This is a genomic window from Vibrio sp. 10N.247.311.14 (genome assembly GCF_041467715.1).
Classification (GTDB): domain Bacteria; phylum Pseudomonadota; class Gammaproteobacteria; order Enterobacterales; family Vibrionaceae; genus Vibrio; species Vibrio crassostreae_C.
In genome coordinates, this window is the sequence record NZ_JBFSVE010000019.1 from 1 (window position 1) to 56,948 (window position 56,948).

The window sequence follows — 56,948 nt, forward strand, 5'->3', positions numbered from 1 at the left end:
GCTTGTACGGTGGTGTGAGAGGACGGAGGCCGTGAGGCCTCCTCCTACTCGATTTTTAGTTTGTTTAGATACGGTTAAACGAGATACGAAGAGCATTCAAGTATTCGTTATCCTCAAGAGGGAGGAACGACCGAGTTGGGGATCTAGCTTTTGATACATAAGTAACGCTCAACGAATTGAAGCCGTTCTTCGACTGGCATAAACGGCACTTCAACCACCTCATAGCCAAGTTCTTGGTAGACTCTTTCTAAAGCGTGGTGAATCTCTAACGCATCCTCAAACGGATAAGGTCTCACATCATCTTGTACATAAATTGAAGCCTCAGGGCGACAGAACAAGGCTTGTGAGTGGTAGCCTTTGCTTGCTTCTCGGTAGGCCGCATCTATCTCTAGTTTCGCCTGAGCCAAGTAGCCACAGATATCTGGAATGGCGCGATCGAGAAAGGCAACGGGATGCTGACTGGCTTGGTCTTTTTGTTCGCTCATGACGGTTAAACATAGGCGAGCAAATCCCGGAAGGTCTAACCAAGGTAAGATACCGTTCTCAAGTTGACTCTGCTGTTCGATTAACTGACGAGAGGACTCAGCGAAAGTGGGGTAACCCGCATCACCCAAGGCATTGATCAGTGTGGTTTTTCCGGCACCAGGGCCGCCAGTAATAATAATTGGGTTCATACGGGCTTATCTTTATTTGTGTCTACGAGCGTTATTTTTGGTTCAACTGAGCTAAGAACTTATCCGATTCGGCGATCGCAGCATTCATCTGTTTGATCGCGTAGGCGATGTCTTTTTCTAAGCTCATAAACTCACCTTGCAGTGAACCGACAGCGCTCGCATTGAGGTTGTGCTTCAAGTAAAGCGTGTTGTCGCGAAGGGTATTGAGCACGGGGTCCATTTTCTTCTCGGCGCGCTTCATTGCTGACAGCATCGTTTGGTAAGACGATTTAGTTTCACGAAGTTTTTGCTCACTTGAGCGGCGCAGTGAATCACTGGTGTAGAGATCTAATTCATTCTGCCACTCTTCAAACAGCGCATCCGACACATCTTCAATCGCAGCAATGCGGTCACTGACATTTTGCGCGGCTTTCTCACTGTCTTGGTATTTATCGTTGATTTGGTTGTACATGTCTTCAAGGTCGCCGCCACTGAAGTTAGTCAGGCTGCTGAGTGCTTCAAGTGCGCTAGTAAACTCTTCCTGAGCATCCTGTTGCGACTCTTTAGCGTCTTCCACTCTATCGACCATAATGTCACGCTTGTGGTAACCCACTTGCTCCATTGCGGAGTAATAAGCTGATTGGCATCCAGTAAGAGCAAAAATAGAGAGGACTATAACTATTAAATAAGGCATCCTAGTTTCCTATAGTTAAGTAACGGAATATTAATTAGGACTATGAACGAGTTACAAGGGAGTTACAAGTTGAAGATAAAAAAGGTCGCCACACTCAGTATTCAGTTTTCTCGCTATCTTTTGGCGCGAATGACGCACGATAGAGTCAACGTGAATGCGGGCTACTTGGCGTACATTACCTTGCTCTCGATCGTACCGATGCTGACGGTTCTGCTCTCTATCTTGTCGTCATTCTCCATCTTTGCAGATGTTGGTATCGTGATTCAAAACTTCGTTATTACCAACTTTGTTCCCGCGTCTGGGGATGCAGTACACGGTGCTTTGTTAGAGTTCGTTGCCAATACCGGAAAAATGACGGCAGTCGGCAGTGTGTTCTTATTCATTGCAGCGCTGATGCTGATCTCGAATATTGATAAGAACTTAAACTACATCTGGCGTGTCGACGAGAAGCGTCGTGCGGTGCTGTCTTTCTCTATGTACTGGATGGTGCTCACGCTTGGACCTATTTTAGTTGGGGCGAGCATTGCAGCCACTTCTTATGTGACATCATTGAGCTTGTTGCAAAACGAGGTAGTGTCTGGCGCCTTTAATACCGTGATTCGCAAACTCCCTTTGATTCTCTCTTTCTTTGCGTTCTTCGGTTTGTACCTGCTGGTTCCCAACAAAAAGATACACTTTTCTCATGCAGCTGCGGGCTCTCTGGTTGCGGCTCTGTTGTTCGAACTCAGTAAGAAAGGCTTCGCGGCCTACATTACTCAATTCCCTTCTTACCAGTTGATTTATGGCGCATTGGCGGCAATACCAATTCTTTTTGTCTGGGTTTATTTGTGCTGGTTGATTGTGCTGGTGGGTGCTGAGGTGACCGCTGCATTGGGTGAGCAGGAACAGTGGAGTGACTCGAAAGAAATGGTACACTCGTCGGATAAAGACAAAATCACAGAGCAAGGAAACAACAGTGATAGCACTGATCCAGAGAGTAAGTGAAGCTGCCGTCCGTGTTGATGGCGAAGTAGTTGGTGAGATTGAGCAAGGCTTATTGGTTCTGTTAGGCGTAGAAAAAGGTGATGATGAAGCCAAAGCTAAACGTTTGATGGAACGAGTGACCACTTATCGTGTCTTTGGAGATGAAGACGATAAAATGAACCTCAACGTGAAGCAGGTAGAAGGTAAGGTATTAGTGGTGTCTCAATTCACTCTGCCGGCCGATACCAAGAAAGGGACTCGAGCAGGGTTCTCTCGTGGTGCTCACCCAGAAGATGCTGAGCGTCTTTATAACTATTTCTCTGACCAGTGTGAATCAGTGTTACCAACGGAACGTGGCCGATTCGCAGCCGACATGAAAGTGTCTTTGGTTAATGATGGCCCAGTGACATTCTGGCTGCAGGTTTAGGCTTAAAGGAATAAGCATGTTTAAACTCATAACACCAACCACCGAAAATCAGCTAAACAAGTATTACCATTTTCGTTGGCAGATGCTCCGTGAACCTTGGCGAATGCCGGTAGGTTCTGAGCGCGATGAATATGACCCAATGAGTCACCATCGCATGATTGTTGATGGTCGTGGTCGCCCGATGGCGATTGGTCGTCTGTATATCACCCCAGATCTGGAAGGTCAGATCCGCTATATGGCGGTGAAGAAATCTCGCCAAAGTAAAGGCATGGGTTCGTTGATTCTAGTCGCACTTGAGTCATTGGCTCGCCAAGAGGGTGCTAAGCGCTTGGTGTGTAATGCACGTGAAGATGCGATCTCATTCTATGAGAAGAATGAATTTGAACGTCGCGGTGAGATTAACGATCAACGTGGCCCTGTGCGTCACCAACAGATGGTTAAGCATCTTGACCCAATGGCAGACGTTCTACGCAAGCCTGAGTGGTGTAATGAGCTTCAGCAGCGCTGGGAACATCAGATCCCGATCAGTGACAAGATGGGCATCAAGATCAACCAATACACGGGTTACCAATTTGAGTGTAGTGCTCAGCTGAATCCCAACTTGAACCCGCATAATACCATGTTTGCAGGCTCTGCCTTTACCTTAGCGACCTTAACTGGTTGGGGGATGACTTGGTTATTGATGAAAGAACGCGGGCTGACCGGTGATATCGTGCTGGCAGACAGTAATATTCGTTATCGTCACCCAGTTGAGCAAAACCCTGTTGCCTCTACTTCATTGGATGGGATCAGTGGCGATTTAGATCGCCTCGCGTCTGGCAGAAAAGCTCGTATCATCATTCATGTGACCATTAACAGTGGCGATGTGGAAGCGGTTGAGTTTACGGGAACCTATATGCTGATCCCTGATTATAAAAAGATACTCTCGACAGATTCTAATGTGAGCGAATAGCCCACATCTAGCACTCCGTTGATTTGGTAAGATATTGATTAAAAGCGCTACTCCTGTGGAGTGGCGCTTTTTTGTTGGCAGTCGTTAATCTCCGAATACTCAGCTTGGGTGAGCTTTCCTGAGATTTGATGACATGGGTCCGATAGGGTAATCGAGAGGGTGTGTTGCTCGGCTTTAAGCAAGTCGAGTTCTCCAGAAGCCTCGCCATTGAGCGTTTGAACCCTTTGTTCGCCTTGCTCTGCTGCTGACGTACCAATAATGTGCATCGGTTCGAGAGTGAAGCGCCCACGGTCAAAATGCGCATTAAGCTCTGGAATTTCAAACACGTTATCAGTCGATGTTTCAGAAAGCTTATCGTTAAAGGTCATCACACCCTGGCGAACGCTGCCAGTGAGTTGCCCTGTGGTTGAGTAACCGAGCATCAGTGAGTCGCCATATAAACCTGCGGCTTGAAGTTCAAACTCGCCATAGCCGGTTGCATCGAGTGGTAATTCAAGTCGCTGCAGCATAGGCGCAATGGGTAACCCATCGGCAGAAATATCTAAGCTCCATGGCTTGCTGATTTGGTTAAAATCGAGCGTTGCATTGGCTTCAATGTAGCCATTCCTGAGTGGTGCAAACAGACGAGTCAGCGTCCATTTTCCTTGTTCGCTATTCATCTCAACCACAGGCTGTGCGCTGAGAATATTTTGGTAGCTGGCATCATTGGCGCTCGCCATCAGCTTCCCTTGCCACAAGCCCAGTTTTCTATCTTGCAGCAGTTGAACTTGATGCCCCTCGACATGTAATCCAGAGACCTGCCAGTAAGGCGTTTGTGCTAGTTGGATAAGTTGGCTGCGTTCTATATTAAGTCGGTTAATCTCGACGTTCTGGAGCTGTGTGAGCCAAGGCAATAGGCGAGCGGCCGGTAGAGGGCTATCTTGGTTTTCGGTAATCCACTTGATGCCTTGCAGGTCGAGCTGCGCCAATTGAATGCTGCTAGGGGCGACTTCGCCATTGAGCTGAACAGTGCCCTGCAGGAATTGAGTATAGAAATCCTCAATCAGAATCCGGTTTGCTTCTAGGTTGAGCTTGAGGCTTGGCTCGATGAACATGTCATCATCAATGGTCACTCCTTCTGCCTGTAGAGAAAAAATGGCTTTCTGTTGTTTCCAGATTTCAAAAGGCAGTTGGATATTTTCTAATGAGGCATCAAAGGCAGCGAGGTGGCCATCTTGCCACTCTACGTCGCTACGCAGAATATCTAAGCTATTGATGTGATTAATCTTAATGCCTGCAACATCCCACTCTTTGCTTAGTAGGTTTTGGGTCTGTTTCTGATTGAGTCGTAAGCCATCGACGGTCACATTCACCAACGACCAATCTTGTTGATATTGTTCAGCTTGCCCAGAAATATTGGCGCCACGCCAGTCAAACGAAGCACCATAAAGGGTGCTGTCACTCGGCTTGAGGTCTAGATCAATCAACAGATTATCGAATGCCTCACCTTGCCAATACAGTTGTGAGGCAGAGAGTTGGGTTTTTCCATAAGGTAGCAGCGAGTTATCGTTGTTCCACGTTGGGGCGGAGATCTGTAGGTCGATGCCTCGCGCATTAAACTCTGGCGTCGAAAAGTCGAGATTGTTGATGGCCAGCTGGTGGAGCTTGATGTTTGGTTGGGTAAATAAAGAAGTCAGTGTTTTTAGATCGTCTGCCTCTAATTGTAGGCCGCTGATCAAAACAGATTCAAAGACCAGTTTGGCCTCTGTCATCGAGCTGGGGCTGAACCAAAGATCGATCTTGTCGATATACAGAGGTGTTTGCTTTTCTGGTTGGCTTTGGGTAATGCCCATTAAGGTGATGTGATAAGGCGCCTGATACTCAACATCTTCAATGAATACAGGTTGTTCAATCGTATGTTTGATAAAAAAGTTGGCAACATCCGCACGGTATTGGGTCTGCAGGCTTAATAGCAGCGCTGCGATAGTTGCAACGGCGATAGCCAACACAATGCCGAACACCATGAATACCTTTTTCATTCCCTGAAAGCCTTAAATTTCAATAGTCTTAAAACAGAGTGGAACAAAAAGGGTCAAGCATCAACAAAAAAGCCCCTCAAAAGAGGGGCTTGCTACAAAAATATCATTTTAAATTGGGCGTTTGCTTTTGGCTAAGCCCGAGCAGATGGTTGGATTAGTCCAGTTGAGGACCAGCTGCAACCAGTGACTTACCTTCAGCGTTGTCTGTGTACTTATCAAAGTTGTTGATGAAGCGCTCGGCTAGATCTTTCGCTTTGCTTTCCCATTGTAGAGGGTCAGTGTACGTATCGCGTGGGTCAAGGATCGCTGGGTCAACATCGTGCAGCGCTAGCGGTACTTCTAGGTTAAACATAGGGATAACCTTAGTTTCAGCGTTGTCGATTGAGCCATCTAGGATAGCGTCGATGATGCCGCGAGTGTCTTGGATAGAGATACGTTTACCAGTACCGTTCCAACCTGTGTTCACTAGGTAAGCTTCAGCGCCTGCCGCTTCCATACGCTTCACAAGCACTTCAGCGTACTGAGTTGGGTGGAGAGTTAAGAATGCCGCACCAAATGCCGCAGAGAACGTTGGCGTTGGCTCAGTAATACCACGCTCAGTGCCCGCTAGTTTTGCAGTGAAGCCAGATAGGAAGTGGTACTTCGTTTGCTCTGGAGTCAGTTTAGAAACGGGTGGCAGTACACCGAATGCATCAGCAGTCAGGAAGATAACCTTTTGAGCGTGACCGGCTTTTGATACTGGTTTAACGATGTTATCGATGTGGTGAATCGGGTAAGAAACACGAGTGTTCTCAGTTTTTGAACCGTCATCAAAATCGATAGAGCCATCGCCACGAACCGTGACGTTTTCTAGTAGTGCATCACGACGGATTGCGTTGTAGATTTCAGGTTCAGCTTCTTTAGATAGACGAATCGTCTTCGCGTAACAACCACCTTCGAAGTTGAAGATACCATCGTCATCCCAACCGTGCTCATCATCACCGATTAGCTCACGCTTAGGATCGGTTGAAAGCGTAGTTTTACCTGTACCAGATAGACCGAAGAAGATGGCTACATCGCCTTTCTCGCCGACGTTTGCACTACAGTGCATTGAAGCAATACCTTGTAGAGGTAGTAGGTAGTTCATCATTGCGAACATACCTTTTTTCATCTCACCGCCGTACCAGGTACCGCCAATGATCTGAACACGTTCAGTCAGGTTGAAAGCGACAAAGTTCTCAGAGTTTAGACCTTGTTTCTCCCAGTTAGGGTTGGTTGTTTTAGCACCGTTCATTACCACGAAATCAGGTTCGAACGTTGCTAGCTCTTCGTCAGTTGGACGAATGAACATGTTCTTAACGAAGTGCGCTTGCCACGCTACTTCAGTGATAATACGCACGCTTAAGCGCGTATCAGGGTTAGCACCACAATAACCGTCGATGACAAACAGGCGCTTGCCAGATAGCTGAGTTGTCACAAGCTCTTTCAGCTCATTCCATACTTCAGTTGTAATCGGTTTGTTGTCATTTTTGCCTTGATCTGACCACCACATGGTATCGCGGGTCGTGTCATCTTTAACAATGTACTTATCTTTTGGTGAGCGGCCAGTAAAGATACCAGTGTCTACCGCAACAGAGCCTAGTTCCGTTACTACGCCTTTTTCGTAGCCTTCCAAACCTGGCAGTGTTTCTTCAACGAATAACTGCTCGTAGCTAGGATTACGAAGAACTTCAGTAACGCCAGTCAGTCCGTGCTTAGTTAGATCAATTTGTGCAGCCTTTGTATGTTCCATAACGGTCATAGGTGCTCCTTGTAGGATATTTTGTAGGGATTTTGTATTAATTTTTTATTGTTATCTGCTCACCATGCTAGCAACGAGACTCGGGGGAAACAGGGATATAGCTCAAAAAATATCCATATTAGCCATGGGGTTTTAAGCGTCTCGTCACATATTGGCCCAACTAGTCTATCCTGTACGCAAACCTTTGCGCTAGGGGCGAGAACATTATTAATTGATTAAAATTAAGCGGTGATTTTATTACGAGATGTTACGGAGTTTGCGCTATTTTGATCACAAAAAAGGCCAGCTGAGGGCTGACCTTTTTGGGGTAAATTACGTGTTTTTGGTACGCCGTAAATTAATGAACCGTATTGCTGCCTTTATCTGCTGCTTCTGCGTACAGTGCATCAACATCATTCTTGTCGAACGAGTAGTTTGTGCCACAGTAATCGCAGTGTAGACCAACGCTTCCTTCGGTGCTTAGGATGTCGTAGATCTCTTCTTGAGCAACGGTAATGATAGCAGCGCCACTTCTTTCGCGTGAACAGCCACAGAAGAACTCAACCGGTTGTGGTGTGAATAGCTGTACTTTCTCTTGGTTGTACAAACGGTAAAGCAGTTCGTTCGCTTCTAGAGTGAATAGCTCTTCGTTTTTCACGGTGTCTGTTAGTTGCTCTAGGTGCTCGAAGTCGTCTGGAGTACCGGTGCCGTCAGGCATTACTTGTAGCAACATACCTGCAGCGTGTGCTTTGCCTTCATGCTCGCCAGTGCGCAGCCATAGACGAGTCTTAAGCTGTTCAGAGTTAGCGAAGTAGCCTTCAAGCACTTGTGCAAGCGTGTCACCTTCAAGACCAACGATACCTTGGTAACGCTCACCTTTCTTAGGATCGATGGTGATCACTAGGTGGCCTTTACCCATTAGGTCGTGTAGGCCAGCATCATCAGCAATCTCGCCTTCAAAGCGAGCGACACCGCGGATCTTTTGGTCGTGATCGCCATTGATAACTGCTAGAGATACTGGGCCGTCACCTTGCAGCTGCATCGTGATAGAACCTTCAAACTTTAGGGTCGCCGTTAGTAGCGTCGTTGAAACCAGTAGCTCACCCAACAGCTTTTGTACTGGAGCTGGGTATTCCTTGCTAGAAATAATCTGTTGGTACGCTTCGTCCATCTGTACCAATTCACCACGTACTGATAGGTCTTCAAATAGGTAGCGATTTAAAACATTACTTGTAGACATTGGGTCTGCCATTTGGCTATTCCTTCTAGCTTATTGAGTCTTGAACTTGATGATGTCACGACGTTGCTTTTTATCTGGGCGACGTTCTGGTGCTGGGCTATGAGCATTTAGCTTGCGCTGTTGTGCAAACTCTTCTCTTTTTGCCAAGCTTTCGGTGGTTTCTTCATAGAGGGTTTGAGCGATCGGAGCTCCACCACGATGGGCTGAGATTTTCTCGATCGTTACCGTCTTTTCTTCATTACCTTGGCGCAGTGTAATCACAGCCCCAAGTTCGACAATTTTACTTGGCTTGCTGCGCTGACCATTATAGTGGACTTTGCCACCATCGACCATGTTGCGAGCAATAGACCGGGTTTTGTAAAAACGAGCTGCCCACAACCATTTATCGAGTCTGACAGCTTCATTAGCAGTTTTCATATAGGGCTGTGCCTTATTAAGTGAGAAATGAATGCGGTTTAACTGTAACGAACAGTGCGCAACATGTTTTTGATGATGCTTATCACATTAAGTAGAAGCTTAAAGTGGAGGCGGTTGGCATTTTTTTCAAGTCATAATACAAAATAGCCATGTTATGCCGATTTATCGATTTGCTATGATATAGTTCAGGATCTTATTGCTTAAATAAGCTTGGTATCGAACGAATGAATAAAAAAGCTGAAAGTTTAATGATTTGCAGCGTTTGTCGTCATGAAAAGGGACTAGGAAAGTGAACTTTTTAGAGCTCAAAAATCGCGTAGGGAATTCTCCTATGTTGAGCCGCTTATTAGAGAATGGATTTGTACTTCAGCAGAAACTAAGCTTAGCGACCTGTTGTGTATTGATTGCAGCTTCCGCATGGATCTTAGGGCAGCTTGCATGGTTTATCGAACCTGCTGAGCAAACTATCGCGCCTTGGACAGCAACGGCTTCATCGTCTTCAGCACCTCAATCGACCCTTGATATCTCTTCTTTGCAGCAGAGCAACATGTTTGGTGCTTACAACCCAAGCACGCCCGCTGTGGTTGAACAGCAAGTTATCCAAGATGCGCCTAAGACGCGATTAAACCTCGTTTTAGTGGGTGCAGTCGCGAGCTCGAATCCAAAACTGAGCTTAGCGGTGATCGCCAATCGCGGCACGCAAGCGACCTACGGAATTAATGAAGAGATTGAAGGCACTCGAGCCAAGTTAAAAGCGGTATTAATCGACCGCGTTATCATTGATAACTCAGGACGAGACGAAACCTTGATGCTTGAAGGTATTGAGTACAAGCGTTTGGCTGTATCAGCGCCTGCGCCACCTCGTAGCTCTTCTTCGGTTCGTGGTAATAATCCGGCTTCAGCAGAAGAGAAGCTTGATGAAATTAAAGCGAAGATAATGAAAGATCCGCAACAAATCTTCCAATATGTTCGACTGTCTCAGGTGAAGCGTGACGATAAAGTGATCGGTTATCGTGTGAGCCCTGGCAAAGATTCAGAACTTTTTAACTCTGTTGGGCTCCAAAACGGAGATATTGCCACTCAGTTAAATGGACAAGACCTGACAGACCCTGCTGCTATGGGCAACATATTCCGTTCCATCTCAGAACTAACAGAGCTAAATCTGGTGGTCGAGAGAGATGGTCAACAACATGAAGTGTTTATTGAATTTTAAAACTTTGCGTCTAACGAAGGACGAAAGTGTAGGAGAAGTACGTGAAGCATTGGTTTAAGAAAAGTGCATGGTTATTGGCAGGAAGCTTAATCTGCACACCCGCAGCCATCGCGAGTGATTTTAGTGCCAGCTTTAAAGGCACTGATATTCAAGAGTTTATTAATATTGTTGGTCGTAACCTAGAGAAGACGATCATCGTTGACCCTTCGGTGCGCGGAAAAATCGATGTACGCAGCTACGACGTACTCAATGAAGAGCAATATTACAGCTTCTTCCTAAACGTATTGGAAGTGTATGGCTACGCGGTTGTCGAAATGGACTCGGGTGTTCTTAAGATCATCAAGGCCAAGGATTCGAAAACATCGGCAATTCCAGTCGTTGGAGACAGTGATACGATCAAAGGCGACAACGTGGTGACACGTGTTGTGACGGTTCGTAATGTCTCGGTGCGTGAACTTTCTCCTCTGCTTCGTCAACTAAACGACAATGCTGGCGCGGGTAACGTTGTGCACTACGACCCAGCCAATATCATCTTGATTACCGGTCGTGCGGCGGTAGTGAACCGTTTAGCAGAAATCATCAAGCGTGTTGACCAAGCGGGTGATAAAGAGATTGAAGTCGTTGAGCTAAAGAATGCATCAGCGGCAGAAATGGTGCGCATTGTTGATGCTCTAAGCAAAACCACAGATGCGAAGAATACGCCTGCATTTCTACAGCCTAAATTGGTTGCCGATGAGCGTACCAATGCGATTCTTATCTCAGGTGACCCTAAGGTACGTAGCCGTTTAAGAAGGTTGATTGAACAGCTTGATGTGGAAATGGCAACCAAGGGCAACAACCAAGTAATTTACCTTAAATACGCCAAAGCAGAAGATTTAGTCGATGTGCTGAAAGGCGTGTCGGACAACTTGCAATCAGAAAAGCAATCTTCAACCAAAGGCAGCTCATCGCAACGTAACCAAGTGATGATCTCCGCTCACAGTGATACCAACTCGTTGGTGATTACCGCACAACCGGACATCATGAATGCGCTTCAAGATGTGATCGCACAGTTGGATATTCGTCGTGCTCAAGTATTGATTGAAGCCCTAATTGTCGAGATGGCAGAGGGTGATGGCATTAACCTTGGTGTGCAATGGGGTAACCTTGATACTGGTGCTGTGATTCAGTATGGCAACACAGGTGCGTCAATCGGTGGCGTAATGGTTGGTTTAGAAGAAGCGAAAGACACTGAAACGACCACCGCAGTCTATGATGATAATGGCGCCTTTTTGCGTAATGAAACGACCACAGAATCCGGTGACTACTCAACGTTAGCTTCTGCTCTTTCTGGCGTTAATGGCGCGGCAATGAGCGTAGTGATGGGTGACTGGACTGCCTTGATCAGTGCAGTAGCGACCGATTCAAATTCAAATATCCTATCTTCTCCAAGTATCACCGTGATGGATAACGGCGAAGCGTCGTTCATTGTGGGCGAAGAGGTGCCTGTTTTAACTGGCTCTACCGCAGGTTCAAGTAACGATAATCCATTCCAAACGGTTGATCGTAAAGAAGTGGGTATCAAGCTTAAAGTGGTGCCACAAATCAACGAAGGTGACTCGGTTCAGCTGCAAATAGAACAAGAAGTATCGAACGTATTAGGCGCGAACGGTGCGGTTGATGTGCGTTTTGCTAAGCGTCAGCTAAATACCTCAGTGATTGTTCAAGACGGTCAAATGCTGGTGCTTGGTGGTCTGATTGATGAGCGTGCATTGGAAAGTGAATCTAAGGTGCCATTCTTGGGTGATATCCCATTGCTAGGTCACTTGTTCAAATCTACCAGCACTCAGGTTGAGAAAAAGAACCTAATGGTATTCATTAAGCCAACCATCATTCGTGATGGCATGACAGCCGATGGTATCACTCAGCGTAAATACAACTTCATCCGTGCTGAGCAGTTGTACAAGGCTGAGCAAGGGCTGAAATTAATGGCAGACGATAACATCCCGGTATTGCCTAAATTTGGCGAAAGCATGAATTACCCGGCTGAACTTCAAGCCTTCATTGATCAGATGGAAACAGAATAATGGCTGAATTGGTAGGGGCGGCACGTACTTATCAGCGCTTGCCGTTTAGCTTTGCGAATCGCTATAAGATGGTGTTGGAGTATCAACATCCAGAGCGCGCACCGATACTTTATTATGTTGAGCCACTGAAATCGGCGGCGATCATTGAAGTGAGTCGTGTTGTGAAAAATGGTTTCACGCCACAAGCGATTACTCTCGATGAGTTTGATAAAAAACTGACCGATGCTTATCAGCGTGACTCGTCAGAAGCTCGTCAGCTCATGGAAGACATTGGTGCTGATAGTGATGACTTCTTCTCACTAGCGGAAGAACTGCCTCAAGACGAAGACTTACTTGAATCAGAGGATGATGCACCAATCATCAAGTTAATCAATGCGATGCTGGGTGAGGCGATCAAAGAGGGTGCTTCGGATATTCATATCGAAACCTTTGAGAAATCACTGTCGATCCGTTTCCGTATTGATGGTGTGTTACGTGATGTGTTGGCGCCGAGCCGTAAACTGGCTCCGCTGCTCGTGTCACGTGTAAAGGTTATGGCTAAATTGGATATTGCGGAAAAACGCGTGCCACAAGATGGTCGTATTTCTTTGCGTATTGGTGGCCGAGCGGTTGATGTTCGTGTTTCAACCATGCCTTCTTCGCACGGTGAGCGTGTGGTAATGCGTCTGTTGGACAAAAACGCCACTCGTCTAGACTTGCACAGTTTAGGTATGACAGCAGAAAACCATGAAAACTTCCGTAAGCTGATTCAGCGCCCACACGGCATTATCTTGGTGACCGGCCCGACAGGTTCAGGTAAATCGACGACCCTGTACGCAGGCCTGCAAGAACTCAACAGCAATGAACGAAACATTTTAACCGTTGAAGACCCGATCGAATTCGATATCGATGGCATTGGTCAAACACAAGTGAACCCTAAGGTTGATATGACCTTTGCGCGTGGTTTACGTGCGATTCTTCGTCAAGATCCCGATGTGGTAATGATTGGTGAGATACGTGACTTAGAGACCGCAGAGATCGCTGTTCAAGCCTCTTTGACCGGTCACTTAGTGATGTCGACCCTTCACACCAATACGGCAATCGGTGCAATTACGCGTCTGCGTGATATGGGCATCGAACCCTTCTTGATCTCTTCTTCGCTGCTGGGTGTTTTGGCTCAGCGCTTGGTTCGCACCCTGTGTAACGACTGTAAAGAACCTTACGAAGCGGATAAAGAACAGAAAAAACTGTTTGGGTTGAAGAAGAAAGACAGCCTAACGCTTTACCATGCCAAAGGGTGTGAAAGCTGCAGTCACAAAGGCTATCGAGGCCGTACTGGTATTCATGAGCTATTGATGATTGACGATTCGGTACAAGAGCTGATTCACAGTGAGGCTGGCGAACAGGCGATTGAGAAAGCAATTCGTGGCACAACACCAAGTATTCGAGATGATGGCTTGAGCAAAGTTCTGAAAGGGGTAACGTCCTTAGAAGAAGTGATGCGCGTGACCAAGGAAGTCTAGTATGGCGGCATTTGAATACAAAGCACTGGATGCCAAGGGTAAGAGCAAAAAGGGCTCGATTGAAGCGGATAACGCTCGTCAGGCTCGCCAGCGCTTAAAAGAACAAGGCTTGATGCCGGTTGAGATGACCGAAGCCAAGGCCAAAACAGCGAAAGGTGCACAGCCTTCGACTAGCTTTAAGCGTGGTATCAGCACGCCAGACCTTGCTTTGATTACTCGCCAAATTTCCACCTTGGTGCAATCAGGCATGCCGCTAGAAGAGTGCTTGAAAGCCGTGGCGGAGCAATCTGAAAAGCCACGTATTCGAACCATGTTACTGGCGGTTCGTTCGAAGGTAACGGAAGGTTATTCGCTAGCCGATAGCTTGGCTGATTACCCACATATCTTTGATGAACTGTTTAGAGCCATGGTCGCGGCTGGTGAGAAATCGGGTCACTTAGATGCGGTATTGGAGCGACTGGCTGATTACGCAGAAAACCGTCAGAAGATGCGCTCTAAGTTGCTGCAAGCGATGATCTACCCTGTGGTGCTGGTGGTGTTTGCGGTGACGATTGTTTCGTTCCTGCTGGCAACCGTGGTACCTAAGATCGTTGAACCGATTATCCAAATGGGCCAAGAACTTCCTCAATCGACACAATTTTTATTGGCATCGAGTGAATTTATCCAGAATTGGGGCATCCAATTACTGTTGTTGATCATCGGTGTGATTGTGTTGATTAAGACCGCTCTGAAAAAGCCGGGTGTTCGCATGAGTTGGGATCGCAAGCTATTAAGCATTCCACTGATCGGCAAGATCGCGAAAGGGATCAATACCTCTCGTTTTGCACGAACACTCTCTATCTGTACCTCGAGTGCGATTCCTATCCTTGAGGGGATGAAGGTTGCGGTTGATGTAATGTCGAATCACCATGTGAAGCAACAAGTACTGCAGGCGTCAGACAGTGTTAGAGAAGGGGCAAGCCTGCGTAAAGCGCTCGATCAAACCAAACTCTTCCCTCCAATGATGCTGCATATGATCGCCAGTGGTGAGCAGAGTGGTCAGTTAGAGCAAATGCTAACAAGAGCGGCAGATAACCAGGATCAAAGCTTTGAATCGACCGTGAATATCGCGTTAGGTATCTTTACGCCAGCACTTATCGCTTTGATGGCAGGCTTAGTGCTGTTCATTGTGATGGCGACTCTGATGCCGATGCTTGAAATGAATAATTTGATGAGTGGTTAATCAACTGCTCATAAGACGTTAGTTTTTGGATTAACGAGAAGAAGGACATTATTACCTTCAACTCGCTGTCTGTAATTTGGAGAAAATAATGAAAAACAGAATGAAGAAACAATCAGGCTTTACCCTATTAGAAGTGATGGTTGTTGTGGTTATCCTTGGCGTATTGGCGAGCTTTGTTGTACCTAACCTATTGGGTAACAAAGAGAAGGCTGACCAACAAAAAGCCATCACTGATATTGTGGCGCTAGAGAACGCGCTAGATATGTACAAACTGGATAACAGCGTTTACCCAACAACGGATCAAGGTCTTGATGCATTGGTTTCTAAGCCAAGCAGCCCAGAGCCTCGTAACTACCGCGACGGTGGCTACATCAAGCGTCTGCCAAACGACCCATGGGGTAACGAGTACCAATACCTAAGCCCTGGTGATAACGGCACTATTGATATTTTCACTCTTGGTGCTGATGGCCAAGAAGGTGGTGAAGGTATTGCGGCGGATATCGGCAACTGGAACATGCAGGATTTCCAATAAGCTTCAGCTTATTGTTTGATTCGTTATTGATGCTTGATACGTTATTGATGGTAGGACGTAAACAGATGGAGTCTAAAGGTGAAAACTAAGCAAACACAGCCAGGTTTCACCTTGATTGAGATTCTCTTGGTGTTGGTACTACTGTCAGTAACGGCGGTTGCGGTGATCGCGACCATTCCTACCAATAGCAAAGATGTTGCTAAAAAATACGCTCAAAGCTTTTATCAGCGAGTTCAATTACTCAATGAAGAGGCTATTTTGAGCGGCTTAGATTTTGGCGTTCGAGTTGATGAAAAGAAATCGACCTATGTACTGATGGCGCTTAAGTCTGAAGGCTGGCAAGAAGTCGATTTTGAAAAAATCCCCTCTTTAACTGAACTACCGGAAGAACTCGCATTGTCACTGACCTTAGGTGGTGGCGCATGGGAAGACGATGATCGGTTGTTCAACCCAGGAAGCTTGTTTGATGAAGATATGTTTGCTGATCTTGAAGAGGAAAAGAAGCCGAAACCACCACAGATCTACATCTTGTCGAGTGCTGAAATGACGCCATTTGTATTGTCGTTTTATCCAAATACCGGAGACACCATACAAGATGGTTGGCGTATTCGAGTATTGGACAATGGTGTGATTCGACTGCTAGAACCGGGAGAAGAAGATGAAGAGGAATAACCGTTCTCCTTATCGTTTTCGTGGTATGCCCCTTGGTTCTCGAGGAATGACGCTGCTTGAGGTATTGGTTGCGCTCGCTATCTTTGCGACTGCGGCGATCAGTGTGATTCGTGCTGTTACTCAGCACATCAATACCCTCAGTTATCTCGAAGAAAAAACCTTCGCGGCTATGGTCGTTGATAATCAAATGGCTTTGGTGATGCTGCATCCTGAGAAGCTAAAAAAAGCGCAGGGCACACAAGAGTTGGCCGAGAGAGAGTGGTTTTGGAAGGTCACGCCAATCGATACTAGCGATGATTTATTAAAGGCGTTTGATGTGAGTGTGGCAACCAGTAAACAAGCTTCTCCAGTGGTCACGGTGCGCAGCTATGTGGTCAAGTAAAAGCGTGTCGTTAGCTCAGAGCAAGTCGCTAAGTAAGAGCATGTCCGCCAATAAGCGTGTGCCTCGTAAACAAGGACTATCTTCGAAAGGGAGAGGCTTTACCTTAATTGAGGTTTTGGTCTCGATCGCTATCTTTGCCACGTTAAGCATGGCGGCTTATCAGGTAGTAAATCAGGTTCAGCGCAGCAACGAGCTTTCAATCGAGCGCAGTGCTCGTTTAAATCAACTGCAACGTAGCTTAGTCATTTTAGATAATGATTTTCGCCAGATGGCGGTGCGACAATTTCGTACCAACGGTGAAGAAGCATCATCTAAGCTGATCTTAATTAAAGAGTATTTACTGGATTCCGACAGCGTTGGCATCATGTTTACTCGCCTTGGCTGGCATAACCCACAGCAGCAGTTTCCTCGCGGAGAAGTCACCAAAGTGGGTTACCGCATTAAAGAAGAAACGCTTGAGCGTGTGTGGTGGCGCTACCCCGATACTCCTGCAGGACAAGAAGGTGTGATTACGCCTTTGCTTGATGATGTTGAAAGCTTGGAATTCGAGTTTTATGACGGAAGCCGCTGGGGGAAAGAGTGGCAAGCCGACAAATCGCTACCGAAAGCGGTAAGGTTAAAGCTAACCTTGAAAGATTATGGTGAGATAGAGCGTATTTATCTCACCCCTGGTGGCACGCTAGATCAGGCCGATGATTCTTCAAACAGTGACTCTTCAAGTAGTAATGAGGGGAATAATGACTCATCGAACTAATAAGTTTGCACTGACAAGGTCTGCCATGGGGCGCAAGCAGCGAGGTGTTGCGCTGATCATTATCCTGATGCTACTGGCGATAATGGCAACCATCGCAGGCAGTATGTCGGAACGCCTGTTTACTCAATTTAAGCGCGTGGGCAATCAACTGAATTACCAACAGGCTTACTGGTACAGCATTGGTGTCGAAGCGCTGGTGCAAGACGGCATTAGGCAAAGCTACAAAGACAGTGATACCGTCAACTTGAGTCAACCATGGGCGTTAGAAGAACAGGTATACCCGTTGGATTATGGTCAAGTTAAAGGCCGTATTGTTGATGCTCAGGCATGTTTTAATCTCAATGCGTTGGCTGGTGTGGCGACGACTTCAAGTAACCAAACACCTTATTTAATTACGGTTTGGCAAACCTTGTTGGAAAACCAAGATGTTGAGCCTTATCAGGCCGAGGTTATTGCACATTCAAGCTGGGAATTTGTTGATAGTGATACCCGAACCACCTCTTCAGCTGGTGTAGAAGACAGTACTTATGAGGCGATGAAGCCATCTTATTTGGCAGCGAATGGCTTAATGGCCGATGAGTCCGAGCTACGCTCGGTTTATCAAGTCACTGGTGAGGTGATGAATAAGGTTCGCCCCTTTGTTTGTGCTCTGCCGAGCGACGATTTCCGTTTGAATGTGAATACTCTTACGGAAAAGCAGGCGCCGTTATTGGAAGCGATGTTTGCCCCCGGCTTAAGTGAATCGGATGCCAAACAGCTGATAGACAAACGCCCATTCGATGGTTGGGATACGGTGGATGCGTTTATGGCTGAGCCTGCTATTGTGGGTGTGAGTGCCGAAGTCAGCAAAAAAGCGAAAGCATATTTAACTGTAGATAGCGCCTATTTTGAGCTAGATGCAGAGGTATTAGTTGAGCAGTCACGTGTACGTATACGGACGCTTTTCTATAGTAGTAATCGAGAAACAGTGACGGTAGTACGCCGTCGTTTTGGAGGAATCAGTGAGCGAGTTTCTGACCGTTCGACTGAGTAGCGAACCACAAAGCCCTGTGCAGTGGTTAGTTTGGTCGACAAGCCAACAAGAAGTGATAGCAAGTGGCGAACTGTCTAGCTGGGAGCAGCTGGATGAGTTAACGCCTTACGCTGAAAAGCGTAGCTGTATCGCTTTATTGCCGGGAAATGAATGCTTAATTAAGCGTGTTGAGATCCCGAAAGGTGCTGCTCGCCAGTTCGATTCTATGCTGCCGTTTTTATTAGAAGACGAAGTCGCACAAGATATCGAAGACTTACACCTGACTATTTTAGAGAAAGACGCAACGCACGCGACAGTGTGTGGTGTGGAACGTGATTGGCTTAAGCAGGCGCTGGATACTTTCCGCGAAGCGAACATTATCTTTCGTAAAGTATTGCCTGATACCTTAGCGTTGCCTTTAGAAGATCAGGGCATCAGTGCGCTGCAGATCGACCAACATTGGTTATTGCGTCAAAGCAACTATCAAGCAGTGTCGATCAATGAGGCGTGGCTAGCGATGTTCTTACAAAGCGATTGGGCTGCCTTAGATGACGAAGAGCAATCACCAACGATTTTTAGCTACACCGCACTGCCAAGTGATGACGTTCAACTGCAAAGTGGCATTGAGTGGCAAGCTAAACCTGCTGAACTGGTGATGTCTTTACTGAGCCAACAAGCCATTACAAGTGGCGTAAACTTACTGACTGGCACCTTTAAAACCAAATCTTCATTCAGTAAGTACTGGCGTGTATGGCAAAAAGTAGCGATCGCAGCTTGTTTGCTGGTGGCGGTGATCGTCACTCAGCAAGTCTTAAAGGTTCAGCAGTACGAAGCACAAGCCGAAGCGTACCGAACGGAGAGTGAACGTATTTTTAGAAGCGTACTTCCGGGTAAGCAACGTATTCCGACGGTCAGCTACCTTAAGCGCCAGATGAACGACGAAGCTAAGAAGTATGGTGGCTCGGGTGATGGTGATTCCTTACTTGGATGGCTAGCGTTACTGCCAGAAACTTTAGGACAAGTGAAAGCCATCGAAGTGAATAGTATTCGCTACGACGGCAACCGCTCAGAGGTGAGATTGGAAGCGAAAAGTACTGACTTCCAATATTTCGAGACTGCGCGAGTGAAACTTGAAGAGAAGTTTACCGTTGAGCAAGGGCCATTGAATCGTAATGGTGATGCCGTATTTGGCAGCTTTACTCTTAAACCCCATCAATAACCTGCGTAAGGAGATCAGTGATGAGAAATATGATTGAGCCACTCCAAGCGTGGTGGACTTCAATAAGTCAAAGAGAGCAACGACTAGTGATTGGTTGCTCAATTCTATTGGTGGTCGGTGTCGTTTATTGGGGGCTAATCCAGCCACTCAGTCAGCGAGCTGAACTTGCGCAGACCCGCATTCAAAGCGAGAAGCAACTACTGGCTTGGGTAACCAATAAAGCCAATGAAGTGGTTGAACTACGAGGCAGTGGCGGCATTAGTGCCAGTCAACCTCTGAATCAATCTGTGCCTGCTTCTATGCGTCGCTTTAATATCGAGCTGATACGTGTGCAACCACGTGGCGAGATGCTGCAAGTCTGGGTGAAACCTGTGCCTTTTAATCAGTTCTTAGATTGGCTGACATACTTGAAAGAGAAGCAGGGTGTCGAAGTTGAGTTTATGGACATTGATCGCTCCGATAACCCAGGGGTTATTGAGGTCAACCGACTACAGTTTAAACGAGGTTAATGTGAAACGCGGTTTATCTTTGAAGTTAGGTTTACTTTTTGGCGGCATCTTTATTGTCTTTTTCTCGGTTAGTCTGTTGCTGCATCTACCGGCCTCTTTTGTACTCAAACATGCACCGGCTGTGCGTGGCTTGAATATTGAAGGTGTTGAAGGAACGGTTTGGCAGGGCAGCGCCAATAATATCGCCTGGCAGCGTGTTAATTACGGTTCAGTGCAGTGGGACTTCCAGTTTTCTAAGCTATTTCAAGCCAAAGCAGAACTGGCGGTTCGTTTTGGTCGTAACAGCGACATGAACTTGTCAGGTAAAGGGCGTGTCGGGTACAGCATGAGTGGCGCGTATGCAGAGAACTTAGTGGCCTCAATGCCTGCTATGAACGTGATGAAATACGCCCCAGCCATTCCAGTCCCGGTTTCAATTGGTGGAAAGGTTGAGCTGACGATCAAGCATGCGGTTCATGCTCAACCTTGGTGTCAGTCTGGTGAAGGTACTGTGGCTTGGTCTGGTGCTGCAGTCGATTCACCTGTTGGTTCGTTAGACCTTGGTCCTGTGATTGCGGACATAACCTGTGAAGACAGTACAATTGCAGCCAAAGGCGTTCAGAAGAGCACTCAAGTAGACAGTGAGTTCTCAGCGAGTCTAACATCTAACCAGCGCTACACATCTGCAGCGTGGTTTAAACCGGGTGTTGAATTCCCGCCAACGATGCAAAATCAGCTTAAATGGTTGGGTAATCCTGATAGCCAAGGTAAGTACCAGTTTACTTATCAAGGTCGTTTTTAGCTAAACGGCTAAGGGTCACTAAATTACGAGATATAAAAAACGGGCACCTCACTGAGGTGCCCGTTTTGTTTGTTCTGAGAATCTAGAGGATATCTGACAGTTAAAGGGAGCAAACTCGCCTAGTCTTTGCCTTGCAAAATTTCTACCCACGGTAAATCTGCATCACCGAGTACAATGAAGTTCGGGTTTTCTAGCGTTTCTCTTTCATTGTACGAAAGCGGTTCTAGTTGAGTACTTAAGATACGTCCGCCAGCTTCTTCAACAATGCACTGCGTTGCGGCGGTATCCCACTCTCCGGTTGGTCCAAGGCGCAGATAACAATCCACAGCGCCTTCTGCGACTAAACAGGCCTTAAGCGCTGCTGAGCCTAGAGGAACCAAATCATAATTCCATGCTGAGCTCATACGGCTAGTGATGCGATTGATGTCCTGGCGACGGCTGATCGCCATGGCGATTGACTGGTTTGGCAGCTCGTGACGATGCGTTTTGATTTTCACGCTGTCATTAAGGTCTGGGATCTTCCAAGCGCCTTTGCCACTGTAAGCGTAATAGCTCACACCTGAAACGGGTGCGTATACCACGCCCATCACTGGCTTGTTATGCTCGATTAGGGCGATAATTGTCGCGAAATCACCACTTCGTGCGATGAACTCCTGGGTGCCGTCCAATGGGTCAACTAACCAGTAGCGATCCCATTGAGAGCGTTGCTCTAGGCTGATGTCGGCGTCTTCTTCGGATAATACGGGAATATCAGGCGTCAATTCACTGAGTTTTTTTAATATCAGCTTATGTGCTGCAAGATCGGCACTGGTTACTGGAGTGTCATCACTCTTAATGAACTCTTCGTAATCCTTTTTCTCGTAGATCTCTAAGATGAGTTGACCAGCAGAGCGAGCAATCTCAATGACAGAGGGTAGGAGGTGAGACAAATCTTTTGTTATTGGCATAAATGTTCTCTTACTCTTAGAGCGAGCCTGAATGTTCTAGTTATTGTTTAATACACGAAGGCTTAAAAGCAGGGCTGTAATACTCCGAGCCTCACAGAAATCGAGATGTGTTAACAGTTCTTCGGCTTGAGCAAGTGGCCAGCGCACAATATCGAGAGGCTCTGGCTCATCACCTTCTAGCTTTTCTGGGTAGAGGTCTTCTGCAATAAACAGCGTCATTTTGCTAGAGAAGTAAGAGGGTGCAAGGATCACTTCCTTCAGCGGAGTAAGCTTGTTGGCACCGAAGCCTATCTCTTCTTTGAGTTCGCGAACGGCGGCTTCGTTTGGCTGCTCACCTGGATCAATCAGCCCTTTTGGAAAGCCAAGTTCGTAGCGTTCAGTTCCCGCTGCATATTCACGTACTAATAGAATATCGCCTTGCTCAGTAATAGGAACCATCATCACTGCGTTGCGCCCGCTGGGCTTCATGCGTTCGTAAGTGCGCTCTTCGCCGTTTGAAAAGCGTAAGTCGAGAGACTCGATAGAGAATAGTCTTGATTGAGCGACAGTTTGTTTGGCCAAAATCTCTGGCTTGGTCCTTTTCGTCATTGCGCTCGCTCCTTAGCTCATTGGAATTCTTTCTTATAAAGTCATTCTAATATAGGGGAAATGACCTTGAGTTCCTAGATCCGAGTTTTCATATCCGAAAATTATTGAAGCAGGAATCGATTACGATCACTTGAATACCTTACTCAAGATGGTAACGAGGTGAAAATATGGTTGTATAGCAAAAGAGTATAGAGAGAACGCGATAGTCCTAACTTGCTTATCCACATAACAAAAAAGGTTGATGCTTGCGCATCAACCTTTCAAATAACAACTAACACTAAATCAGTGATTAGTAGTAAGAGTGCTCACCACGATCGTGCTCAGTTGCATCACGAACAGCAGTCAGTTCACCTTCAAACTGTTGAAGAAGTTCTTTCTCGATGCCTTCTTTTAGCGTTACATCAACCATAGAACAACCGTTACAACCACCACCGAATGCTACAATAGCTGCGCCGTCTTCAGTGATTTCTACCAAGCTAACGTGACCGCCGTGACCAGCAAGTTGCGGGTTAACTTGTGTTTGAATTGCGTATTCAACACGTTCTAGAAGTGGTGCATCGTCTGCGACTTTACGCATCTTAGCGTTTGGTGCTTTAAGCGTTAGCTGAGAGCCCATTTTGTCAGTAACGAAGTCAATTTCAGCTTCATCTAGGAACGGTAGGCTTAGCTCATCTACGTATGCAGAGAAAGCTTCGAATTTAAGCTCTGTGTCAGACGCTTCGATAGCATCTGTTGGGCAGTAAGAAACACCACACTCAGCGTTTTGTGTGCCTGGGTTTACCACGAACACACGAATGTTTGTACCTTCAGGCTGCTGTGACAGCAGATTGGCAAAGTGAGTTTGAGCTGTTTCTGTAATAGTAATATTTGACACGACGAATACCTGAGTAGATTTGTAGGTTATTAGCGCCATTCTACTCCTGTCAGATTTGTAATTCAGCCCTTTTTTGTTGGATTGCTGTACAAGTAGTGATTCACAGCTTTTATCCAGAGGGCTCAGGAGTGCGGCAGATGCAGTAAATATCAATCCTTTTAACGTCCACTTCAAGTAGTAATTGGCATAATTGATACACAGTACTGCCGGTGGTTACAACATCATCAATTATCGCGACGTGAGAGGGGATAGTTCCTTGAACGTCTTGTTTTCGCAGCGCAAAAGCGCTCTTTAGATTGTGTAATCGTGCGGATTTAGTCAGCCCCTGCTGGGAAGCCGTTGAGCGAATTCGACGAAAGAGCACATCACTTTCAACGCCAAGCTCTTGAGCCGTGTAGTCGGCTAGCAGCTTACTTTGATTAAAGCCGCGATGAGTATATCGACGCCAATGCAGCGGCACGCTGGTGATCAGCGGAGCAGGATATTCGATACGTGATGCCAATAGCTTAGATAGATCACGTGCAAACCAAAACTTATCAGCGTACTTCATTTGCTGAATGTAACCTGCTGTAGGGAAGGTGTAATCGCCGACACAGTAGAGGCGATGCCAGGGTGGAGGTTGAGATAAGCACTGTCCGCACTGCTCTACTGTGAGCAGTGTTTTTAAACCACATCGTTGGCAGCGTGGTACTGGCTGAAAGAGTTTGAGACAAGAATTGCACCATCGAGGATGTGTATCACTGGGCAGTTTATCAAGTTTGCACAGGTGGCATTGAGGTGTGACCAGACGTGGTGTGTGTTTTTGTAGCCAATCGGATAACATAGCTCGTGATGCTTTTGGGTTATGGTGTTCCTTTTGCTCACCATACTGAAAAGCGCGGATTATCGCTGATGGAAAAAGTAGGGAATATTGAGAATGAGTGACGCGTTATATTGGCATGTTTCTGGGCAAGGGCCTGATTTAGTACTGGTTCACGGCTGGGGAATGAACGGTGCGGTATGGCAACAAACCGTTAATGCATTACAAGCTGATTTTCGAGTGCATGTTGTCGATTTACCAGGGTATGGACACAGCGCGCACTGCCACGCTCAAGATCTTGAAGAGATTGCTCAGCAGCTTTTGGCCGAAGCACCAAAGCAAGCGATTTGGGTGGGTTGGTCACTTGGAGGCTTGGTCGCAACGCACATGGCTCTCCATCACTCAAATTACGTGAGCAAGCTGGTGACTGTCGCCAGTTCTCCCAAATTCGCCGCTGCAAAAGAGCCCGTGTTATGGCGAGGCATTCAGCCCAACGTATTAAGCGCATTCACCGAGCAACTGGTTGAAGATTTCCAAACCACCATCGAACGCTTTATGGCATTGCAAGCCATGGGCAGCCCTTCAGCAAGGCAAGATGTAAAACAACTCAAGCAAGCGGTGCTGTCTCGCCCGTTGCCGAACCCTGATTCATTATTGGCAGGATTAAAGATGCTGTCGGATGTCGATCTGCGTGAACAACTGCCTGAGATTTCAGTACCAATGCTACGCTTGTATGGTCGATTAGATGGATTGGTGCCAATCAAGGTTGCAAAAGACTTAGGTACAGCCTTGCCTCATACCGAGCAATACATATTTACCCAGTCTTCGCATGCACCGTTTATGACCGAAGCGGATGCCTTTTGCAGTGAGCTTGTCAGCTTCGCACAAAAATAATTGCTAAATATATATCCGGCTTGGTCGATATATAAGCTAATACCAATCACAGTAAGTAAGTGTTCAAAAATAGCGTAGGTAAAAGGCTTGAGAACAAGGCAGCTTTTTTTTGACAAGTAGTTTCGATAAGTAGTTATTCTACAATCAAAAAATCTAACGCCGTTATCGAGCATTTTAACAAGCTAGGATGATCAGTTATTTACTACGATTGGTATAACACCAACGTGTTGCATGATACTCAGACCTAACTCTCTCCAGAGCTGATTGCGCTAAGTTGGGCTATGCCTGTTGTGCGTTCTCGGTACAACAGTGTTATGGCAATATTGATGGGCGATTCTTGAGGAGAGTTCGCGATGATTGTGTCACCTGCAACTGCAGTGAGTGTGCCACTAATCGCCCCGTCCGTTAATGTGCAAACAGAGCAAGTTGCGCGTGATAATAGAGTCCGAGAACCTATTGCTCCCGCAGTAGCATTGGCGAGAACCAATGCAGAGCGTAAGGTAAAATCAGACGATAAACGAAGGCAGCAGTCGGCTTGGGATCCTTCAGACCATCCAGGTTATGAAATGGAGAACGAGTCAGAGGCCAATTCGGTTAGCCAAGAAGAGCCACAAGACCCTTTTGATCGGCTGTTCAGCTTATTGGCACTGAAAACATACAGTGCTGATCAAGGCAAAGGTTATACCATGCGTTTCCGCCTGCCAAAGCATGTTTTAGATGCGGCGATTCAGGAAGGACAGATGGAGAAACGACGTAAGGTCATAAAGTATCATTATGGTCATGCTGTTGCGCCTCATGCTCCGTCAGAGATGTTGGTCGTATTATAATTATACTCTTCATACTTGAAGCTGCAGCGTTGTTAACTGCGTAAGTTCACCCTAATCACATAGAACCCCTATGCTCATAGGGCTGAACTTCATTCCTTTGTAGGGAAAAGGTTGCCTAGCTGCAACTCCAATTATTTTGAGTATAAACACGAAGAATACAACCAAGCTTCGATGTCTTTTTTGAACACATAATAAAAAAACCTGCATACCCTAAGGGATGCAGGTTTTCTGTTTTAAGCACATCAGCTTTTTAGATGAGCTAATGGATTACTTTTTCGCTTTAGCAAAAGCGGCAGCGAATGCTCCACCCATTGCAGCGTTTTGTTGCGGCTCTTCACGACGGCGTTGGCCACCTTGCGAGTTTTGATTCGAGCGGTTTTGTGTGCGAGGTGCACTTGAACGTTGAGCACGGTTGTCTTGTCCCGGCTCGTCCTTCATACGCATGCTTAGTGCAATACGTTTACGCTGAACATCCACTTCCATCACCTTCACTTTCACGATGTCGCCCGCTTTAACCACTTCACGTGGGTCAGAGACAAAGCGATCGGTGAGCGCTGAAATATGCACTAAGCCATCTTGGTGAACACCAATATCAACGAAGGCACCAAAGTTAGCCACGTTCGATACCACACCTTCTAAAATCATGCCCGGTTCTAGATCTGAAACACTGTTTACGCCATCGGCGAAGGTTGCAGTCTTGAACTCAGGGCGAGGGTCGCGTCCCGGCTTATCCAGCTCCTTGATGATGTCGGTGACCGTTGGAACACCAAAGTTTTCATTGGTGTAATCAACCGCGTGCAAACCACGTAAGAAGTCGGTGTTACCCACCAGAGATTTGATGTCTTTGTGGTTTTTCTCAGCGATGCTTTTCACTACTGGGTAAGCTTCTGGGTGAACCGATGATGCATCCAGTGGGTTTTTGCCATCCATAATACGTAGGAAGCCGGCACACTGTTCAAAGGCTTTTGGCCCCAAGCGTGCGACTTTTTTCAGTGTAGTACGTGCTTCAAAACGACCATTTTCATCACGGAAGTCCACGATGTTCTGAGCGATGGTGCTAGACAGGCCAGCAACACGAGTCAGTAGCGCAGCCGAAGCGGTATTCACATCAACACCAACCGCGTTTACACAGTCTTCGACAATCGCATCTAGGCGCTTAGCGAGCATAGTTTGGCTCACATCGTGTTGGTATTGGCCCACACCGATCGATTTAGGGTCAATCTTCACTAGCTCTGCCAGTGGATCTTGCAGACGACGAGCAATAGACACCGCACCACGGATTGATACATCCATGTTCGGGAACTCTTTTGCTGCTAGTTCAGACGCAGAATACACCGATGCGCCTGCTTCGCTAACAATGATCTTTTGCGCTTTTAGGTTGCCGCGTTTAATTACGTCAGCCACAAAGCTGTCGGTTTCGCGTGAAGCCGTACCGTTACCAATCGCAATCAAATCAACATTGAATTGACGAACCATCTGCTCAACCACATGTGCCGATTTGTCGTATTGCTTTTGAGGTGGGTGAGGGTAAATAGTTTCTGTTGCCAAAACCTTACCGGTTGAATCCACGACAGCGATTTTCGAACCGGTACGTAAACCTGGGTCCAAGCCTAAGGTTGCTCGAGGACCAGCTGGCGCTGCCATGAGTAGGTCTTTTAGGTTGGTTGCGAATACTTCAATCGCTTCGATCTCTGCACGCTCTTTCATTGCGCCCATCAATTCAGTTTCCATGTGCATAGAAACCTTGATGCGCCATGCCCAGCTAATCACTTGCTTACGCCAAGCATCCGCAGGAGCACTGCTCAGAGTAATGCCGTAGTGATCAGAGATAATGTTCTCACAGTAAGAACCACGAGCGCCTTCTTCTTGCTCAGGATCGGCATTCATCGCCAGTGTTAGGAAGCCTTCATTGCGGCCACGCAGCATGGCAAGTGCACGGTGAGACGGCACTTTGCTGAGTGTTTCGTTGTGCTCGAAGTAGTCTTTGAACTTCTCGCCTTCTTGCTCTTTACCTGTCACTACACGAGCGACTAGCTCTGAGTTGCGTGTTAGGTGTTGGCGAATCTTTTCTAGTAGGTTTGCGTCTTCCGCAATGCGTTCCATGATGATCGCACGAGCACCATCGAGAGCAGCTTTGGTATCGGCAATGCCTTTATCGTTGCTGATGAAGTTCGCCGCTTCCGTTTCTGGATCGTGCTGTGGTTCATTCCACAGTGTGTCGGCAAGTGGTTCTAAGCCTGCTTCGATAGCAATTTGACCTTTAGTGCGACGCTTTGGTTTGTATGGCAGGTATAAATCTTCTAAGCGAGTCTTGCTGTCAGCCTGAGTTATATCACGCTCGAGTTCTGGCGTGAGTTTTCCTTGGTCTTGAATCGACTTAAGAATTGTTTGGCGACGATCGTCTAGCTCGCGAAGGTATGAAAGGCGGCTATCAAGGTTACGTAGTTGGGTATCGTCTAAGCCACCCGTAACTTCTTTACGGTAGCGGGCAATAAAGGGAACGGTGTTACCGTCGTCAATTAGGTTGACTGCGGCAGTGACTTGCTCAGAACGAACATTCAGTTCTTCAGCAATCAGTCGACAGATAGCTTGGCTCATCCGATGAATCTCTTATTTAATATCATGACAAATACATGGGGGTGAGCGTACGCTTTTTCTAGCTTTGGCTGTGTAATTATCCTGTCAGAAGTCGAATTTCCGTTTCTGATACCCGCTTTGTGCGAGATCTCTTACAAGTGATGTGAGACTAAGTCGCTTTAGACCGATGAAATCGTCTTGATGTTACACTAAGTTGCTGATTTTATTTGATTGTGTGTTTGTGGGCGTATTTCTCACCTGAAATGTTTTTTAAGACTATCTAGGAAACACGGCCATTTGCCGTAATATTTAACTTGTCGACAGGGAGTTGGCAGGAACAGGAAAAAGCCTAATGGACTAGGTATCTTCAGGATGAAGATTTGATTACTTAGGATGAGTGGTCAGCAAGGAAGTGATAATCTCTGGATGAGATTCGCCAGTCAGGATGACAGGCTAGAATGGACACCGCTAGGATGGCGATGAACAAAAAGGAAATTGGTTAAAGGATTTAGCCACTATCAAGGAAAGATGCAGGGAGCACCTTATCTCGAAGAGATAAACAGTAGCCGGATTGCTGCGATAGAGACTTAACCCCGCTAGGCGAAAGCCTTGCGGGGTTTTCTTTTATCTGGAGTTTGGGTTTGCTGAACACTCAGTTTATCGCTAAGTGTTTATTAAGTTTGGTTATTCGTTGTCTGCGTAGCGAATCGAGTTAATGAACCACTCTTTGTCGCCTTCCGGTGTTTTTACCGTAAACTCGTCATCTACTTCTTTCTTGAGCAGAGCTCTAGCCATTGGTGAGTCGATAGAGATATAGCCTTTAGCATCGCCGTAGATCTCTTCTGGGCCGACAATTCGAAACTTCTTAATTTCCCCATCATCATTCTCAATTTCGACCCAAGCACCGAAAAATACCTTACCTTCTTGTTGTGGCGAGTAATCAACGATCGTGACATCAGGTAGGAACTTTCTTAAAAAACGCACTCGGCGATCGATCTGACGAAGTAGACGCTTATTGAAGGTGTAATCTGCGTTTTCTGAGCGATCTCCAAGGCTTGCCGCCCAAGTGACTATCTTAGTAATTTCAGGGCGTTTCTCGTGCCATAAGTGGTCATGTTCTGCTTTGAGCTTGTTATAACCTTCTCGAGTAATAAGTTTGGTTTTCATAAATCTGACTTAATGAAATGATGATCTAAGATAGAATATATAGAAAGGCAACATACGTTAACAATTATTTAGGCGACTTTTTCTCCAATAATGTTACATTTTTAATGTCTTATACCAATATACAATTTACCAAGAATGCTTAACCTTAGGTTTAAGCTTTAATAGGTGGAACCATTACATGCAAGAAAACTACAAAATTTTAGTGGTCGATGACGATGCTCGTTTACGTGCACTGTTAGAGCGCTATCTGTCAGAGCAGGGCTTTCAAGTGCGTAGCGTGGCAAACAGTGAGCAGATGGACCGCCTGTTAACCCGTGAAAATTTTCACTTGATGGTATTGGATTTAATGTTGCCGGGCGAAGATGGTCTATCGATCTGTCGTCGTCTACGAAACGCAAACAACTCGCTACCAATCCTGATGCTTACTGCAAAGGGTGATGAAGTGGATCGCATTGTGGGCTTGGAAGTGGGTGCTGATGATTACCTGCCAAAACCATTTAATCCACGTGAACTGCTTGCTCGTATTAAAGCTGTACTGCGTCGCCAAGTCATTGAAGCGCCGGGCGCACCAAGCACAGAAGAGTCTGTGGTTGAGTTTGGTGAGTTCCGCTTGAACTTAGGTACTCGCGAAATGTTCCGCGGTGAAGAGCCAATGCCGCTTACTTCGGGTGAATTTGCGGTTCTTAAGTCCTTGGTAACGAATGCTCGTGAGCCAATGTCTCGCGATAAGCTGATGAACATGGCTCGTGGCCGTGAGTATTCAGCAATGGAACGTTCTATCGATGTTCAGATTTCACGTCTGCGTCGTCTAGTTGAAGAAGATCCAAGCAAACCTCGCTACATCCAAACGGTGTGGGGCTTGGGTTATGTATTCGTTCCAGATGGCAAAGCTGTGTAATTCAGCTTAATAAGCTCTACAGTAGCTTTATCGATTCTGTGAATCTTACGGGTCATCTCATTAATATGCGATGGCCCGTTTTCTATTCAGCACAATGGTTTAGAGTTATAGTCATATAACACTTTCTTTATCTTTCTACATCTCGGGTACCCCATGCGTATACGTAGCTCCTTTACTCAGTCGATAGTGCTTTTCTTAACGCTATTGGTCGCTAGCCAAATTTTTTCTTATTACGCGGTGTTTAACTATGCGTTGATGCCAAGTTTGCAGCAGTTTAATAAGATTTTGGCTCACGAGCTAAACCTGGTATTGGACCAAGGCAGTGATATCGAGATCGATGCGCCATTGCGTCAGCGTGTGCTTGAACAGCTCGGGGTAACCGTTCACGCCAAGGGCAGCGAAGCGGCGGGTGAGTATTACCATGCGGTCGCAATCGACCTGATGAGTGAGGAGATGACCAAGGAGCTGGGTTCTGAAACTGAAGTGCGGCTGATCTTGGGTAAAGAGAGCTATGTGCTTTGGATGGACATTGCGCAGTTACCCAACTCTTTAATTCGTATTCCGTTATCAGAGCTGCAAGAAGAGGATTTTGCACCACTGTTTCGTAACAGTCTGATCATGGCGCTGTTGATTGTCGCAGGTGGTTGGCTGTTTATCCGATTGCAAAACCGTCCGTTGATAGCGCTAGAGAAAGCGGCGCAAGGTGTCGGGCGAGGTGATATTCCACCGCCATTGCCAGTTCAAGGCGCACAAGAGATTCGCTCGGTAACTCGAGCCTTTAACCAGATGTCGAAAGGCATCCAAGAGCTAGAAGAAGACCGCGCCTTGTTGATGGCGGGTATCAGCCATGATTTACGTACTCCGTTAACGCGTATTCGCTTAGCAACCGAGATGATGTCGCCAGAAGACAGCTATTTGGCGGAAGGCATCATCAGTGATACCGAAGAGTGTAACGAGATCATCAGTCAGTTCATGGATTACCTAAAGCCTGTTGACAGAGACTCATTCCAAGCGGTGTTTGTCGATGATATTGCGCGAGAAGTTTCTAGCTCTGAAGGTGGCTATGAGGTCCAGATTGAAACCGATATTCCAGAAACCATGAAACCTGCGTTGGGCAACCCGATCGCAATGAAGCGTGCTGTGAGCAACTTGGTGGTGAATGCGCTGCGTTACGGTAATGGTTGGGTCAAGGTATCAACTGGTATGACGGCGGATAACAAGCTTGCTTGGGTGACGGTAGAAGATAACGGGCCGGGTATTCCACAAGACCAGATCGGAAAGCTGTTTGAACCTTTCACGCGTGGTGACACGGCTCGTGGTAGCGAAGGAACGGGCTTGGGCTTAGCAATTGTGAAACGTATCGTTAGCCAGCATCAAGGTGCTGTTGTGGTCAATAACCGCAGTGAAGGTGGCTTAAAAGCGCAGATCAGTTTCCCGGTTAAGCCCTAGTTATCATCGGTCCGTTTGATGACGATAAGTTCGGTTCGGGGAACGGTTAAGAGATCCCCGACTCGGTCATTCTTCCCTCTCCGAGGATGACGAATTGCTAACCATGGACTTTGATGATGAAAGTTTACTTTGATCGTCATTCCCTATCGTGAGGAACGAGCGAATAGGGAATCTCGCTCTTGCTTGATGAAAGTAACGCACACTAAAAAGGCTTCCTTGAGGAAGCCTTTTTTACGTTTGAATACGGTCTCAGTGTTAACTATGCCTTAGTGTTAACTACGCCTTAGAGTAAACATCGCGTTCACCCAACCAACGGTTGATGATCGCCTTAGCATTGTCTGGGTAGCTATCGTGAATATGACGCGCAATACGCTGCACTTCAGGTATCAAACGTTGGTCACGAATTAGATCGGCGATCTTGAAATCAGCCAAGCCAGTTTGTTTGGTACCGAGCAATTCACCGGGGCCACGGATTTCTAAGTCGCGCTGTGCAATCACAAAGCCATCGTTACTTTCACGTAGCACACCTAGGCGTTTCTGAGCGGTTTTAGACAGCGGAGAGTGATACAACAATACACAATGACTTGCGACCGAACCTCGGCCGACACGGCCACGCAGTTGGTGCAGTTGCGCTAGGCCAAGACGTTCTGGGTTCTCGATGATCATTAAGCTCGAATTCGGAACATCCACACCAACTTCAATCACGGTTGTCGCAACCAATAGATGCAGCTTGTTCTCTTTGAACTCTCGCATCACCGCTTGTTTCTCGGCGGGTTTCATACGGCCATGGACTAAACCAATTTTTACGTCAGGCAGTTTGCGTTGTAGCTCTTCTGCTGTATCAGCTGCAGCTTGAGCTTCCAGTACTTCCGATTCATCAATCAGCGTACATACCCAGTAGGCTTGTTTGCCTTCATTGAGACACGCATTTTTCACACGTTCAACAATGTCATCGCGCTTGGTATCAGGAATTGCCACGGTTTGAATTGGGGTTCGTCCCGGTGGCAGTTCATCAATAATCGAAGTTTCGAGGTCGGCATAGGCCGTCATTGCTAACGTTCGTGGGATTGGGGTAGCGGTCATGACCAACTGATGGGGGTAGTAGCCTTGCTTTGCGCCTTTCTCACGTAGCTCTAATCGCTGGTGGACACCAAATCGGTGTTGCTCATCAATGATCACTAAACCAAGGTTTTTGAACTCGACATGCTCTTGGAACAGGGCATGAGTACCGACCACCATTTGCGCTTCGCCACTGGCAATACGTGTTAGTTCAGTTTCACGAGCTTTGCCTTTGAGCTTACCTGCTAGCCATCCAACTTGAATACCCATTGCCTCAAACCAGTTGGCAAAGTTAATCGCGTGTTGTTCTGCGAGTAGTTCAGTGGGTGCCATAAGTGCTACTTGTTGACCGTGTTCCAATGCGCGAACCGCCGCCAGTGCAGCGACTAAGGTTTTACCAGAGCCCACATCACCTTGCACTAAACGCATCATAGGATGCGGCTTTTCCAAGTCAGCTTCGATCTCTTTGGTCACTCGTGCTTGGGCATTGGTTGGTGAAAACGGCAGCTGAGCCAGTAGCTTATCTTTAAGGGTGTTTACTGGAGGAAAAGGCATTGCCTTGTCTTGCTGCCCTTTGCTACGAACAGACAACATAGACAGGTTTTGAGCCAGTAACTCTTCCATAATTAGGCGCAGTTGCGCAGGGTGCTTGCCTTCATCAAACAGCTCTAGGTCAATGCCCGGGGGCGGCCTGTGAATGGTATGCAGTGCTTGTGCGAGGGTAATTTGGTGGTCGTATAAACCTGATGGGAGAAGCTCGTTAACTGCGGCCTTGTCGATTAGCTCTAAGGCTTGATCGGTAAGATTACGCAGCGTGACTTGTCTTAGCCCTTCGGTGGTTGGGTACACCGGAGTCAGGTTGGCTTCAACGTCTGGTTGTTGCCTAGGAGCAAAGAATTTGTAATCCGGATGGACAATCTCAAGCCCCATATTGCCGCGCTTGATCTCACCATAAGCATGCACTTGTTTGCCTTCGGCAAAGTTATTCTTCATGCCTGCAGTGAAGTTGAAAAAACGCAGTGTAATAGTGCCATTACCATCACTGATCTTTACTGCGAGCATCTTACGTTTACCGAAAATGGTATCGACGTGCATTACCTTGCCTTGCACTGCTGCCCATAAACCAGCATGCAGTTTTACGATTGGATAGATACGCGTTCGATCTTCATAGCGCAAAGGCAGGTGAAATAGCAGGTCTTGTACATTGTTAAGCCCAACCTTCTCTAGTTTCTCTGCGACTTTAGCGCCGACTCCAGATAAAGAGTTGAGAGGGATAGCAGATAAAAGCTGTGACATAACAAGGCTCATAAACGTAAGAGAGATGATCTATTCAAGCATTTTACTGGATTTTTGTACAGGCAGGAATGGGAGGGAGCGCGGTAAATACTAGGATTACGGTTATAAAAATCCCCTTAAGCGATAAAGCATTAAGGGGATTTAAATTCTTGGCAAAACTATTATCAAGTTTAAACGTTAGTTCTTACGACGTCTTACTTTCAGCGCGTGTGGCATCACACGTAGCTTTTTCATAATACTTGCAAGATGAACACGATCTTTGGTGGTCAGCAAGATAGTCACTGTGTACAGGCGTCCATCACGTTCTTCAGTTGAAATACCGTGAATGTTCGAGCCTGTTTTCGAGATAACGTTAGTTAACTCAGCCAGTGCACCTTGGTGATTCTGCAGATCAACCTGAAGTTCAGCAGTGAACTCTTGGTCGTAATCGTCAGACCATTCAACCGCCATGTATTTGTCTGGTTCTTTCTGGTAACCACGAACGTTTGGACACGTTTCACGGTGAACCACAAGGCCACGACCTGGCGATACATGGGCAATGATGTGATCATCTGGAATTGGGTGACAACAGTTAGCGAACGTCAGTAGTAGACCTTCAGCACCACGGATAGCCAATTTCTTCCTTGGTGTGTCGCTGTTGTTTTCCACTTCAGTCAGTTCGTCAGCATCACCCAGTAGACGACGAGCAATAACGATACTCATCAGCTCACCAAGACCAATCGATGCCAGTAAGTCTTCAACATTGTCTAGGCGAAGATCAGACAATACGTGGTCGATATTCTCTTGGCCGATATCGCCAATAGAGTGTTCGCCAAGTGCGTGGTTCAGTAGACGACGACCTAAGGTAATCGACTCTTCGCGGCGCATAGTCTTCAGAACCTGACGGATCTTAGTACGCGCACGTGAGGTCACCACGTAGTTGAGCCATGCTGCATTCGGACGTGCGCCCGGAGCACTGATGATCTCAATGGTTTGACCGTTCTTCAGTGATTTGCTGAGTGGGTAAGGGTTCATGTCTACACGAGCACCTACACACATGTTGCCGACATCGGTATGTACCGCGTAAGCAAAATCGACCGCTGTTGCGCCTGCCGGAAGTTCGACAATGCGACCCTTCGGCGTGAACACGAAGATCTCATCTGGGAACAGATCAGACTTAACGTTTTCAATGAATTCGAATGAGTTACCCGCGCTTTGTTGCAGCTCAAGTAAGCTCTGCATCCAACGTTGTGCTTTAACCTGTGCGGTCGTGCCATTACTGCTGCGTGAGCCGTTGCCTTTGTAAGACCAGTGCGCTGCGACACCTTTGTCTGCCATTTGATCCATATCTTCAGTACGGATCTGAACCTCAACTGGCACCCCGTGAGGGCCGATCATTGACGTGTGCAGAGATTGGTAGCCGTTGGCTTTTGGTACCGCAATGTAATCTTTCATGCGGCCAGGGCGAGGCTTGTACAGGCTGTGAGCCTGACCAAGTACGCGATAACAAGTATCTGGGGTATCAACCACGACGCGGAAAGCGTAGATGTCCATAATGGTGTGGAAGCGCTGCTCTTTAGTTTTCATCTTGTTGTAGATGGAGAACAGGTTCTTTTCACGACCAAGTACGCGAGCAGGCAAACCGACCTCTTCAAGGCGGCCTTCAATTTCGCTATGGATACGTTGGATCATTTCCTTACGGTTACCACGCGCAGCTTTCACTACGTTTTTAAGTACGCGATAACGGTTAGGATAGAGGGCTTCAAAGCCTAGCTCTTCTAGTTCGGTCTTGATGTTATGAATACCAAGACGGTGAGCTAGTGGAGAATAAATCTCTAGGGTTTCACGAGCAATACGACGCTTTTTGTCAGGACGAAGTGCCCCAAGCGTGCGCATGTTGTGAGTACGGTCAGCTAATTTGATCAAGATAACGCGGATGTCTTGCACCATGGCGAGAACCATCTTGCGGAAGTTCTCTGCTTGCGCTTCTTTGCGATCACGAAATTTAAGCTTATCCAGCTTAGATACACCATCAACCAATTCAGCAACGGTATTGCCAAATTTTTCCTCTAGATCTTCTTTAGTGACATCACAGTCTTCGATGACATCATGAAGCAGAGCAGCTTGCAGGGTTTCGATATCCAGACGCATTTCTGCCAGGATTCTTGAAACAGCTACAGGGTGGATAATGTATGGTTCACCGCTTGAGCGGGTTTGCCCTTCATGGGCGTCTCTCGCTACCACATAAGATTGACGCAGAGCCTCAATTTGAGGCTCTGTTAGGTATTCTTGGGCAACGTCTTTGAGGCTATCGAATAGATACAAATTAAAGGCCCGGAAGGTTAATTAGTTCGAATGACGTTCTTAACGAGTGTGAGCGATGCTGCTTACTGCTGCAAGTTCAGCCGCTTCTTGCTCTTGTTGCTCTTGACGTTCACGAGCATCTAGTACGTCTTTAGTGATAAGACCTTCTTCGATTTCGCGAAGAGCGATAACCGTTGGCTTATCGTTTTCTTCAGGCACTAGTGAATCTTTACCGCCAGTTTGCATTTGACGTGCGCGGCGAGCCGCAATAAGAACTAGGTCGAAACGGTTGCCAACTTTTTCAACAGCGTCTTGAACAGTTACGCGTGCCATGAGGACTCCAAATAGTAATTAACTAATAAATTTTTGATGACGAGAAAGTATACAAGTTTAACTAGATACTTTCTAGATCACCGTATACTTATCTCAATAGAAAATCTAGGGGATCTAGATTATTCCGCTAATAAAGCAGTAAGCATGCCGCTGTATTTCGCTGCTTGCTTATCTTCTTTTAAGCGTTCCGCACGAATGATAGCTCTGAAGTCCATTAGGGCTGCATCAAAGTCGTCATTCACGATCACATAATCATATTCTGCATAGTGAGAAATCTCTGATTTTGCTTCGCTCATGCGTTTCGCAATAACTTCGTCGCTGTCTTGACCGCGAACATTCAAACGACGCTCTAGCTCACCATTTGATGGTGGAAGAATGAATACACTCTTCGCTTGAGGCATTTGTTCACGGATCTGACGAGCACCTTGCCAGTCGATATCTAGGAATACATCGATACCGCGGTTTAGGTTTTCTTCAATCCAAACGCGTGAAGTACCGTAGTAGTTGCCGAACACTTCAGCGTACTCTAGGAATTCACCTTTAGTAATAAGGTCTTCAAAATGATGCTTCTCTACGAAGTGGTAGTGAACACCATTTTCTTCACCAGGGCGCATACCGCGAGTGGTGTGTGAAACAGATACCTTCATTGCGTAGGTTGGATTGGTTTCTAGCATTGCTGAGATCAAGCTCGACTTACCTGCGCCACTAGGTGCAGATACGATGTAAAGAGTACCTTTGCCCATCTGTATATTTCCACTGTTGGTTGGATTGAGTGAAGGCAATAAACCTACACTTTAAAAGATAGCACTGACTCTAATTTTTGTTCCGATGGCGCATCTACTAATTGTGCCGTTGGTTACGTCTATAAAGAGATAACGAGTAAAACTAATAGAAGCAACTGGTGAAAATTAGGTCAGAAAAATGGAGGCGAAGAGTAGCATATTTAGATGATTGAGAACAACTGGCTTGATCGTTATTTATTAGCGAATGATCTTCTCAAGGATCTTTGTATAAATGTAATGACTCGTCATCGGTACTTTTTTATGTGATCTGGACAAAATTTGTTGAAGTTTTAATCTCAATCCTTACAATCCGCGCAAACGATTAAATGCTGTATATGTTTGATGAAATGGGTCAAATGTTTCTACTACCGAGCCTACCTTGGTGACTACAGTTTTTAGTGTAGAGACCTCTCTATTCTCACAGCATTTGAATCACCAAATTCTTAATTTATTGCAAAGGTTTTGTTGTGAGTACCGATTCCACCCTGAAAGCCCAGAACACCTCTGGCTCGCTTGATTCGATGTTTAAAATCACTGAAAGAAAAACCACGATTGGCACTGAGCTGTATGCGGGTTTCATTACTTTCTTGGCGATGAGTTACATTCTGGCGGTTAACCCAGCAATTTTGGGTGATATTCCAGGCATGGACAAAGGTGCCGTGTTTACTGCAACGGCTCTGTCTGCGGCAATCGCAACCCTAATTATGGGCATTTGGGGCAACTATCCTGTAATGCTAGCGCCGGGCATGAGTATGAACGGCTTTTTCAAAGGTCTGCTGTTAAGTGGATCTGTTGCCGTGCTTTGGAATGAAGCGCTGTTCGGTATCTTCCTATCTGGTATTTTGTACCTTGCGTTCTCGTTAACTAATATTCGTAAATCGATGATTGAATCGATTCCTGAAGATTTGAAGTTGGCGATTACGGTGTCTCTTGGACTGTTCATTGCTTTCTTAGGTCTTAAGAATGCGGGCATCATCGTTTCTAACCCATTCGTATTGGTTGGCTTAGGCGACATTTCCGATCCAAAAGTGATCATCGCTTATGTGAGCATCTTCATCGCACTGGGTTGTATGGTTCGCGACATCAAGCTAGCAACGTTCATCTCGTTCGTTTCAGCTATTGTGTTGACGATTCTTGCTGACGTCTTCATGGGTACTTCAAACGCACCAATCCCAGAGCAGTTCATTGCTATGCCACCAAGCATGGCTGGCAGCTTCGGCGCTATCTTTGATTTCTCTGCTTTCACGCCAGAGAAAATGTTCGACCTACTGTTCATCGTACTTATCTTCTTGATTGTCGATTTCTTTGATGGCTTGAGCACCATTGTCGGCGTTGGCCGTGATGCGGGTATCATCGATAAAGACGGCAAGGTGCCAAACGCGAAATCGGCTCTAGTAGCAGATGCGGGCGGTACTGTGATTGGTTCAATTCTTGGTACCACATCGATCACTGCTTTCTCTGAGTCTGGCATCGCTTCTTCTCAAGGTGCGAAAACGGGCTTGGCAGCAGTCATGGTGGCTGGTCTGTTCCTAATCTCGCTATTCCTATACCCAATCTTCTCTATCTTCTCGGCTGCAATGGTTGCACCGGCGATGGTAGTGGTTGGCATCTATATGGTCGGTCGCCTTGGTCAGATTAATTGGGAAAAGAAAGAGTCACGCATTGCAGCCTTTTTTACCATCATGTTCACAGTGCTAAGCTTCTCTCCTGCGAACGGTATGGCGATGGGCTTCATCAGCTACGCATTCACAATGGTTGTGGCAGGTAAGCGCAAAGAAGTACACCCGCTTATCTACGGACTGTGTGTGGTGTTCTTAACTTACCTGATTCTGCTTTAAGGCTAATTAGTCACTAAGAAGTCGCTAAGTAAAAGACAAACAGATGGCTCTGCAGTGAATGCGGGGCCATTTTTGTATTTGTTGCTTTTTACCGTTGCTTCTTAATGTTGGTTACCGATGAGTTGATGGCGTTAGCCTAAAGTCGGTGCTTTGACAGTACGCGACTTATATTGATGCATGCTATTGTAGAGACTGGATTAATTATTTTTTGAAGAGTGACTATGCCTTCTCACTTACCTAAATCTTTTAGTAAGCCGTTTTTAAAAGTATTCCACATTATGGAAGCGGTATTGCTGGTGGCGATCACGCTCGCGACCTTGTTTGCGATGGTCGAAGAGTTCATGCATGTCTTCGCTGAACGCCGAGTGCAATTGACCGACATTCTGCTGATGTTTATCTATTTAGAAGTGTTGGCGATGGTTCAGCAGTTTGTAATGAACGGTAAGATCCCAGTGCGATACCCAATCTATATCGCGATGATGGCGATTGCTCGTTACATCACTTTGGGCATGAAAGAACTCGATGCGGTATTGATCGTTTGGTTATCTTTAGCGGCATTTATCTTAGCAGCAGCAACTCTGTTGATTCGAGTCGGTCACCATTACTGGCCATATGTCGATCTCAGAACTAAGCAGCCGGACGAGTAAATTTTTTGAGATCAAAGTCTTACAAATCAAGCCCGGCGACCTAGCTGGGCTTGAATTCAAGCCAACCGAACAAAAAAACATCAAATTGTCCAAATAACGCTTTACAAGCAGGCTCAGATCACCAAGAATGGCGTCGCTCTGTTCTCAGGGTTATTAAATGAAACATCCAGTTGTAAAGTAGAACCCTTAGTATTGCTTCATTGTTATTCTCAGTGTTTCCCTTAGCTTCATAGATACATTAAATAATTCAAGCTTTCAGCGCATCGCACTTTTGGCGATTAATTTTTTATTTTTATATAAGGGACACATCATGTCTAACAAAGTAAACGGCGTAGTAAAATGGTTTAACGAAGAGAAAGGCTTCGGTTTCCTAACTCAAGACAACGGCGGCGCTGACGTATTCGTACACTTCCGTGCAATCGCTTCTGAAGGTTTCAAGACTCTTAAAGAAGGCCAACAAGTGTCTTTCGAAGTAGAGCAAGGCCAAAAAGGTCTTCAAGCTGCAAACGTTGTAGCTCTATAAGATTTTAAGTCGGCGCAGGTTGCAACAGCAACTTGCGTCACTTTCTCTCTCAAATCTGTTTCCCCCTCAGCTTTACCGCAACACTCTTCTCCACTAGCAATACCCCCTCTAAATATTCAAAAATCCTGTTTTATATCCGTCATCTCGTTCTATCTATCGCTGTATCTGTTCTTTGCTCTAACTCAATCTTCTACGTAACAACCAGTCACTTGCTCATCCTGATTGCCATTACTGTATCCATAAAAAAAGCCCCTAAAATTAGGAGCTCATTTTGGTCTAATCAACACTGTTAGTTAATCAACACAGATTAGGCTGATTACTCTGTATCGTGTACCGCTTACAGACTGTTATTCAATGTTCTGAATTTGCTCACGCATCTGTTCGATAAGAACCTTAAGCTCTACGCCTGATGCTGTGATGTCTGTGCTGATAGACTTAGACGCTAGCGTGTTTGACTCACGGTTGAACTCTTGCATCATGAAGTCTAGCTTACGGCCACAAGCGCCACCTTTCTTCAGTACTGCATTTGCTTCTTTCACGTGAGAATCTAGACGGTCTAGCTCTTCTGCTACGTCTGACTTCTGCGCAAGTAGGATAAGCTCTTGCTCAACACGAGAACCTTCAAGTTCGATTTTCGCATCTTCAAATTTGGTAAGAAGACGCTCACGTTGCCACTCTAGGATCTCAGGCATGCGTGCACGAACTTTCACTACTTCTTCAGTGATTGCATCTAAGCGCTGTACGATTAGCGCCTTCATGTTCTCACCTTCACGAGCACGAGCATCAATGAACTCTGCGATAGCATCGTTGAATGCTTCAAGTAGGTCTTTGTTGATGGCATCCATGTCTTGCTCTGGCGTTTCCATCACACCAGGCCAATTCATGACTTGGAATGGGTTCAAACGGCTGTCTTCACCTGTCATCGTCATTACTTGGTTCGCCGCATTGATTACTTGCTGAGCCAAACCTTCGTTAATGCTTAGTTCGCCCTTTGCAGCAGGGTTTGCTTCAAAGCGTAGGTTACATTCAACCTTACCGCGCGCTAGACGCTTACGGAAACGCTCACGCAAGATTGGCTCTAAACCACGGAACTGTTCAGGCATACGGAAGTAAGTTTCTAGGTAGCGTTGGTTTACACTACGGATTTCCCATACTGCGCTGCCCCAATCGCCTTTTACTTCTTTGCGTGCGTACGCGGTCATACTATAAATCATCGAATTTTCCTGTCTTTTATCATTCTGAAAATAACGCGCACGCATAGTATCACGATATGGTGTGCTCTCGAAGCCTGTCGCTTTTCACTGTAAATAGCCTTTCGTGATAAATAGCTTTGAACGGTAAATAGCTTTGCACGATAAACTGCTATATAATCTTGCCCCAATCAAAACTGTCTCACCCCTTTCTTAGGTGATGCACTCTTTCGATAGTAAATCACTTCAGACTGTTAATAAGGTAGATACCAATGCGTCCAAATGACCGCGCTGTAGATCAAATTCGTCCAATTAAAATTACTCGTAACTACACAGCTTATGCTGAAGGTTCTGTATTAGTTGAGTTCGGCAACACTAAAGTTCTATGTAATGCGACGGTAGAAGAAAACGTACCGCGTTGGTTAAAAGGCCAAGGAAAGGGTTGGGTAACGGCTGAATACGGCATGCTGCCACGTGCAACGCACACTCGTAACCGTCGTGAAGCGGCGAGCGGCAAGCAAGGTGGTCGTACGATGGAAATCCAACGTCTGATCGCTCGTAGCCTACGTGCTGTTGTTGACCTGAAAGTAATGGGTGAAATTATGATCACTGTCGATTGTGATGTTATCCAAGCAGACGGCGGTACTCGTACTGCTTCTATCTCAGGTGCAAGCGTTGCAATGGCTGATGCTATCAACAGCCTACTAGCAAGCGGCAAACTGAAAAAGAATCCAATGAAAGGCCACGTAGCGGCAGTTTCAGTGGGCATCGTTGGTGCACAAGCACTGTGTGACCTTGAGTACGTTGAAGACTCAGCAGCCGATACCGACATGAACGTTGTAATGACGGAAGACGGCAAGATGATTGAGATTCAAGGCACTGCAGAAGGTGAACCGTTCAGCCACGAAGAGCTGATGCAGCTTTTAGCCCTGGCGAATAAGGGTATTGCTGATATTGTTGAAGCGCAGAAGTCGGCGTTAGCAGAATAGTTTTTAGATAGCTCCTTTTTTAAGGGGCTATTTTTTTGTCTGTAAAACTCGAAAGAGTAGTACAGAGCGTAAGTTAAGTTTTATTGAATAAACGTAGAGGAAAAACATGAAAGCATATCAACGTGAATTTATTGAATTTGCACTAGAGAAAGAAGTACTTAAGTTTGGTGAGTTTACTTTAAAGTCTGGCCGCAAGAGCCCTTACTTCTTCAATGCTGGATTGTTTAATACAGGTCGTGACCTAGCACGCTTAGGTCGCTTCTACGCAGCAGCATTGGCCGATTCAGGTATTGAGTTCGATGTACTATTTGGCCCTGCATACAAAGGCATCCCAATCGCAACAACAACAGCGGTTGCACTTGCTGATCACCACGATGTGGACACGCCTTACTGCTTTAACCGTAAAGAAGCGAAAAACCACGGTGAAGGCGGCAACCTTGTCGGTAGCGCACTGGAAGGCCGTATCATGCTGGTAGACGATGTGATCACTGCAGGTACTGCGATTCGTGAGTCGATGGAAATCATCCAAGCAAATGGCGCTGATTTAGCGGGCGTGCTTGTTGCTATCGACCGTCAAGAGAAGGGCAAAGGCGAGCTGTCTGCAATTCAAGAAGTTGAGCGTGACTTTGGTTGTGCAATCATCTCAATCGTTAGCCTGACTGACTTGGTGACTTTCCTTGAAGAAAAAGGCACAGACGCAGCACACCTAGAGTCAGTAAAAGCGTACCGCGCTCAATACGGAATCTAATTCTTGAAGCGTCGAACCTAACGGTTTAGCGTTCTAAGTTTAGAATCGAAAAATCAAAAAGGCCCGAGAGATAAATATCTTTCGGGCCTTTTACTTTTCTATTGAAGTGAGCTGTTTTCTTATCTAAGAAATAGTCGCTCTATTTGTAGCGGCTACTCTATTTATAACGAATGCCGCGTTCAACTTCTGGATCTTCCATAGTCTTGAAGCGTTTGTGCAGCCACATCCATTGCTCTGGCGCTCGTAAGATAATCTTCTCAAGATAGCTGTTCATATAAGCTGCAGCCGCTTTCTCATCCTTCTGCGGATAGTTTTCTTCGATTGACTCATCAGCCATGATTTCATATTTGCCGTCGGCATTTCTAAAACCTGAACCCGGAACAAGTGCACATCGGCTAGTATAAGCCAGAATACTGGTACCTGTTGTGGTACACGCATCTTCTACTGCGAAGAAAGGCACAAACACTGATTTGTTACGACCGTAATCATGATCCGGTAGGTAGAAAAGGATCTCACCCTGACGCAGGATTCGAATCATACGTTTGACGTCTTTACGGTGAATCAGGCGATTGCCATTTTGAGTACGACCACGGTATTGAATAAATTCATAAGCCGGATTGTTGTGCGGACGATAAACACCTAAACCTGAAATACCAAGTACCGCCATTGCTCGGGCGGTGATCTCTAGGTTCAAGGCATGCACACAGCACAAAAGAACACCTTTACCGTTGGCTTTATGTGTACGCAGTGTTTGGGTGTCTTTATCTACTAGGATTCGCTTGAAGCGCCACGTAGGCCAAAACCAGGTAATGCCGGTTTCGATGAGTGCCATACCTGTGTTCTTAAAGTTCTCACTGACCATTGCCGCGACTTCATCTGCTGGCTTGTCTGGGAAGGCGAGCTCCAAGTTACGTGTTGCTACCGCGACGCGCTTTTTACCATAGCGAGCACCCAAAGAGCCTAACGATCGGCCTAACAGCAGTAAGAGGCGATAAGGGAGAACGTTAACAATAAGCGCCAATAACCCAAAACCAAACCATACACCCCAATATTTAGGGTGAAGTAGAGCTAGAGTAAAAGGCGGCTTAGTAATCACGTGTTGTGCTGTGCCGTTTGCTGAAGAAGTTTTCGTCGTCATAACCATCACTTAAGATTTGATTGCCACTTAATTTGATTGCTACTTAATCTGAGCGCTTAGCAGTGCCCAATAAGCATCAAAGTTTTCTGTTGGTTGATATTTGAAGTCTGAGCGAACAAATCGATTCAAGCTGCCTTCAACTTGACCGAGCAGTTGAGCGGCTAAGATTTTCTCATCAACCGGGAATGATTTCCCTTCACGAAGCTTTCTTTCACGCAGGATCTGGCGAAGTTGCGTCTCAATGCGTTCGAAAAGTTGGTTGATGCGATCACGCAGGCGTTCATTTTCAAACATTAGAGCATGACCAGACAAAATTCGAGTCAGGCCTGGGTTACGTTCTGAGAAAACTAAGATAAGTTGTAGTACTAGGCGTATGCGCTCTAGCGTGTCTTTCTCTTCATCCAGAATACGGTTGATTCGAGACATCAATGCTTCTTCAATGAACTCGATCAGGCCTTCAAACATGCGGGCTTTGCTTGGGAAGTGGCGGTATAACGCAGCTTCAGAAACACCAACTTGCTTGGCCAACTTTACCGTTGTGATACGAGAAGCACCTTCGGTCGATTCCAACATTTGTGCGAGAGCTTGTAGGATTTCTTCACGACGGTTTGATTTTCGAGTACCAGCCATCTATTTACTTCCTTTCCTAAAGATGAGGATTGAGTGAAGAAGGATTATAAACACCATTCAATTCTGTTTCCTAGTTTTGTAAGCCCTAGGTCAACAGAATCGAGAGGTGTCAGCAGATTGTCAGAGCAAATTTGTGCGTTTATGCATCAATAAGCTGTTGGATCTGAGCGAGGATCTGGAAACCAAGTGTGTCTTTGCTTTCCAGTGGCAGAGATTTATCGCCGCCTTTCCAATAAAGGTGCAGCTCATTGCTATTGCTATTGAAGCCTTGCCCTTCGACTGAGACATCGTTGGCGCAGATCATATCGAGGTTCTTTCTTTCCAGTTTACCGCGTGCGTACTTCTCAACATCTTGAGTTTCTGCTGCGAAGCCGACAGTAAATGGGCGACCTTCGGTCATTGAAGCGACAGAAGCGACAATATCTGGGTTTTTAACCATTTGAATGGTCATGTCGTCTTTACCGTCGACCTTTTTAAGCTTTTGGTCTGCAATGGTCTCAGGGCGGTAATCGGCAACTGCGGCGCAGCTGATGAAAATATCGTGTTGAGAAGCGTTAGCAGTAACGGCATCAAACATCTGTTGTGCGCTGTCGACATCAATACGATTAACTTTATTTGGCGTTGCTAATGAAACAGGGCCGCTGATTAGAGTCACTGTTGCGCCTTGTTTCGCGGCTGCTTCAGCCAGTGCATAGCCCATCTTGCCCGAGCTGTGGTTGGTAATGTAACGCACCGGGTCAATCGCTTCACGAGTCGGGCCTGCAGTAATAAGCACAGAACGGCCAGCAAGTGGCTTAGGTTGGAAGAAGTCTTCACAGCGATGCACGAGCTGCATTGGCTCTAACATACGACCCATACCGACATCACCACACGCTTGCTCGCCAGCCGCTGGCCCCCAAACTTCACAACCACGACGTTTTAGTGTCGCAATGTTCTCTTGAGTCGCAGGGTGGCTGTACATTTGTTGGTTCATTGCCGGAGATACCGCAACTGGCGCATCGGTTGCTAAAACCAAAGTGGTCAGTAGGTCGTTACCCATGCCCGCTGTCATACGAGCAATCAGGTCTGCGGTTGCTGGCGCTAGTAATACTAAGTCAGCCCACTTTGCGAGCTCAATGTGGCCCATGGAAGCCTCAGCAGCAGGATCAAGCAAACTATCAGACACTGGCCTGCCAGAGACGGCTTGCATGGTGAGAGGAGTAATGAACTCCTTGGCTGCATTTGTCATCACGACTTGCACTTGTGCCCCACGTTCAATTAAGCGTCGAGTCAGTTCGGCACATTTATACGCAGCGATACCACCACTAATGCCAAGTAGGATTTTTTTCCCAGCTAGGCCTTGTAGGTCAGCGTTATCCAGTTGATTAACCAATGTTTGCATGATTCTGTTCCTTAATTTCTCTGGGACTTACGATATCAGAACAAAGGATTAGTGCCTAGAAGCAGAATTAGAACAGATTTGACGCTCATCAAGTTGGTGTTATCAAACTTATCAATTACACGGTTTTGCTAGTGACTCGTTTCCTTTTATCTCTACCGAAGGATCTCCGATTACGATCTCATTAAGGTGGTGGGTCGTGTACATGACTAGTGATTAGCTTTTATATGCCAATAGATAAAATGCCTGCCGAATCGATGCCGAGAGAAAAGTTATTGAGTCGAGGGCCTGATTCTTTGAGTGATGCGGAATTGCTCGCGATATTTCTGCGAACAGGGACACAAGGAATGAACGTGTTGGAACTTGCTGACAAGTTGATCAAAGACTTTGGCTCGCTCCGTCATCTTTTTTCAGCAACGCAGGAAGAATTTTGTGCCCATAAAGGGATGGGGCAGGCCAAGTATGTTCAATTACAGGCTGTGTTAGAGATGACACAGCGCTATCTAGCAGAGACGTTATCTCGCGGAGATGCACTCACTAGCCCTAGTCATACTAAGCTTTATCTTTCGAGCATGTTGCGTGATCGCCAGCGAGAAGCCTTCTATATATTGTTCCTCGATAACCAAAATAGGGTAATCAAAGACGAAGTTATGTTTGAAGGAACCATCGATGCCGCATCGGTTTACCCACGGGAAGTGGTTAAACGGGCACTTCATCACAATGCGGCGGCATTAATCTTGGCTCATAACCATCCTTCGGGTGTCGCGGAGCCCAGCCAAGCGGATAGGAGGATTACACGCCGATTGACCGACGCATTAGCGCTGGTGGACATCCGAGTTCTCGACCATTTTGTCGTTGGAGATGGCGAAGTTGTCTCTTTTGCAGAGCGTGGATGGATTTGAATCACATTTTAGGTTGTTAGTTGCGTTAAATCTGCTATTATTCCGGCCACATTTTTAGACCTAAAATCAGCTCTGATTACTCAAGCAAGCTGCGCTGCACAAAAAAAGATCACGAAATCCGTAAAAAGGATCTGTTCGGGTCTTGAGCAATGCGTGTCAAGTTAGTATAATGCGCGACCTTTGATAGCCTTGTATGGATTTTCCATAACGGTTTTTACCTTCTATTTTAATTGATAGAGAGGTTCGGCCACCAAGGTTGATATCGAGCTGAAACGATTGGAGAAGACATTCATGTCCCGAGTATGCCAAGTAACTGGTAAGCGTCCAGTAACGGGTAACAACCGTTCACACGCACGCAATGCTACTAAGCGCCGTTTTCTGCCGAACCTACAAACTCATCGTTTCTGGGTAGAGAGCGAAAAACGTTTTGTTAAACTACGTCTAACTGCTAAAGGCATGCGTATCATTGATAAGAAAGGCATCGATGCTGTTCTTGTTGATATCCGTGCACGTGGCGAAAACGTTTAAGAGGAATTAAGCAATGGCTAAAGGCATTCGTGAGAAAATTCGTCTAGTATCTTCTGCAGGTACTGGTCACTTCTACACAACTGATAAGAACAAGCGTAACATGCCAGGCAAATTTGAGATCAAAAAGTTTGATCCAGTAGTTCGCCAACACGTTATGTACAAAGAAGCTAAAATCAAGTAATTGATGCTTTTTTTGCTCTTCTTCAGTAGAAGAAAGAATTGAAAAACCCAGTTTAATCGCTGGGTTTTTTTATATCTAAAATTTGAGGAACTCAATTATTCTTGCTTGATATAGCCTCTGATAGATAGAAATCTGTACAACATAGAAAGTATTGCCACTTTCACGATATACTGAATGTTCAATAGGTTAGATGAGCAGAATCAGATGAGATATCGTGGACGCCGGTGGAACAACATACTCATGTTCAGTGTGATCGCTTTTATTGGCGTGTTAAACCTTCCAACATTGATCAAAGCGTACCTTATCGAACCTGAACCGCAGGTTGATAGTCCTTATCCTTATCTCCTGAACCCAACAGCAAAGCTTCAAGCGTTGCACTTTGCTAAGTGGTCTGTCATTCAACAAGACAATCAATGGGTTTACCAGTTCAAAGGTACAGACTTCCCTCAAACCACCAATGCACAAGAGTTGTCACAACGTTGGAAAGAGCTTGTGGGTACGAAGGTCGACTCACAGACCTACACAGACCTTACGCCTCGGTTAAATACACCACACACCATCGAAGTATGGTATCAAGACCAAGAAGAGCCCCAGCGTATTACCTATTATCAATTGCCTGAGTTCTGGTTGTTAAAAAACTGGAATGATCAGTGGTTGGCGGTGTCTATTGAAGAGAGCTACCTGTTTCCAAGCTTTAACGCTAACCACTCCTCTAAATCGGACGACTAACTATGCCTGAATTACCCGAAGTCGAAGTAAGCAGAATGGGGATCTCGCCTCATTTAGTCGGTGAGACCATTAAAACTCTTACTTTTCGCACGCCCAAGCTGCGTTGGGATATCCCACAAGAGTTAAAAGCATTAGAAGGGCAGATGATTCGCTCCATCTCGCGCCGTGCAAAGTACCTATTGATTGAAACGGATACTGGCACTGCCATTGTTCACCTTGGTATGTCTGGCTCACTACGCGTATTAGACGCTGACTTTCCAGCAGCCAAGCACGATCACGTGGATCTTAAGCTCACCAACGGCAAAGTACTGCGCTATAACGACCCTCGCCGCTTTGGTGCGTGGTTATGGTCTGCTCCTGACGAAACGCATCCTGTGCTACTGGGATCTGGCCCTGAGCCGCTCACTGACGACTTCAACGCCGACTACATCGCTGAGAAGGCAGAAAAACGTAAAGTCGCTGTTAAACAGTTCATTATGGACAACAAAGTGGTGGTTGGTGTCGGAAATATCTACGCCAACGAAGCGCTATTTGCTTCACGTATTAGCCCTTTGCGCCCTGCAAGCAAAGTGACAAAACAAGAGTGGGTCTTGTTGACCAAAGAGATCAAACAAGTGCTCGCCACCGCCATCAAGCAAGGCGGTACAACACTAAAAGATTTCGCACAAGCAGATGGCAAGCCGGGGTACTTCGCCCAAGAGCTGCAAGTCTATGGAAAAGCAGGTGAAAAGTGCCCTAATTGTGAAGCTCTGATTCAAGAGCTAAAAATAGGGCAGAGGAACACGTTTTTTTGCTCTAGTTGTCAGCTATAGATGTGTAGCTCTCAATACAGAGGTTGATATCACTTGAAGCTGTGTCTATAGCACTTTATCTGATAAAATTGCCGGAACTATTTTTATTATTACTTTGGAATTATGTTGTCTTCTTTTCTAAAGGCAGAGTCTATCTCTAGATCTCTGTTACTAATTCCTTACCTATGGTTAGCTATAGGTATTATTTGGATGCCTCAGGGCAACAAGCCTTTGGTAGCTTTGGTTTTGGTTGCCGCTATTGTTCATATATTTATTTATGGCTTGTTCCAGATTAAGTCCAACTTTAAAAGTAATGTTTGGCTATGGGGAACTCTATTGGCTGGGATGTTTACCTTAATAGGTTATGTTACTTATGGTGCCAGTTCTCAAGAATTGAGAGGTTTTCTTGTTACAACTGTACTATTGTGCGCACTCCCTCAAAAACAACTTCTCAATGCAAAGCTAGCTCAATATCTACTATTTAGTGCAGCTTTGGCATGTTTAGCTTTGTCATGTTGGTACTTTTTTATTTATCCGACAGAGCGAATATTTTGGCCAACTAATCCTATCCCGCTAGCAACACATCAAGGTTTAATATCTACGCTTTCAGTAGGGGCACTATTGACAAATTTTAAAGGTAAAATCACCTGGATGTTAGTTGTAAGTGCGATTATTTCCGGTTTTTCTTTGATCTTAACGCAATCTAGAGGGGTTATTTTAGGGGTTGGGGTTCTATATATCGTAATAGGCTTAATTCTACTTTACCAAAGAAAAATAAACATAAAAATCATATTACTATCGTTAACTTTGTGTTTTGGTGCTGTTTTTCTCTCTGAAGAGGCTATTGTTGAGCGTTACGACCAGACATGGAAGGAGATCAGCAAAATTGAACAAGGTGACCTCAATTCATCAATAGGTCTCAGGTTGCAGATGTATCAAGCTGGCATTGAACTTTTTGAAAGTAGTCCTATATTAGGGCATGGGTCATTGAATCGTGAGTATATTGAAGAGAATATACCAGGGTATACACCTAGGGCTTATGGCTTTATTTCAGAAGGGCATTTACACAATAACTATATTGATAAACTAGCGCGCTCTGGAATTATAGGTTTAAGTATCTTTTTGTTCTTTATTTTCTATCCAGTATATTTGGGGCTGAGAAAGTATCCCGACTTATTTTGGTTGTTTAGCTTGCCTTCTATCCACTACGCTGTGGCCAGTTTAACAGATTCACCTTTTAGAAATGGTGATGCTCTCGTTGTATATTTAATTGTCACCGGAACTTTAGTTCATTATGCAAAAATAAAATATAAAGAGAAACTATGAAGATATTTTATTATTTAAAACATGCCTTGCTCTCTATCGCACCTCGTTTGTATTTTTCAAAACAGTTTGAAAATCTGGAAAAGTCATATTCCGGTCAAGCTGACTATATAAAAAGCAGAGTAAATTATTATGTGAAAGGGCTCGGTGACTTTGATAAGGCTAGTCTAAGCTGCGAGATTAATAATTATTCTCGAAAAGGCTACACATCTTATTTCTTTGATCTTAAAGAGTTTCTTTATTATTTTCCAAAGTACTTTCGTTTCAGCTACTACTTTGGTGATGAAACGCATATAGAGCCAGTTCCAACTTTATTTAAAGCTCGTCCGATTGATGGGAACAATAGTAACTCTGTACTATTTAAATTAGATAAGCGTCGTCATTTCCGATTCGTGGATGATAGCTTAAGTTTTTCTGATAAAAAAAATATGGCCGTATTTCGTGGTGCTGTCACTCAACCACACAGAATTCGTTTTATGCAAACCCTGTATGGTCATCCACTGATGAATGCAGGTCAATCGAATGCTTCAGAGCAACACCCAGAGTGGCAACAGCCATTCATGACAGTAGAAGAGCAGCTTCAGTACAAATTTATTATTTGCCTTGAAGGGAACGATGTTGCATCAAACTTGAAATGGGCAATGTCTTCAAACTCACTTGTCGTTACTCCAAAAATGAAGTTTGAAACGTGGTTTATGGAAGGCACTCTACAGCCAGGCATACATTATGTAGAGGTGAAGGATGACTGGTCGGATTTTGAGCAAAAAATTAAATACTATTTAGACAACCCTAAAGAGTCTGAACAGATGATCAAAAATGCGCATGAATACCTTGCTCCTTTCCAAGATGAACAACTAGAAAAATTGGTTTGCATTAAAACACTTCAAGAATATTTTAGACTATCTGGCCAAGCTACTCACGAACACGCTATTAACGAGCAAGACAAATGAAAATTCTGATTATTGGCCCGTCATGGGTTGGAGACATGGTAATGTCTCAAGGCTTATATATTGAGCTGCAGACACAGTACCCTGACGCAAAAATTGATGTTTTAGCGCCCGCATGGTGTAAGCCAATTCTGGAAAGAATGCCACAAGTCAATCAAGCTCTTGAAATGCCATTGGGACATGGACAGTTTGATCTGAAATCTCGTTATAAGATCGGCAAATCGTTGAGGGAAGTACAGTACGATAAAGCGTACGTATTACCTAACTCCGCGAAATCAGCTTTAATTCCCCTGTTTGCACGCGTTCCTGAACGAGTTGGCTGGAAAGGTGAAATGCGTTTTGGTTTGCTTAATGACGTTAGAACCAATAAAAAAGCGTTTCAATACATGTTAGAGCGATATGTAGCGTTAGCGCACCCTAAAGCTGAAATGACGGGTAGTGGTTGTTTAGGTGAATTGTCATCATTACCTTTTCCAAGCCTACAAGTTGTTGACTCCAGCCAACAAAAGGCTATGGAGCAATTTGGTTTAAATAGTCAAAGGCCTGTCCTTGGTTTATGTCCTGGAGCTGAGTTTGGCCCTGCGAAACGTTGGCCTGATAATCACTTTGCAACAGCTGCGACAGCGATGATAAAGCAAGGCTACCAAGTGTGGTTGTTTGGCTCGGCTAAAGATCGTGAAGTAACCCAAAAGATAATCGAACAAGTCCCTGTTGATATGCAGCAGCATTGCTTCAATTTAGCTGGAGATACGAGCTTAATTCAGGCTGTAGACTTGATTGGGGCTTGTCGTACTGTCGTTAGCAATGATTCTGGGCTGATGCATGTGGCCGCCGCTGTGGGCTGTAATGTCGTGGCTGTTTATGGCTCTAGTTCACCTAAATATACACCTCCGCTAACCAACAAACTGGCAATCATCAATACTGATATTGAGTGCCGACCTTGCTTTGAACGAACTTGTCCCAAGCAGCATCTAAAGTGCCTAACTGAGTTAATGCCGAGTAGAGTCATTAGTGCTATTGAGCAGTTTGATGTTATTTCCCAAGGCAAAATATAAATAAGGTCGTTATATGAGCATCGTCGTTCGTTGGGCCTATACCGCGCTACTTTTCCTTATTAGCCCTATTCTGCTTTGGGGCCTATATCGCTCCAAAGCAAACAAACCGCCTTTTGGTCATCGCTGGAAAGAGCATTTCGGATTTACACCGCCTATTAAGAATAGACAATCGGGTGTGATTTGGATTCATGCCGTTTCAGTAGGGGAAGTGCTGGCGAGTAAGAAGTTAGTTGAACAACTGGCGATACAAAACCCAGATAAAAGAATACTGATCACTACAACAACGAGTACAGGCGCTGAACAGGTAGAAAAGATGAGCGGTTCGATTAGCCACCGTTATATGCCTATTGATTTTAGTTGTTGTGTTCAACGTTTTATCAACCGCATTCAGCCAGACAACATGCTCATTATTGAAACGGAATTATGGCCGAACACCATTAACACCGTTGCTAAAAATGATATTCCGATGATATTAGTCAATGGACGATTATCAGAAAAATCAGCCAGTAATTATCAAAAAATGAGTTCGTTAATTTATCCGACAATTTCTAAGTTAAGTTTAATATTGACGGTACACTCTGATGATAAATCTCGATTTGAGTTACTAGGTGCGCCGAGCGAAAAAGTCATTGTCACAGGGTCAATTAAGTACGATGTGTCGATTGATAATAATGTAATCGCACAAGGCGAGCATCTTAAAGATATTTTGGGGCAGGGTAGGCAGATTGTTGTCGCCGCGAGCACTCATGCGGGCGAAGATGAACAAATATTTAGAGCTTATCAACAAGCCAAAAGAGAACTGCCAAAATTACTCTTAGTGATAGTACCTCGTCACCCTGAACGGTTTGATTCAGTTGCTGAATTGGCCAAAAGCCAAGGCTTAGTTTTGGTTCGTCGAACCGAAGTTGTTGACGAGTTACCGCTCGATGTCGACGTCTACTTGGGGGATACGATGGGAGAGCTTATGGTTATGCTTTCTGCGAGCGATCTTGTTTTTATGGGAGGAAGCCTACTTGGAAAGAAAGTAGGAGGGCATAACTTCATCGAACCTGCGCTGCTTCAAAAATACTGCTTAACAGGGCCGAGCTATTTCAATTTTGCAGACCTGGCGAATCAATTGATCGACTCGAGCGCACTGTCTGTTGTAGCCGATGAGAATGAGCTTGCTTTACAAATGATCAGTGCATTATCCAAGCCTAAAGAGTTAATTGAAAAAGGGCGAATAGGCTATGGTATAGTTCAACAGAATCAAGGTGCGTTACAACAAACACTCCAATTGATACATCATTCAGCCACCAATAATCAGTCAACCAATATTGAGACATCACCATGATCAAAACTTTTGTTATTCATGTAAGCAAAGGCTACGAAGAACGTAGAAAACATATAGATAAGCACCTGCCAGAAGTGGGCATCACTGATTACGAATATATGTTAGCTGGTGATATCGATGATCTATCTGATGACGTTAGAAATGGTTTTTTTGACGATTCACTGAGGCTCCCTGAGAAGTCTTGCTTTTATAAGCACTACTTAGTGATGAAAAAAGTCGTAGAAGAACAAATTCCACAAGTATTAGTGTTAGAAGATGATGCTTTTTTAAATAGCGATTTTATTGAGCAACTAGAAGCTTTCCAAAGCGAGCTTGCTGGTGAAGAAAAGTATCTTGTAAATATTGAAGAGGCGTCGAGCTTAGTACCTGCATCAGTAAGAGTACCAAATCAACATCTGTACTTGTGTAAAACGAACAAGCTTACTGGTGGTTTGCTTTATGACCTTAGTTTTGCTCGCGCAATGGTAGAGCATATGGAAAACAATATAACCGACGCACCTATTGATGGTTATATTGGTAATGAACGAACGACATTAGAGTACAATATTTTTTGGACACACCCACCTTTGGTTCGTCAGGGTAGTAAAACCGGTGCATTTGATAGTGAGTTGAGTGGTAGAACCTCAGGGCTTTATGCGACGGTTAGAAGTTGGTTTAAAGAGGGATACCGAACTCATGTTCGAAGCCATGTCAGCAGCAAGCACAAAGCACTTTTTAAAAATATTACGAAGTACTAAATTATGAAATCAGAATTGGCTAGAAAACACTTAACATTTGTCATTTATGGCAATGATAGAACTTACTATCAAGGCGCAAGATTTTGCATTTTGTCTTTTTTAGCCAATTGGGTTGAGGAAAATGGAACTCGGCCTGAAATCTCTGTTCTAGCGGAAGAGCCTGAGCACTTCGCTAATATGCCAATTAAAGTGTTTCCGATATCGCCTGATCAAAAGGCTGAATGGAGTCTAGACAATACTTATCACTTCAGAATCAAGAACCGCGGCTTAAAATATCTTTGTGATAATTTAGAGTTGAGTCCTGAAGATAAACTGCTTTTTCTAGATACAGATACGTACTTTAACGTGCCAACAAACGTTTACTTCGACTCTATATCGGATAAAAACGCGTTACTGTTTTGCTCAGAAGTAAACATCAATACTTTGCCAAGCACCAATGAGTATGCACATATCAGAGATAGAGATATAGAACTTATGGATGGCAGTGTCTACCGCACCAATCCAGACTCAGTTATGTGGGCGTCGGCAGTCATTGGTATTACAGGAAAACACACATCGGCTTTTGATTATGCCGATGTGTTGATTCAAGCGTTACGTCAAGAAGGGTGTGAGGCACACACTTTAGAGCAGTTTGCGTTATCTGAAGCGCTCTCTACACAGGTGAATATTGAACCAGCGAAAGCTTGGCTCAATCATTATTCAACGAGTGGACGAAAAGACTGGGCGAGAACGGTGTTGGAACAGTTCTTTGAAGAACATGGAGATAAACCATTTGAAGAGCAAATACGCTTAGCTACAGAAGTGTCCTTCAAGCGCCCTCTTGCTGAAGTGATTCGAGGGCATATCTATAAAAAGAAAAAGAAACTTCGTAAGTTATTTGGTTTGAAAGAAGAATAAATCATAGACTCTCAAGGGTACTAACTTTGTACCCTTGTTCAATTTGTGAAAAATCAAAGTGCTGAGCATCAATCCTTCCTAATCGAACTTCTTTTTCGAATGAACGCTTAAGTCGCTTTAAATTACTCTCTTTCCAGTTGCTGCCTGTCTGCGTTAGGCATTTATCAAAATCGATAATCCAAACCTTGCCGGCTTTATCAACGAGAATGTTATGGATATTGAGGTCGGTATGATTGACCCCGGCATCGTGCATTTTTCGAATTTGATGACCTATATCGTTGAAATGGGAATCGGATAGTTTTTTGTTCGACAATATCTTTACTAAGTCTTCTGCGTCGGAAATCTTTTCAATTAAAATGTCGGCTTTGTAAATGAGCCCTTCTTGCGAAACTTTCGCAGCAACGGGTGTCGGGACATTAACTTTATGTGTAGCTAGAAGCTCAAGTAACATTAGCTCTTGGTATGCTCGTGAGCTCTCTAATCCAGTAAATAAATAGCTGTCTCTAACTAGCTTTCCAAACAAGCCGCCGCGATGATAATGTCGAAGAGCGAAATCGCTTTTTTCTCCCTTAACAAACCATGTTGTTCCTCTACCTTGAGCGTGCCCCAGTATTGCTTGATTCGCCTTCCAATAATCCACAGAAAAAGCCAATTCAACGTCTTCGGTGAGTAACTTAGGGTTAT

Annotated in this window: 56 protein-coding genes and 1 riboswitch (1 of these 57 running past the window's edge); of the genes, 35 read left to right on the top strand and 21 right to left on the bottom strand. The window is 45.5% G+C overall.

Annotated features, from left to right (window positions below; all coding sequences use genetic code 11):
• Nucleotides 1–143: 143 nt before the first annotated feature.
• On the bottom strand, nt 144–674 hold the full coding sequence (locus AB6F11_RS08960; RefSeq protein WP_102394594.1) for an AAA family ATPase: 531 nt from the start codon (nt 672–674) through the stop codon (nt 144–146).
• Nucleotides 675–705: 31 nt separating this feature from the next.
• Nucleotides 706–1,347: a DUF2959 domain-containing protein gene (locus AB6F11_RS08965; RefSeq protein ID WP_102394593.1), complete on the bottom strand. Its 642-nt coding sequence runs from the start codon at nt 1,345–1,347 to the stop codon at nt 706–708.
• A 42-nt stretch (nt 1,348–1,389) separates the two neighbouring features.
• On the opposite strand from AB6F11_RS08965, the gene AB6F11_RS08970 reads away from it, so the two are divergent.
• Genes AB6F11_RS08970 through AB6F11_RS08980 form a run of 3 tightly spaced genes read left to right on the top strand, consistent with a single transcriptional unit; the run spans nt 1,390 to nt 3,689 of the window.
• Nucleotides 1,390–2,331, top strand: a complete 942-nt coding sequence (locus AB6F11_RS08970) for a virulence factor BrkB family protein (protein ID WP_019826491.1) — start codon at nt 1,390–1,392, stop codon at nt 2,329–2,331.
• Nucleotides 2,303–2,737 (top strand): D-aminoacyl-tRNA deacylase, encoded by a 435-nt coding sequence (gene dtd, locus AB6F11_RS08975; RefSeq protein WP_004735590.1) that lies wholly within the window; start codon nt 2,303–2,305, stop codon nt 2,735–2,737. The genes AB6F11_RS08970 and dtd overlap by 29 nt, the downstream gene beginning before the upstream one ends.
• Nucleotides 2,738–2,753: 16 nt before the next feature.
• Nucleotides 2,754–3,689: a bifunctional GNAT family N-acetyltransferase/hotdog fold thioesterase gene (locus tag AB6F11_RS08980; protein WP_102394592.1), complete on the top strand. Its 936-nt coding sequence runs from the start codon at nt 2,754–2,756 to the stop codon at nt 3,687–3,689.
• Nucleotides 3,690–3,736: 47 nt separating this feature from the next.
• On the opposite strand, the gene AB6F11_RS08985 is transcribed toward AB6F11_RS08980, so the two are convergent.
• The 4 genes from AB6F11_RS08985 to hslR form a co-directional block, all read right to left on the bottom strand.
• The gene (locus tag AB6F11_RS08985) at nt 3,737–5,707 is read right to left on the bottom strand and encodes an AsmA family protein (RefSeq protein WP_102394591.1); all 1,971 of its coding nucleotides are present in this window, start codon (nt 5,705–5,707) and stop codon (nt 3,737–3,739) included.
• Nucleotides 5,708–5,861: 154 nt separating this feature from the next.
• Nucleotides 5,862–7,487: a phosphoenolpyruvate carboxykinase (ATP) gene (gene pckA, locus AB6F11_RS08990; protein WP_017062492.1), complete on the bottom strand. Its 1,626-nt coding sequence runs from the start codon at nt 7,485–7,487 to the stop codon at nt 5,862–5,864.
• Nucleotides 7,488–7,824: 337 nt separating this feature from the next.
• The gene (gene hslO, locus AB6F11_RS08995) at nt 7,825–8,718 is read right to left on the bottom strand and encodes an Hsp33 family molecular chaperone HslO (RefSeq protein WP_102394590.1); all 894 of its coding nucleotides are present in this window, start codon (nt 8,716–8,718) and stop codon (nt 7,825–7,827) included.
• Between the two features lie 18 nt (nt 8,719–8,736).
• On the bottom strand, nt 8,737–9,123 hold the full coding sequence (hslR, locus tag AB6F11_RS09000) for a ribosome-associated heat shock protein Hsp15 (RefSeq protein WP_017062490.1): 387 nt from the start codon (nt 9,121–9,123) through the stop codon (nt 8,737–8,739).
• Nucleotides 9,124–9,454: 331 nt separating this feature from the next.
• Between hslR and gspC the strand changes: the two genes are divergently transcribed.
• The 12 genes from gspC to AB6F11_RS09060 all read left to right on the top strand — a co-directional run bounded on the left by gspC (nt 9,455) and on the right by AB6F11_RS09060 (nt 20,987).
• Complete coding sequence (gspC, locus tag AB6F11_RS09005; protein WP_017062489.1) at nt 9,455–10,336, top strand: type II secretion system protein GspC; 882 nt, start codon at nt 9,455–9,457, stop codon at nt 10,334–10,336.
• 41 nt (nt 10,337–10,377) lie between these two features.
• Nucleotides 10,378–12,402, top strand: coding sequence for a type II secretion system secretin GspD (gspD, locus tag AB6F11_RS09010; RefSeq protein ID WP_102394589.1), 2,025 nt, complete (start codon nt 10,378–10,380; stop codon nt 12,400–12,402).
• Nucleotides 12,402–13,904 carry a type II secretion system ATPase GspE gene (gspE, locus tag AB6F11_RS09015; RefSeq protein ID WP_102394588.1) on the top strand — a complete coding sequence of 501 codons (1,503 nt, stop codon included), beginning with the start codon at nt 12,402–12,404 and terminating at the stop codon, nt 13,902–13,904. The genes gspD and gspE overlap by 1 nt, the downstream gene beginning before the upstream one ends.
• Before the next feature lies 1 nt (nt 13,905).
• Nucleotides 13,906–15,126, top strand: coding sequence for a type II secretion system inner membrane protein GspF (gspF, locus tag AB6F11_RS09020; RefSeq protein WP_048661299.1), 1,221 nt, complete (start codon nt 13,906–13,908; stop codon nt 15,124–15,126).
• Nucleotides 15,127–15,214: 88 nt separating this feature from the next.
• The gene (gene gspG, locus AB6F11_RS09025) at nt 15,215–15,658 is read left to right on the top strand and encodes a type II secretion system major pseudopilin GspG (RefSeq protein ID WP_017062485.1); all 444 of its coding nucleotides are present in this window, start codon (nt 15,215–15,217) and stop codon (nt 15,656–15,658) included.
• Nucleotides 15,659–15,736: 78 nt separating this feature from the next.
• Complete coding sequence (gspH, locus tag AB6F11_RS09030; RefSeq protein WP_017062484.1) at nt 15,737–16,330, top strand: type II secretion system minor pseudopilin GspH; 594 nt, start codon at nt 15,737–15,739, stop codon at nt 16,328–16,330.
• Nucleotides 16,317–16,712: a type II secretion system minor pseudopilin GspI gene (gspI, locus tag AB6F11_RS09035; protein ID WP_017062483.1), complete on the top strand. Its 396-nt coding sequence runs from the start codon at nt 16,317–16,319 to the stop codon at nt 16,710–16,712. Before gspH ends, gspI begins: the two co-directional genes overlap by 14 nt.
• Nucleotides 16,699–17,466: a type II secretion system minor pseudopilin GspJ gene (gspJ, locus tag AB6F11_RS09040; protein WP_017063073.1), complete on the top strand. Its 768-nt coding sequence runs from the start codon at nt 16,699–16,701 to the stop codon at nt 17,464–17,466. Before gspI ends, gspJ begins: the two co-directional genes overlap by 14 nt.
• A complete protein-coding gene (gene gspK / locus AB6F11_RS09045; protein ID WP_017062481.1) occupies nt 17,450–18,499 on the top strand; it encodes a type II secretion system minor pseudopilin GspK in 1,050 nt (349 codons plus the stop codon). The genes gspJ and gspK overlap by 17 nt, the downstream gene beginning before the upstream one ends.
• A complete protein-coding gene (gene gspL / locus AB6F11_RS09050; RefSeq protein ID WP_102394587.1) occupies nt 18,468–19,697 on the top strand; it encodes a type II secretion system protein GspL in 1,230 nt (409 codons plus the stop codon). Before gspK ends, gspL begins: the two co-directional genes overlap by 32 nt.
• 20 nt (nt 19,698–19,717) lie before the next feature.
• Nucleotides 19,718–20,206 carry a type II secretion system protein M gene (locus tag AB6F11_RS09055; protein WP_017062479.1) on the top strand — a complete coding sequence of 163 codons (489 nt, stop codon included), beginning with the start codon at nt 19,718–19,720 and terminating at the stop codon, nt 20,204–20,206.
• Between the two features lies 1 nt (nt 20,207).
• Complete coding sequence (locus tag AB6F11_RS09060; protein ID WP_017063075.1) at nt 20,208–20,987, top strand: type II secretion system protein N; 780 nt, start codon at nt 20,208–20,210, stop codon at nt 20,985–20,987.
• A 119-nt stretch (nt 20,988–21,106) separates the two neighbouring features.
• Here AB6F11_RS09060 and cysQ read toward each other — a convergent pair whose 3' ends face one another.
• The 4 genes from cysQ to AB6F11_RS09080 form a co-directional block, all read right to left on the bottom strand.
• Complete coding sequence (cysQ, locus tag AB6F11_RS09065) at nt 21,107–21,934, bottom strand: 3'(2'),5'-bisphosphate nucleotidase CysQ (protein ID WP_017062477.1); 828 nt, start codon at nt 21,932–21,934, stop codon at nt 21,107–21,109.
• Nucleotides 21,935–21,970: 36 nt separating this feature from the next.
• Nucleotides 21,971–22,522 carry an ADP compounds hydrolase NudE gene (gene nudE, locus AB6F11_RS09070; protein ID WP_017062476.1) on the bottom strand — a complete coding sequence of 184 codons (552 nt, stop codon included), beginning with the start codon at nt 22,520–22,522 and terminating at the stop codon, nt 21,971–21,973.
• 289 nt (nt 22,523–22,811) lie between these two features.
• Nucleotides 22,812–23,396: a Fe-S biogenesis protein NfuA gene (gene nfuA, locus AB6F11_RS09075; protein WP_004741449.1), complete on the bottom strand. Its 585-nt coding sequence runs from the start codon at nt 23,394–23,396 to the stop codon at nt 22,812–22,814.
• A gap of 109 nt (nt 23,397–23,505) precedes the next feature.
• The gene (locus tag AB6F11_RS09080; RefSeq protein ID WP_170962812.1) at nt 23,506–24,219 is read right to left on the bottom strand and encodes a ComF family protein; all 714 of its coding nucleotides are present in this window, start codon (nt 24,217–24,219) and stop codon (nt 23,506–23,508) included.
• 93 nt (nt 24,220–24,312) lie between these two features.
• Here AB6F11_RS09080 and bioH point away from each other — a divergent pair, with 93 nt between their 5' ends.
• Nucleotides 24,313–25,089 (top strand): pimeloyl-ACP methyl ester esterase BioH, encoded by a 777-nt coding sequence (gene bioH, locus AB6F11_RS09085; protein ID WP_102394586.1) that lies wholly within the window; start codon nt 24,313–24,315, stop codon nt 25,087–25,089.
• 353 nt (nt 25,090–25,442) lie between these two features.
• Nucleotides 25,443–25,916, top strand: a complete 474-nt coding sequence (locus tag AB6F11_RS09090; protein WP_017066129.1) for a hypothetical protein — start codon at nt 25,443–25,445, stop codon at nt 25,914–25,916.
• A gap of 267 nt (nt 25,917–26,183) precedes the next feature.
• Here the strand turns inward: AB6F11_RS09090 and AB6F11_RS09095 are convergent, their stop codons facing one another.
• Together AB6F11_RS09095 and greB are read right to left on the bottom strand one after the other, a co-directional pair.
• Nucleotides 26,184–28,514: a Tex family protein gene (locus tag AB6F11_RS09095; RefSeq protein ID WP_102394585.1), complete on the bottom strand. Its 2,331-nt coding sequence runs from the start codon at nt 28,512–28,514 to the stop codon at nt 26,184–26,186.
• A 663-nt stretch (nt 28,515–29,177) separates the two neighbouring features.
• Nucleotides 29,178–29,660, bottom strand: a complete 483-nt coding sequence (gene greB, locus AB6F11_RS09100; RefSeq protein ID WP_017062470.1) for a transcription elongation factor GreB — start codon at nt 29,658–29,660, stop codon at nt 29,178–29,180.
• 178 nt (nt 29,661–29,838) lie between these two features.
• Here greB and ompR point away from each other — a divergent pair, with 178 nt between their 5' ends.
• Both ompR and envZ read left to right on the top strand, forming a co-directional pair.
• Nucleotides 29,839–30,558, top strand: a complete 720-nt coding sequence (gene ompR, locus AB6F11_RS09105) for a two-component system response regulator OmpR (protein WP_008218409.1) — start codon at nt 29,839–29,841, stop codon at nt 30,556–30,558.
• Between the two features lie 153 nt (nt 30,559–30,711).
• Nucleotides 30,712–32,007, top strand: coding sequence for a two-component system sensor histidine kinase EnvZ (gene envZ / locus AB6F11_RS09110; protein WP_102320999.1), 1,296 nt, complete (start codon nt 30,712–30,714; stop codon nt 32,005–32,007).
• 276 nt (nt 32,008–32,283) lie between these two features.
• On the opposite strand, the gene recG is transcribed toward envZ, so the two are convergent.
• The 4 genes from recG to gmk all read right to left on the bottom strand — a co-directional run bounded on the left by recG (nt 32,284) and on the right by gmk (nt 37,721).
• Nucleotides 32,284–34,362 carry an ATP-dependent DNA helicase RecG gene (recG, locus tag AB6F11_RS09115; protein WP_017066313.1) on the bottom strand — a complete coding sequence of 693 codons (2,079 nt, stop codon included), beginning with the start codon at nt 34,360–34,362 and terminating at the stop codon, nt 32,284–32,286.
• Nucleotides 34,363–34,539: 177 nt separating this feature from the next.
• Nucleotides 34,540–36,666 carry a bifunctional GTP diphosphokinase/guanosine-3',5'-bis pyrophosphate 3'-pyrophosphohydrolase gene (spoT, locus tag AB6F11_RS09120; RefSeq protein WP_017062467.1) on the bottom strand — a complete coding sequence of 709 codons (2,127 nt, stop codon included), beginning with the start codon at nt 36,664–36,666 and terminating at the stop codon, nt 34,540–34,542.
• A gap of 39 nt (nt 36,667–36,705) precedes the next feature.
• Nucleotides 36,706–36,978, bottom strand: a complete 273-nt coding sequence (rpoZ, locus tag AB6F11_RS09125) for a DNA-directed RNA polymerase subunit omega (RefSeq protein ID WP_009848003.1) — start codon at nt 36,976–36,978, stop codon at nt 36,706–36,708.
• 119 nt (nt 36,979–37,097) lie between these two features.
• Complete coding sequence (gene gmk, locus AB6F11_RS09130) at nt 37,098–37,721, bottom strand: guanylate kinase (protein ID WP_017062466.1); 624 nt, start codon at nt 37,719–37,721, stop codon at nt 37,098–37,100.
• 348 nt (nt 37,722–38,069) lie between these two features.
• Nucleotides 38,070–38,169, top strand: a riboswitch (purine riboswitch).
• A gap of 58 nt (nt 38,170–38,227) precedes the next feature.
• On the opposite strand from gmk, the gene AB6F11_RS09135 reads away from it, so the two are divergent.
• The 3 genes from AB6F11_RS09135 to AB6F11_RS09145 all read left to right on the top strand — a co-directional run bounded on the left by AB6F11_RS09135 (nt 38,228) and on the right by AB6F11_RS09145 (nt 40,768).
• The gene (locus AB6F11_RS09135; RefSeq protein WP_017062465.1) at nt 38,228–39,598 is read left to right on the top strand and encodes an NCS2 family permease; all 1,371 of its coding nucleotides are present in this window, start codon (nt 38,228–38,230) and stop codon (nt 39,596–39,598) included.
• A gap of 221 nt (nt 39,599–39,819) precedes the next feature.
• Nucleotides 39,820–40,245 (top strand): phosphate-starvation-inducible protein PsiE, encoded by a 426-nt coding sequence (locus AB6F11_RS09140; protein ID WP_017062464.1) that lies wholly within the window; start codon nt 39,820–39,822, stop codon nt 40,243–40,245.
• Between the two features lie 310 nt (nt 40,246–40,555).
• Nucleotides 40,556–40,768, top strand: a complete 213-nt coding sequence (locus AB6F11_RS09145; RefSeq protein ID WP_017071067.1) for a cold-shock protein — start codon at nt 40,556–40,558, stop codon at nt 40,766–40,768.
• 347 nt (nt 40,769–41,115) lie between these two features.
• Here the strand turns inward: AB6F11_RS09145 and AB6F11_RS09150 are convergent, their stop codons facing one another.
• Nucleotides 41,116–41,982 carry a YicC/YloC family endoribonuclease gene (locus tag AB6F11_RS09150; protein ID WP_017059268.1) on the bottom strand — a complete coding sequence of 289 codons (867 nt, stop codon included), beginning with the start codon at nt 41,980–41,982 and terminating at the stop codon, nt 41,116–41,118.
• A 248-nt stretch (nt 41,983–42,230) separates the two neighbouring features.
• Here AB6F11_RS09150 and rph point away from each other — a divergent pair, with 248 nt between their 5' ends.
• Both rph and pyrE read left to right on the top strand, forming a co-directional pair.
• Nucleotides 42,231–42,947 (top strand): ribonuclease PH, encoded by a 717-nt coding sequence (gene rph, locus AB6F11_RS09155; protein WP_019826449.1) that lies wholly within the window; start codon nt 42,231–42,233, stop codon nt 42,945–42,947.
• A 106-nt stretch (nt 42,948–43,053) separates the two neighbouring features.
• Complete coding sequence (gene pyrE, locus AB6F11_RS09160; RefSeq protein ID WP_017059267.1) at nt 43,054–43,695, top strand: orotate phosphoribosyltransferase; 642 nt, start codon at nt 43,054–43,056, stop codon at nt 43,693–43,695.
• Between the two features lie 157 nt (nt 43,696–43,852).
• Here the strand turns inward: pyrE and lpxL are convergent, their stop codons facing one another.
• The 3 genes from lpxL to coaBC form a co-directional block, all read right to left on the bottom strand.
• On the bottom strand, nt 43,853–44,833 hold the full coding sequence (gene lpxL / locus AB6F11_RS09165; RefSeq protein ID WP_102394584.1) for an LpxL/LpxP family Kdo(2)-lipid IV(A) lauroyl/palmitoleoyl acyltransferase: 981 nt from the start codon (nt 44,831–44,833) through the stop codon (nt 43,853–43,855).
• Nucleotides 44,834–44,872: 39 nt separating this feature from the next.
• Entirely contained in the window at nt 44,873–45,463 is a 591-nt protein-coding gene (gene slmA / locus AB6F11_RS09170) for a nucleoid occlusion factor SlmA (protein ID WP_004741428.1), read from the bottom strand.
• A 139-nt stretch (nt 45,464–45,602) separates the two neighbouring features.
• Nucleotides 45,603–46,844 carry a bifunctional phosphopantothenoylcysteine decarboxylase/phosphopantothenate--cysteine ligase CoaBC gene (gene coaBC / locus AB6F11_RS09175; protein WP_102394583.1) on the bottom strand — a complete coding sequence of 414 codons (1,242 nt, stop codon included), beginning with the start codon at nt 46,842–46,844 and terminating at the stop codon, nt 45,603–45,605.
• 224 nt (nt 46,845–47,068) lie between these two features.
• Between coaBC and radC the strand changes: the two genes are divergently transcribed.
• The 11 genes from radC (at nt 47,069) to AB6F11_RS09230 (ending at nt 56,264) form a co-directional block, all read left to right on the top strand.
• Nucleotides 47,069–47,743 (top strand): DNA repair protein RadC, encoded by a 675-nt coding sequence (gene radC / locus AB6F11_RS09180; protein WP_048607667.1) that lies wholly within the window; start codon nt 47,069–47,071, stop codon nt 47,741–47,743.
• A gap of 291 nt (nt 47,744–48,034) precedes the next feature.
• Complete coding sequence (gene rpmB / locus AB6F11_RS09185) at nt 48,035–48,271, top strand: 50S ribosomal protein L28 (RefSeq protein ID WP_004728407.1); 237 nt, start codon at nt 48,035–48,037, stop codon at nt 48,269–48,271.
• Between the two features lie 13 nt (nt 48,272–48,284).
• Entirely contained in the window at nt 48,285–48,452 is a 168-nt protein-coding gene (gene rpmG, locus AB6F11_RS09190; protein WP_002535344.1) for a 50S ribosomal protein L33, read from the top strand.
• Between the two features lie 204 nt (nt 48,453–48,656).
• Complete coding sequence (locus AB6F11_RS09195; RefSeq protein WP_102394597.1) at nt 48,657–49,181, top strand: hypothetical protein; 525 nt, start codon at nt 48,657–48,659, stop codon at nt 49,179–49,181.
• A 2-nt stretch (nt 49,182–49,183) separates the two neighbouring features.
• Nucleotides 49,184–49,993: a bifunctional DNA-formamidopyrimidine glycosylase/DNA-(apurinic or apyrimidinic site) lyase gene (gene mutM / locus AB6F11_RS09200; RefSeq protein WP_102394582.1), complete on the top strand. Its 810-nt coding sequence runs from the start codon at nt 49,184–49,186 to the stop codon at nt 49,991–49,993.
• A gap of 189 nt (nt 49,994–50,182) precedes the next feature.
• Nucleotides 50,183–51,298, top strand: a complete 1,116-nt coding sequence (locus tag AB6F11_RS09205) for an O-antigen ligase (protein ID WP_102394596.1) — start codon at nt 50,183–50,185, stop codon at nt 51,296–51,298.
• Nucleotides 51,295–52,245: a glycosyl transferase family 90 gene (locus AB6F11_RS09210; RefSeq protein ID WP_102394581.1), complete on the top strand. Its 951-nt coding sequence runs from the start codon at nt 51,295–51,297 to the stop codon at nt 52,243–52,245. The genes AB6F11_RS09205 and AB6F11_RS09210 overlap by 4 nt, the downstream gene beginning before the upstream one ends.
• Nucleotides 52,242–53,297, top strand: a complete 1,056-nt coding sequence (gene waaF / locus AB6F11_RS09215) for a lipopolysaccharide heptosyltransferase II (RefSeq protein WP_102394580.1) — start codon at nt 52,242–52,244, stop codon at nt 53,295–53,297. The genes AB6F11_RS09210 and waaF overlap by 4 nt, the downstream gene beginning before the upstream one ends.
• 13 nt (nt 53,298–53,310) lie before the next feature.
• On the top strand, nt 53,311–54,630 hold the full coding sequence (gene waaA / locus AB6F11_RS09220) for a lipid IV(A) 3-deoxy-D-manno-octulosonic acid transferase (protein ID WP_102394579.1): 1,320 nt from the start codon (nt 53,311–53,313) through the stop codon (nt 54,628–54,630).
• Nucleotides 54,627–55,367, top strand: coding sequence for a glycosyltransferase family 25 protein (locus tag AB6F11_RS09225; protein ID WP_102394578.1), 741 nt, complete (start codon nt 54,627–54,629; stop codon nt 55,365–55,367). The genes waaA and AB6F11_RS09225 overlap by 4 nt, the downstream gene beginning before the upstream one ends.
• Nucleotides 55,368–55,370: 3 nt before the next feature.
• The gene (locus AB6F11_RS09230) at nt 55,371–56,264 is read left to right on the top strand and encodes a hypothetical protein (RefSeq protein ID WP_102394577.1); all 894 of its coding nucleotides are present in this window, start codon (nt 55,371–55,373) and stop codon (nt 56,262–56,264) included.
• Between the two features lies 1 nt (nt 56,265).
• Here the strand turns inward: AB6F11_RS09230 and AB6F11_RS09235 are convergent, their stop codons facing one another.
• Nucleotides 56,266–56,948: the 3' portion of a 3-deoxy-D-manno-octulosonic acid kinase gene (locus AB6F11_RS09235; protein WP_102394576.1), read on the bottom strand. The gene runs 40 nt beyond the window's last position; 683 of the gene's 723 nt are visible here — the last part of the coding sequence; its start codon lies beyond the right edge, outside the window — the gene reads right to left on this strand; the stop codon is at nt 56,266–56,268.

What these genes read in the sequence shown, in the direction of transcription:
- AB6F11_RS08960 (WP_102394594.1), bottom strand. Translation starts at nt 674, where the DNA reads ATGAACCCAATTATTATTACTGGCGGCCCTGGTGCCGGAAAAACCACA.
- AB6F11_RS08965 (WP_102394593.1), bottom strand. Translation starts at nt 1,347, where the DNA reads ATGCCTTATTTAATAGTTATAGTCCTCTCTATTTTTGCTCTTACTGGA.
- AB6F11_RS08970 (WP_019826491.1), top strand. Translation starts at nt 1,390, where the DNA reads ATGAACGAGTTACAAGGGAGTTACAAGTTGAAGATAAAAAAGGTCGCC.
- AB6F11_RS08980 (WP_102394592.1), top strand. Translation starts at nt 2,754, where the DNA reads ATGTTTAAACTCATAACACCAACCACCGAAAATCAGCTAAACAAGTAT.
- AB6F11_RS08985 (WP_102394591.1), bottom strand. Translation starts at nt 5,707, where the DNA reads ATGAAAAAGGTATTCATGGTGTTCGGCATTGTGTTGGCTATCGCCGTT.
- pckA (WP_017062492.1), bottom strand. Translation starts at nt 7,487, where the DNA reads ATGACCGTTATGGAACATACAAAGGCTGCACAAATTGATCTAACTAAG.
- hslO (WP_102394590.1), bottom strand. Translation starts at nt 8,718, where the DNA reads ATGGCAGACCCAATGTCTACAAGTAATGTTTTAAATCGCTACCTATTT.
- hslR (WP_017062490.1), bottom strand. Translation starts at nt 9,123, where the DNA reads ATGAAAACTGCTAATGAAGCTGTCAGACTCGATAAATGGTTGTGGGCA.
- gspC (WP_017062489.1), top strand. Translation starts at nt 9,455, where the DNA reads ATGTTGAGCCGCTTATTAGAGAATGGATTTGTACTTCAGCAGAAACTA.
- gspE (WP_102394588.1), top strand. Translation starts at nt 12,402, where the DNA reads ATGGCTGAATTGGTAGGGGCGGCACGTACTTATCAGCGCTTGCCGTTT.
- gspF (WP_048661299.1), top strand. Translation starts at nt 13,906, where the DNA reads ATGGCGGCATTTGAATACAAAGCACTGGATGCCAAGGGTAAGAGCAAA.
- gspG (WP_017062485.1), top strand. Translation starts at nt 15,215, where the DNA reads ATGAAAAACAGAATGAAGAAACAATCAGGCTTTACCCTATTAGAAGTG.
- gspI (WP_017062483.1), top strand. Translation starts at nt 16,317, where the DNA reads ATGAAGAGGAATAACCGTTCTCCTTATCGTTTTCGTGGTATGCCCCTT.
- gspJ (WP_017063073.1), top strand. Translation starts at nt 16,699, where the DNA reads ATGTGGTCAAGTAAAAGCGTGTCGTTAGCTCAGAGCAAGTCGCTAAGT.
- gspK (WP_017062481.1), top strand. Translation starts at nt 17,450, where the DNA reads ATGACTCATCGAACTAATAAGTTTGCACTGACAAGGTCTGCCATGGGG.
- AB6F11_RS09055 (WP_017062479.1), top strand. Translation starts at nt 19,718, where the DNA reads ATGAGAAATATGATTGAGCCACTCCAAGCGTGGTGGACTTCAATAAGT.
- cysQ (WP_017062477.1), bottom strand. Translation starts at nt 21,934, where the DNA reads ATGCCAATAACAAAAGATTTGTCTCACCTCCTACCCTCTGTCATTGAG.
- nudE (WP_017062476.1), bottom strand. Translation starts at nt 22,522, where the DNA reads ATGACGAAAAGGACCAAGCCAGAGATTTTGGCCAAACAAACTGTCGCT.
- AB6F11_RS09080 (WP_170962812.1), bottom strand. Translation starts at nt 24,219, where the DNA reads ATGTTATCCGATTGGCTACAAAAACACACACCACGTCTGGTCACACCT.
- bioH (WP_102394586.1), top strand. Translation starts at nt 24,313, where the DNA reads ATGAGTGACGCGTTATATTGGCATGTTTCTGGGCAAGGGCCTGATTTA.
- AB6F11_RS09090 (WP_017066129.1), top strand. Translation starts at nt 25,443, where the DNA reads ATGATTGTGTCACCTGCAACTGCAGTGAGTGTGCCACTAATCGCCCCG.
- AB6F11_RS09095 (WP_102394585.1), bottom strand. Translation starts at nt 28,514, where the DNA reads ATGAGCCAAGCTATCTGTCGACTGATTGCTGAAGAACTGAATGTTCGT.
- greB (WP_017062470.1), bottom strand. Translation starts at nt 29,660, where the DNA reads ATGAAAACCAAACTTATTACTCGAGAAGGTTATAACAAGCTCAAAGCA.
- ompR (WP_008218409.1), top strand. Translation starts at nt 29,839, where the DNA reads ATGCAAGAAAACTACAAAATTTTAGTGGTCGATGACGATGCTCGTTTA.
- envZ (WP_102320999.1), top strand. Translation starts at nt 30,712, where the DNA reads ATGCGTATACGTAGCTCCTTTACTCAGTCGATAGTGCTTTTCTTAACG.
- recG (WP_017066313.1), bottom strand. Translation starts at nt 34,362, where the DNA reads ATGTCACAGCTTTTATCTGCTATCCCTCTCAACTCTTTATCTGGAGTC.
- rpoZ (WP_009848003.1), bottom strand. Translation starts at nt 36,978, where the DNA reads ATGGCACGCGTAACTGTTCAAGACGCTGTTGAAAAAGTTGGCAACCGT.
- gmk (WP_017062466.1), bottom strand. Translation starts at nt 37,721, where the DNA reads ATGGGCAAAGGTACTCTTTACATCGTATCTGCACCTAGTGGCGCAGGT.
- AB6F11_RS09140 (WP_017062464.1), top strand. Translation starts at nt 39,820, where the DNA reads ATGCCTTCTCACTTACCTAAATCTTTTAGTAAGCCGTTTTTAAAAGTA.
- AB6F11_RS09145 (WP_017071067.1), top strand. Translation starts at nt 40,556, where the DNA reads ATGTCTAACAAAGTAAACGGCGTAGTAAAATGGTTTAACGAAGAGAAA.
- AB6F11_RS09150 (WP_017059268.1), bottom strand. Translation starts at nt 41,982, where the DNA reads ATGATTTATAGTATGACCGCGTACGCACGCAAAGAAGTAAAAGGCGAT.
- rph (WP_019826449.1), top strand. Translation starts at nt 42,231, where the DNA reads ATGCGTCCAAATGACCGCGCTGTAGATCAAATTCGTCCAATTAAAATT.
- pyrE (WP_017059267.1), top strand. Translation starts at nt 43,054, where the DNA reads ATGAAAGCATATCAACGTGAATTTATTGAATTTGCACTAGAGAAAGAA.
- lpxL (WP_102394584.1), bottom strand. Translation starts at nt 44,833, where the DNA reads ATGACGACGAAAACTTCTTCAGCAAACGGCACAGCACAACACGTGATT.
- slmA (WP_004741428.1), bottom strand. Translation starts at nt 45,463, where the DNA reads ATGGCTGGTACTCGAAAATCAAACCGTCGTGAAGAAATCCTACAAGCT.
- coaBC (WP_102394583.1), bottom strand. Translation starts at nt 46,844, where the DNA reads ATGCAAACATTGGTTAATCAACTGGATAACGCTGACCTACAAGGCCTA.
- radC (WP_048607667.1), top strand. Translation starts at nt 47,069, where the DNA reads ATGCCAATAGATAAAATGCCTGCCGAATCGATGCCGAGAGAAAAGTTA.
- rpmB (WP_004728407.1), top strand. Translation starts at nt 48,035, where the DNA reads ATGTCCCGAGTATGCCAAGTAACTGGTAAGCGTCCAGTAACGGGTAAC.
- rpmG (WP_002535344.1), top strand. Translation starts at nt 48,285, where the DNA reads ATGGCTAAAGGCATTCGTGAGAAAATTCGTCTAGTATCTTCTGCAGGT.
- AB6F11_RS09195 (WP_102394597.1), top strand. Translation starts at nt 48,657, where the DNA reads ATGAGATATCGTGGACGCCGGTGGAACAACATACTCATGTTCAGTGTG.
- mutM (WP_102394582.1), top strand. Translation starts at nt 49,184, where the DNA reads ATGCCTGAATTACCCGAAGTCGAAGTAAGCAGAATGGGGATCTCGCCT.
- AB6F11_RS09205 (WP_102394596.1), top strand. Translation starts at nt 50,183, where the DNA reads ATGCCTCAGGGCAACAAGCCTTTGGTAGCTTTGGTTTTGGTTGCCGCT.
- AB6F11_RS09210 (WP_102394581.1), top strand. Translation starts at nt 51,295, where the DNA reads ATGAAGATATTTTATTATTTAAAACATGCCTTGCTCTCTATCGCACCT.
- waaF (WP_102394580.1), top strand. Translation starts at nt 52,242, where the DNA reads ATGAAAATTCTGATTATTGGCCCGTCATGGGTTGGAGACATGGTAATG.
- waaA (WP_102394579.1), top strand. Translation starts at nt 53,311, where the DNA reads ATGAGCATCGTCGTTCGTTGGGCCTATACCGCGCTACTTTTCCTTATT.
- AB6F11_RS09225 (WP_102394578.1), top strand. Translation starts at nt 54,627, where the DNA reads ATGATCAAAACTTTTGTTATTCATGTAAGCAAAGGCTACGAAGAACGT.
- AB6F11_RS09230 (WP_102394577.1), top strand. Translation starts at nt 55,371, where the DNA reads ATGAAATCAGAATTGGCTAGAAAACACTTAACATTTGTCATTTATGGC.